43 protein-coding genes and 1 tRNA gene are annotated in these 51,437 nt (G+C 38.7%); 19 read left to right on the forward strand and 25 right to left on the reverse strand.

Going from position 1 to position 51,437, the window contains the following annotated elements; translation table 11 throughout:
• Positions 1-87: 87 nt before the first annotated feature.
• The 6 genes from ACFSR8_RS05135 to ACFSR8_RS05160 all read right to left on the reverse strand — a co-directional run bounded on the left by ACFSR8_RS05135 (position 88) and on the right by ACFSR8_RS05160 (position 5,491).
• On the reverse strand, positions 88-567 hold the full coding sequence (locus ACFSR8_RS05135; RefSeq protein WP_380289728.1) for a hypothetical protein: 480 nt from the start codon (positions 565-567) through the stop codon (positions 88-90).
• 181 nt (positions 568-748) lie between these two features.
• Positions 749-1,765, reverse strand: coding sequence for a COX15/CtaA family protein (locus ACFSR8_RS05140; RefSeq protein WP_380289730.1), 1,017 nt, complete (start codon positions 1,763-1,765; stop codon positions 749-751).
• On the reverse strand, positions 1,752-2,216 hold the full coding sequence (locus ACFSR8_RS05145; RefSeq protein WP_380289732.1) for a GNAT family N-acetyltransferase: 465 nt from the start codon (positions 2,214-2,216) through the stop codon (positions 1,752-1,754). Before ACFSR8_RS05145 ends, ACFSR8_RS05140 begins: the two co-directional genes overlap by 14 nt.
• On the reverse strand, positions 2,213-3,634 hold the full coding sequence (locus ACFSR8_RS05150) for a CCA tRNA nucleotidyltransferase (RefSeq protein ID WP_380289734.1): 1,422 nt from the start codon (positions 3,632-3,634) through the stop codon (positions 2,213-2,215). The genes ACFSR8_RS05145 and ACFSR8_RS05150 overlap by 4 nt, the downstream gene beginning before the upstream one ends.
• 200 nt (positions 3,635-3,834) lie before the next feature.
• Positions 3,835-4,821 carry a glycosyltransferase gene (locus ACFSR8_RS05155; RefSeq protein ID WP_380289736.1) on the reverse strand — a complete coding sequence of 329 codons (987 nt, stop codon included), beginning with the start codon at positions 4,819-4,821 and terminating at the stop codon, positions 3,835-3,837.
• Between the two features lie 28 nt (positions 4,822-4,849).
• Positions 4,850-5,491, reverse strand: coding sequence for a class I SAM-dependent methyltransferase (locus ACFSR8_RS05160; protein WP_380289738.1), 642 nt, complete (start codon positions 5,489-5,491; stop codon positions 4,850-4,852).
• 107 nt (positions 5,492-5,598) lie between these two features.
• Here ACFSR8_RS05160 and ACFSR8_RS05165 point away from each other — a divergent pair, with 107 nt between their 5' ends.
• Genes ACFSR8_RS05165 through ACFSR8_RS05175 form a run of 3 tightly spaced genes read left to right on the forward strand, consistent with a single transcriptional unit; the run spans position 5,599 to position 8,114 of the window.
• The gene (locus ACFSR8_RS05165; protein ID WP_380289740.1) at positions 5,599-6,564 is read left to right on the forward strand and encodes a hypothetical protein; all 966 of its coding nucleotides are present in this window, start codon (positions 5,599-5,601) and stop codon (positions 6,562-6,564) included.
• Entirely contained in the window at positions 6,557-7,366 is an 810-nt protein-coding gene (locus ACFSR8_RS05170) for a glycosyltransferase family 2 protein (protein WP_380289741.1), read from the forward strand. Before ACFSR8_RS05165 ends, ACFSR8_RS05170 begins: the two co-directional genes overlap by 8 nt.
• Positions 7,359-8,114: a Kdo domain containing protein gene (locus ACFSR8_RS05175; RefSeq protein ID WP_380289809.1), complete on the forward strand. Its 756-nt coding sequence runs from the start codon at positions 7,359-7,361 to the stop codon at positions 8,112-8,114. The genes ACFSR8_RS05170 and ACFSR8_RS05175 overlap by 8 nt, the downstream gene beginning before the upstream one ends.
• On the opposite strand, the gene ACFSR8_RS05180 is transcribed toward ACFSR8_RS05175, so the two are convergent.
• Positions 8,097-8,864: a glycosyltransferase family 2 protein gene (locus ACFSR8_RS05180; protein WP_380289744.1), complete on the reverse strand. Its 768-nt coding sequence runs from the start codon at positions 8,862-8,864 to the stop codon at positions 8,097-8,099. The two genes, ACFSR8_RS05175 and ACFSR8_RS05180, sit on opposite strands and share 18 nt — an antisense overlap.
• Before the next feature lie 49 nt (positions 8,865-8,913).
• Between ACFSR8_RS05180 and ACFSR8_RS05185 the strand changes: the two genes are divergently transcribed.
• Positions 8,914-9,732 carry a glycosyltransferase family 2 protein gene (locus ACFSR8_RS05185; RefSeq protein ID WP_380289746.1) on the forward strand — a complete coding sequence of 273 codons (819 nt, stop codon included), beginning with the start codon at positions 8,914-8,916 and terminating at the stop codon, positions 9,730-9,732.
• On the opposite strand, the gene ACFSR8_RS05190 is transcribed toward ACFSR8_RS05185, so the two are convergent.
• Together ACFSR8_RS05190 and ACFSR8_RS05195 are read right to left on the reverse strand one after the other, a co-directional pair.
• Positions 9,722-10,783: a glycosyltransferase family 9 protein gene (locus ACFSR8_RS05190; RefSeq protein ID WP_380289748.1), complete on the reverse strand. Its 1,062-nt coding sequence runs from the start codon at positions 10,781-10,783 to the stop codon at positions 9,722-9,724. The two genes, ACFSR8_RS05185 and ACFSR8_RS05190, sit on opposite strands and share 11 nt — an antisense overlap.
• Positions 10,784-10,941: 158 nt before the next feature.
• Positions 10,942-11,757 carry a 2,3,4,5-tetrahydropyridine-2,6-dicarboxylate N-succinyltransferase gene (locus ACFSR8_RS05195; RefSeq protein WP_380289750.1) on the reverse strand — a complete coding sequence of 272 codons (816 nt, stop codon included), beginning with the start codon at positions 11,755-11,757 and terminating at the stop codon, positions 10,942-10,944.
• 326 nt (positions 11,758-12,083) lie between these two features.
• Between ACFSR8_RS05195 and ACFSR8_RS05200 the strand changes: the two genes are divergently transcribed.
• The 6 genes from ACFSR8_RS05200 to ACFSR8_RS05225 all read left to right on the forward strand — a co-directional run bounded on the left by ACFSR8_RS05200 (position 12,084) and on the right by ACFSR8_RS05225 (position 15,731).
• A complete protein-coding gene (locus ACFSR8_RS05200; RefSeq protein ID WP_186563503.1) occupies positions 12,084-12,347 on the forward strand; it encodes a hypothetical protein in 264 nt (87 codons plus the stop codon).
• A gap of 103 nt (positions 12,348-12,450) precedes the next feature.
• Complete coding sequence (ruvX, locus tag ACFSR8_RS05205) at positions 12,451-12,861, forward strand: Holliday junction resolvase RuvX (RefSeq protein WP_380289752.1); 411 nt, start codon at positions 12,451-12,453, stop codon at positions 12,859-12,861.
• 62 nt (positions 12,862-12,923) lie between these two features.
• Positions 12,924-13,514, forward strand: a complete 591-nt coding sequence (gene def / locus ACFSR8_RS05210; RefSeq protein WP_380289754.1) for a peptide deformylase — start codon at positions 12,924-12,926, stop codon at positions 13,512-13,514.
• Between the two features lie 89 nt (positions 13,515-13,603).
• On the forward strand, positions 13,604-14,029 hold the full coding sequence (locus ACFSR8_RS05215; RefSeq protein WP_380289756.1) for a DUF5606 family protein: 426 nt from the start codon (positions 13,604-13,606) through the stop codon (positions 14,027-14,029).
• 89 nt (positions 14,030-14,118) lie between these two features.
• Complete coding sequence (locus ACFSR8_RS05220; protein WP_380289758.1) at positions 14,119-14,790, forward strand: Crp/Fnr family transcriptional regulator; 672 nt, start codon at positions 14,119-14,121, stop codon at positions 14,788-14,790.
• A gap of 74 nt (positions 14,791-14,864) precedes the next feature.
• Positions 14,865-15,731 (forward strand): anti-sigma factor, encoded by an 867-nt coding sequence (locus ACFSR8_RS05225; protein WP_380289760.1) that lies wholly within the window; start codon positions 14,865-14,867, stop codon positions 15,729-15,731.
• A 79-nt stretch (positions 15,732-15,810) separates the two neighbouring features.
• On the opposite strand, the gene ACFSR8_RS05230 is transcribed toward ACFSR8_RS05225, so the two are convergent.
• The 8 genes from ACFSR8_RS05230 to ACFSR8_RS05265 form a co-directional block, all read right to left on the reverse strand.
• Positions 15,811-17,823, reverse strand: a complete 2,013-nt coding sequence (locus tag ACFSR8_RS05230) for a DUF349 domain-containing protein (RefSeq protein WP_380289762.1) — start codon at positions 17,821-17,823, stop codon at positions 15,811-15,813.
• Positions 17,824-17,920: 97 nt separating this feature from the next.
• Entirely contained in the window at positions 17,921-18,664 is a 744-nt protein-coding gene (locus ACFSR8_RS05235) for a shikimate dehydrogenase family protein (RefSeq protein ID WP_380289763.1), read from the reverse strand.
• Positions 18,657-19,673 (reverse strand): DUF368 domain-containing protein, encoded by a 1,017-nt coding sequence (locus ACFSR8_RS05240; RefSeq protein ID WP_380289765.1) that lies wholly within the window; start codon positions 19,671-19,673, stop codon positions 18,657-18,659. The genes ACFSR8_RS05235 and ACFSR8_RS05240 overlap by 8 nt, the downstream gene beginning before the upstream one ends.
• Positions 19,674-20,594 (reverse strand): DUF368 domain-containing protein, encoded by a 921-nt coding sequence (locus ACFSR8_RS05245; protein ID WP_380289767.1) that lies wholly within the window; start codon positions 20,592-20,594, stop codon positions 19,674-19,676.
• A 43-nt stretch (positions 20,595-20,637) separates the two neighbouring features.
• On the reverse strand, positions 20,638-22,026 hold the full coding sequence (locus ACFSR8_RS05250) for a tetratricopeptide repeat protein (RefSeq protein WP_380289769.1): 1,389 nt from the start codon (positions 22,024-22,026) through the stop codon (positions 20,638-20,640).
• Positions 22,027-22,172: 146 nt separating this feature from the next.
• The gene (locus tag ACFSR8_RS05255; RefSeq protein WP_380289771.1) at positions 22,173-23,366 is read right to left on the reverse strand and encodes an aspartate aminotransferase family protein; all 1,194 of its coding nucleotides are present in this window, start codon (positions 23,364-23,366) and stop codon (positions 22,173-22,175) included.
• Between the two features lie 9 nt (positions 23,367-23,375).
• Positions 23,376-25,511 carry an OstA-like protein gene (locus ACFSR8_RS05260; protein WP_380289773.1) on the reverse strand — a complete coding sequence of 712 codons (2,136 nt, stop codon included), beginning with the start codon at positions 25,509-25,511 and terminating at the stop codon, positions 23,376-23,378.
• 337 nt (positions 25,512-25,848) lie between these two features.
• The gene (locus tag ACFSR8_RS05265; RefSeq protein ID WP_380289775.1) at positions 25,849-26,871 is read right to left on the reverse strand and encodes a glutamine synthetase beta-grasp domain-containing protein; all 1,023 of its coding nucleotides are present in this window, start codon (positions 26,869-26,871) and stop codon (positions 25,849-25,851) included.
• 273 nt (positions 26,872-27,144) lie between these two features.
• On the opposite strand from ACFSR8_RS05265, the gene ACFSR8_RS05270 reads away from it, so the two are divergent.
• Positions 27,145-29,331 carry a glutamine synthetase III family protein gene (locus tag ACFSR8_RS05270; protein ID WP_380289777.1) on the forward strand — a complete coding sequence of 729 codons (2,187 nt, stop codon included), beginning with the start codon at positions 27,145-27,147 and terminating at the stop codon, positions 29,329-29,331.
• A gap of 85 nt (positions 29,332-29,416) precedes the next feature.
• Here the strand turns inward: ACFSR8_RS05270 and ACFSR8_RS05275 are convergent, their stop codons facing one another.
• On the reverse strand, positions 29,417-30,085 hold the full coding sequence (locus tag ACFSR8_RS05275; protein WP_380289779.1) for a 3-keto-disaccharide hydrolase: 669 nt from the start codon (positions 30,083-30,085) through the stop codon (positions 29,417-29,419).
• Positions 30,086-30,409: 324 nt separating this feature from the next.
• Here ACFSR8_RS05275 and ACFSR8_RS05280 point away from each other — a divergent pair, with 324 nt between their 5' ends.
• The 3 genes from ACFSR8_RS05280 (at position 30,410) to ACFSR8_RS05290 (ending at position 35,370) form a co-directional block, all read left to right on the forward strand.
• Complete coding sequence (locus tag ACFSR8_RS05280) at positions 30,410-31,588, forward strand: AIR synthase related protein (RefSeq protein WP_380289781.1); 1,179 nt, start codon at positions 30,410-30,412, stop codon at positions 31,586-31,588.
• Positions 31,589-31,660: 72 nt separating this feature from the next.
• A complete protein-coding gene (locus ACFSR8_RS05285; protein ID WP_380289783.1) occupies positions 31,661-32,620 on the forward strand; it encodes a DUF3078 domain-containing protein in 960 nt (319 codons plus the stop codon).
• A 194-nt stretch (positions 32,621-32,814) separates the two neighbouring features.
• Entirely contained in the window at positions 32,815-35,370 is a 2,556-nt protein-coding gene (locus ACFSR8_RS05290) for an adenosylcobalamin-dependent ribonucleoside-diphosphate reductase (RefSeq protein WP_380289785.1), read from the forward strand.
• Positions 35,371-35,423: 53 nt separating this feature from the next.
• Here ACFSR8_RS05290 and ACFSR8_RS05295 read toward each other — a convergent pair whose 3' ends face one another.
• Entirely contained in the window at positions 35,424-35,735 is a 312-nt protein-coding gene (locus tag ACFSR8_RS05295) for a hypothetical protein (protein ID WP_380289787.1), read from the reverse strand.
• A 94-nt stretch (positions 35,736-35,829) separates the two neighbouring features.
• On the opposite strand from ACFSR8_RS05295, the gene prfA reads away from it, so the two are divergent.
• Genes prfA through pyrF form a run of 3 tightly spaced genes read left to right on the forward strand, consistent with a single transcriptional unit; the run spans position 35,830 to position 38,159 of the window.
• Entirely contained in the window at positions 35,830-36,906 is a 1,077-nt protein-coding gene (prfA, locus tag ACFSR8_RS05300; RefSeq protein ID WP_380289789.1) for a peptide chain release factor 1, read from the forward strand.
• Positions 36,907-36,951: 45 nt separating this feature from the next.
• Positions 36,952-37,311: a four helix bundle protein gene (locus tag ACFSR8_RS05305; protein ID WP_380289791.1), complete on the forward strand. Its 360-nt coding sequence runs from the start codon at positions 36,952-36,954 to the stop codon at positions 37,309-37,311.
• Positions 37,312-37,337: 26 nt separating this feature from the next.
• Complete coding sequence (gene pyrF / locus ACFSR8_RS05310; protein WP_380289793.1) at positions 37,338-38,159, forward strand: orotidine-5'-phosphate decarboxylase; 822 nt, start codon at positions 37,338-37,340, stop codon at positions 38,157-38,159.
• A gap of 69 nt (positions 38,160-38,228) precedes the next feature.
• Here pyrF and ACFSR8_RS05315 read toward each other — a convergent pair whose 3' ends face one another.
• Positions 38,229-40,058, reverse strand: a complete 1,830-nt coding sequence (locus ACFSR8_RS05315; RefSeq protein WP_380289795.1) for an SLC13 family permease — start codon at positions 40,056-40,058, stop codon at positions 38,229-38,231.
• Between the two features lie 254 nt (positions 40,059-40,312).
• Here ACFSR8_RS05315 and bshB1 point away from each other — a divergent pair, with 254 nt between their 5' ends.
• Positions 40,313-41,029 (forward strand): bacillithiol biosynthesis deacetylase BshB1, encoded by a 717-nt coding sequence (gene bshB1 / locus ACFSR8_RS05320; RefSeq protein WP_380289797.1) that lies wholly within the window; start codon positions 40,313-40,315, stop codon positions 41,027-41,029.
• Positions 41,030-41,186: 157 nt separating this feature from the next.
• Positions 41,187-41,262 (forward strand) — tRNA-His (locus ACFSR8_RS05325).
• 97 nt (positions 41,263-41,359) lie between these two features.
• On the opposite strand, the gene ACFSR8_RS05330 is transcribed toward ACFSR8_RS05325, so the two are convergent.
• The 5 genes from ACFSR8_RS05330 to ACFSR8_RS05350 all read right to left on the reverse strand — a co-directional run.
• Positions 41,360-41,884, reverse strand: coding sequence for a hypothetical protein (locus ACFSR8_RS05330; protein ID WP_380289799.1), 525 nt, complete (start codon positions 41,882-41,884; stop codon positions 41,360-41,362).
• A gap of 250 nt (positions 41,885-42,134) precedes the next feature.
• The gene (locus ACFSR8_RS05335) at positions 42,135-44,117 is read right to left on the reverse strand and encodes an OmpA family protein (RefSeq protein WP_380289801.1); all 1,983 of its coding nucleotides are present in this window, start codon (positions 44,115-44,117) and stop codon (positions 42,135-42,137) included.
• Between the two features lie 75 nt (positions 44,118-44,192).
• Positions 44,193-46,115, reverse strand: a complete 1,923-nt coding sequence (locus tag ACFSR8_RS05340; protein ID WP_380289803.1) for an OmpA family protein — start codon at positions 46,113-46,115, stop codon at positions 44,193-44,195.
• Positions 46,116-46,134: 19 nt separating this feature from the next.
• Positions 46,135-47,061: a PorP/SprF family type IX secretion system membrane protein gene (locus ACFSR8_RS05345; protein ID WP_380289805.1), complete on the reverse strand. Its 927-nt coding sequence runs from the start codon at positions 47,059-47,061 to the stop codon at positions 46,135-46,137.
• A gap of 14 nt (positions 47,062-47,075) precedes the next feature.
• The coding region (locus ACFSR8_RS05350) for an HYR-like domain-containing protein (RefSeq protein ID WP_380289807.1) at positions 47,076-51,437 on the reverse strand (4,362 nt) is incomplete at its 5' end.

A 51,437-nucleotide genomic window follows, 5' to 3' on the forward strand; every position in this document is an offset into this window, starting at 1 on the left:
GGGCCCAGGATAATAATATCTCAAATTAACGAAGAAATGATTTGTTTTTTACCTCAGTTCTTTGTTGTACGCTGGCTTTTTATTCGTTTATAAGTGATTAAACTCAAATTTCACTACTTGTTCTTTTAGGTCTATTTCAGCCTCAATTGGTTCGTATCCATCTTCCATATCCAGAAACTCAAATCCTGTATCAGTCCGAAACCAACTTCCGCGATATTTAGTTTTCGTTAATGAATCAGCTACCGATTTGAAAAATTCCATATTTTCATTTCCCGCTATTCGATATCTTCCACTTTCACTCCTGAATCTTTTTAATTGGTCGAAATATGGTTCGGTTTCGATTTGATTAATAATTCGGTCAAGTTCTGCTTTATTCAGTTTGATATTAATATTCAGAGTATAGTCGCTTTCAAATCCATTATTCGATTTATCTTCATCTTTAACAACTTCATAGTTTTCTCCAAGGTCAATATTCAATTCATTTTCTAGTAAGATTATTCGCTTTTCGTGATTTGAGCAAGAAGCAAATAAAGATGCTAGAAGTAAGAATTTAAAAATGTATTTCATTGGTTTTTCAGCTTGCGTACAACTTGTTTATATACGGAACTTTTTTCCTTTTATACCACCAATTAGTTTGGCTATGCGGAAGTTTTTGAAAATAAAGTTACGCATATAAAACCTTCATTTTCTTAAATTTCCAATGTAAATATAGTTTCTTTCTTACACAAAAGAAGGATAAGTTGTGAAATTATCTGCTAAAGCGATGCAACACAAACGTCATAGCGGTCAAAAGGAAAAACGCTCCCACTTGGTGCGCCACGCCCAGCCAAACCGGTACTTGAAGTAATATGGTAAATACGCCCAAAACAAATTGCAACACCACCAAAAGCAACAGTGCGGTAATGCCATTAAATTGGCTTGTGGTTAATGAAAACCGTTTACTTTTTCGCCAGATAATCACAACCATCAGTACGACCACGTAGGCCAAACAGCGGTGTACAAACTGGACGCCACTTTTGCCCTCGATAAAGTTTTTGTATAACGGGTTTTGCTCAATATAAACCGTTTGGTGCATAAATTTCCCTTCGCTCATCATCGGCCAATGGTTGTGGATAAAACCAGCATCCAAACCGGCTACAAAGGCCCCATAAATAATTTGCAACAATAAAACGGACAACCCAAAACGCACTAGGTTTCTAAACTTTTTGTCAACATCCTGCTTTTCAGGATAGCGCAGATCCAAGGCCACCCAAAAGGTATAGGCAAAGGTGATAAAGGCCGTGGTTAAATGTGCCGCCAAACGGTAATGGCTAACGTCGGGGTTGTCCACCAAACCGCTTTTTACCATATACCACCCCAAAAAGCCTTGGAAGGCACCTAAGCCTAAAAGCACAATACATTTTTTAACGGTAGCATTGCTAAGCTGTCTTTTAATTAAAAAGAACACAAATGGGATGAAAAATACCATCCCGATAAAGCGCCCAATCACCCGATGGAGCCACTCCCAAAAGTAAATGTCCTTAAAATCCTGGAGGGTAAAATGGGTGTTCAGTTTTTGATATTCGGGATATTGTTTATACAAATCGAAGGCGGCCTGCCATTCGGTTTCGCTCATCGGAGGAATGGTACCCGATATCAGTTTATAGTTTGAAATGGACAATCCTGAGTGGGTCAAACGCGTAATGCCACCTACAACTACCATGATAAAAATTAAAAAACAACCTGTTAACAACCAGTATATTACAGCTTTATTATCTTTTTTCATTGTTCAATTGTTTTTCAAGACACAAACTATTTTCTACGCCTTTGTACTGCCCAAAGTTGGGGATAATTTGGTATTCGTTTTTTTTGTAAAAACTGACAGCTTCTATTTGCCTCTTTCCAGTTTCCAAAACACAGGAATTGAACCCCAGTTCCTTTGCCCAAGCTTCTAGACCTTTTAAAACGGCAGTGGCCACTTTTTTCCCCCTAAAATCTGGATGTGTAAACATACGCTTGATTTCAACGCTGGTTTCATCGTATGGTTTAAAAGCACCACAACTCACAGGGACATCGTCCCAATACGCAACTACAACATGACGTAGTACTTCAATACCATTATATTGCATATAAAACTCATGATCGTCGCCATCAATGACTTTTAAGTACCCGTTGAGCTGTGAAACGAGATGCACAAAACCCTTATCGGTATGGTCGGTGCGTTTCAGCTGTATCATGAATCACTCACTTTTAAGCCCAGTGCTTTACCTTTTTCCAGCATCAATGCATGGGCGGCATCGTATTCGTTTGGAATCTCTCCGTCTAAAATGGCTTCTTTAATCGCTTCTTTGATGATGCCAATTTCCCTCGAGGGTTTTAAGTTGAAGGTTTTCATGATTTCTTCCCCGGAAACAGGTGGCTGAAAATTCCGCACATGATCCCGCGCTTCAACTTCTTCAATTTTTTGTCTTACAATTTTGAAATTATTATGGTACTTTTTAAATCGTTTCGGGTTTTTCGTTGTGATATCAGCTTCGCAAAGGGTCATCAAATCTTCTACATAATCGCCTGCATCAAACACCAATCGCCTTACGGCCGAATCGGTTACTATATCTTGGGACAGCACAATAGGTCGGGAACTCATAAACACCATTTTTTGGACAAATTTCATCTTGTCATTTAATGGCATTTTTAGGCGTTTGAACAAGTGGTACACCATTTTTGCGCCTTCAAATTCGTGACCATGAAATGTCCAGCCTACCTTTTTGCTGAATCTTTTAGTGGGGGCTTTCCCGATATCGTGCAACAAGGCGGCCCAACGCAACCAAACGTTGTCAGTATGTTTTGCGATGTTGTCTACCACTTCCAGAGTGTGGTAAAAATTGTCTTTATGGCGTTGACCTTCAATTTCATCGATGCCTTTTAATGCGGTCAATTCAGGTAGAATTAACTTTAAAAGTCCGGTTTGTTCCAATAGTAAAAAACCAATTGATGGCGTTTCACTTTCCAGTATTTTATTTAGCTCGGTAACGATACGTTCGTTGGTGATGATTTTTATCCTTTCGGCATTACGGTTAATGGCTTTCAAACTTTCTTCTTCAATTGTAAACTTCAATTGGGAAGCAAAACGGATGGCACGCATCATTCGCAATGGGTCGTCACTATAAGTAATATCTGGATTTAAAGGCGTTCGGATAATACCGTTTTCCAAATCTTTCAATCCGTCAAAGGGATCCAATAAATTGCCAAAAGAGTTTTTGTTAAGGCTTAGTGCCAAGGCATTAATGGTGAAATCACGACGGTTTTGGTCATCCTGCAACGTGCCGTTTTCTACTTTAGGATTTCGGCTGTCCTTGGAATAGGATTCCTTTCTGGCGCCCACAAATTCTATTTCGATGTCATCATAGCGTAGCATGGCCGTACCGTAGGTTTTAAATACCTGTACTTTTGGCGTATCGGGAAGGTTTTTTGCAACGGCTTTAGCCAATTCTATACCACTGCCAATGGCCACAACATCGATGTCCTTGGCATCGCCTCTTTTCAATAAAAAGTCGCGTACATACCCACCAATTACATAGCAGTCCAGTTGCAACGTTTCGGCAGATTGGGATATAATTTTGAAAATGTTATGCTGTAGTGCTTCTTTGTAATTCATACAACGCTATTTCGCGAAATTTGCGAATTTCTGGCTACAAAAATCGGCAATGCAAATTTACAACATAGTGTAAACCTTTTAAAACCTAAGTAGTGATTTATTTTAGGGATTTGAAAATGATTTCGAGGCCCATATTTGCGCTTTAAAGAAAGGCGCTAAATTCCTTGCTGGGTATTATTGTCAACTAGGAATTTGGACAATTAAGTGAATTTTGGAACCACATTCGCTTCTTCAATATACTTGGGCACTTGCGGATTAATAGTTTTTCCCGAAATCACTTTTTCATACAATTCTAAGTATGATTCTGTCATTACCTTAGAATTATAGTATTTAACAGCATGTTCATGACATCGTTTAGGGTTGTAATCAAATTCCCTAATGGCTTTTATAATTTCGTTAGAGTTATTACTTGCAAAACCGACTTCTGGTGTAATTAATTCAGCCAATGATCCATTTTTAGTTCCGAAAACAGCACAGCCTGCATACATGCTTTCGGTAATGGCCAGTCCAAAAGGTTCGTGCCATACCACCGGAAAAACCAATGCCTTGGAATATTGTGCAATTTCCATTTTTTTATCATTTTCGACCATTCCATGAAAAATGATATTTTTATTCAAAATATATTTTAAACCTCTTTTAAAATTGCGGTAGGTCCATCTTTTCCCACCCATTACGTGCAATTTATTGCCAGACTTTAGCGCTATTTTAGCAGTTCCGAATAGGTTTTTTACCTTCCATGAAGCTTTTGCCAAAAAATGAAGGTAATTTCTTTTATTATCGAGTATTGGGTCGGGATAATCATCCCAATCAAGCCCATTATGAACAAAAGCCTTAGAGCCATATCGCTGTGCATGGTTTTTAGAAACAAAAACCATATTTATATCCAACGCCTGCTCGGGAGATGGATTTCCTCCCATCGTAAAGATATAGGGTTTGTCTATTGCTTTTCCTAACGAATGAAATAAGTGAACAACATCAATATTATCTGGAATATGGCTTTTCAAATCTTTGGTTTCATCATAATGAATCACTGTTGCAAAATCGCTATGGGATCCTTCTTTGGCCAGTAAATAAACTTCATGCCCCAATTTTACCAGTTCCTTTGCAAGGCCCCAAATAACACGTTCTGTACCTCCATATTTTTTTGCTGGTAATACGGCTGTTTTGTCTTCAATAAGTATTTTCATAGTATTGGTGTCGTATCGAAAAGGAGATTTATTTTTTGACTACTGTGGCATATTGCAGATATCTCATGTCCATCGCAGTAAATAAAAACGGAATATTGTAAAGATAGGGTTTTATCGATTTCGTTTTGTTGATACCTTTATGTGTAACAATTTTATAACCCAAGTTTTTGTACATATTTGCGATGCTTTTCCCGGTAAAAAACCTTAGATGGGTCTTGTCCATAATTCCGTGTTCTTCATATTCCCATGTTTTATTAAGCACTAGTTTTTTTAAAGCGCTATGGTACCTCATATTGGGGATAGAACTAATAATTACACCATTCTCAGATAATTTATCCTTTATTTTTTCTAGTACCCAATACGGGTCGACCAAATGTTCTAAAACATCATTAAAGTAGATGACATCAAAATAATCATTAGGGAGCTCCTCAATAAAGCTTTCACATTCCCCAATAAAGACTTTGTCCAGTATTTTCTTTGCTTTTTCCCCATGTTCAGGCATCAGCTCAATACCCCAGGTTTCGGGATTATGCTTTTCTTTTATATAGGAAGCAAAAGTACCCTCACCACACCCTACATCAAGTAGAGTTTTTGCATCCTCAGGATAAAAACCAAACATTTCATATCTGGTATTGTTATAATAATTGTCTGGTTTGTTATCGTAATCCATCTAAATTGTGTTTTTGATGTAAAGGAAATATTAGTGTTGAGTGCTACCCCCTAAAGAAGCCTTCGCATTTGGTATTTAATTCTTAATATTGCACTATATACAGCTGTATGAAAATCACATTAATTAGTTTAGATAATTGGGGTTTTAATCAATTTATTGCCAAAGAGTTAGAGCGCAGAAATATTGAGGTAAATCAAATTAATTTTTATCAGCTACGCTATCGTTATCCTACTTTTTTTCATAGAGTGTTTAATTTCTTCGCAAAACTATTTTTTAAATATAACATAAAAAAGAAGTTTTTAGAGAAAAAAATTTTGGAGGAACTAAGAAGCAATGGCAAACAAGATAAAATACTGCTAATAAAAGGCGATTTTTTAAATCCTGATTTTATTGAAAAGATAAAACCATTTACAGATGAATTAATAGGTTTTTTCAATGATAATTTCAGGCGGTCTCCTAAAATTGCTAAAATTTATAATGTTTTTGATAAGGGGTACTCTTTTGAGAAAGAGGATGTAAAGCAGTTTGGTTTTTCGTTTATAACCAACTTTGTATATAACGAAAAAGAACTAGCAGTAAATGAAAAGAAATATGAAGTATTTAATATTAGCTCAACCGGGAAAAGGGATGTCATAATTCAAAATATAGCTAAAGCTTTGGATATTATTGGGATAACTTACAAAATCATCATTGTTGGTAAAAATACCCCAAACCATAATTTAACTCAAATAGAATATTCAAAACAGACTTTTGATTTGAATGAGGTTGAGTCTTTTATTTCGGAGTCTAATGTGCTTTTGGACGTACATAGGGAGAATCAGGCGGGTTTAACCTTCAGGGTATTTGAAAGCTTAGGGTTTTCAAAAAAACTAATTACTACTAATAAGGATATCATTACTTATGATTTTTACAACCCGAACAATATTTTGGTGGTGGACAAAAATCATGTAGAAATACCTAAATCTTTTTTTGAAACGCCTTATGAACCAATACCTGTGAACATATATAATGCCTATGCTTTACCGGGTTGGGTAGATAAAGTTTTTGAATTGAAAAAAGGAAAAAATGGATAACCTTCCTAAGGTAGCTTTACTGATTTCAACATATAATTGGCCCCAAGCCTTAGATTTGGTGCTACAGAGTGTTTTGAAACAATCTGTAATGCCGGACGAAGTTATTATAGCTGATGATGGTTCTAAGGATGATACAAGAGCGTTAATCAATACGTATAAAACAAAATTCCGGATGCCGCTTATCCATGTTTGGCATGAAGATAAAGGGTTTACCAAGACGATTATTCTAAATAAAGCTATTGCTAAAATTAAATCGGAGTATATTATTCAGATTGATGGGGATATAATCCTGCACAAGCATTTTGTTAAGAATCATCGGGAGATAAGCAAAAAAGGATCTTTTTTATTTGGGACCAGGGTAACTATTACAAAAGAGAAATCAGAGAAAATTTTATCAAAGGGAGCATCCAACCTTAATTGGTTGTCAAGCGGCCTTAAAAAAAGAATGAGGGCGTTGTACCTTCCCTTTGTTTATAAAAACAGAAAACCCGACACCTCGGTTACCACAAAATTAAGAGGAGCAAATATGTCTTATTGGAAAGATGATGCCATTGCTATTAATGGTTACAATGAAGACTATCTGGGTTGGGGTTTTGAAGATTACGACTTTGGTATGAGATTAACATTTTTAGGTATAAAACCCAAACGGCTTAAGTTTTCAGGGATTTGTTTTCATATTTACCATAAGCCTTCGGCTCTTGAAAACCCTGAAACCGGAAATGAAATTCAGGAGAGAACAATTTCCGAAAAAATTAAAAGGTGCAAAAACGGTGTTGATAAATATTTAAGTGAAAATCAATAAAACAATACATAATAATTTTGCGGAACATGCCGCGTTTTTTGATGATATCATCCAAAACTTTGATTCAAAAGGGGAGGATTTTGGTAATCAGGATAGGAATTCCCTAAAGTTGTTCGATTTAGAAGATAGAACTATAAACGTAAAATCGTTTAGGGTACCTAATCTCATAAATCAAATTGCCTATCGGTTTTTCAGAAAAAGCAAGGCAGAGCGCTCTTTTGAATATGCCAACCGTTTAATGGGGTTGGGAGTGGGAACGCCACAGCCCATGGGGTATTATGAGTTTACCACCCTGTTTTTATTTAAGAATAGTTACTATATCAGCGAACAACAGCCCTGCGACATTACCTATCGCGAATTGACTTTGGATTTAAACTACCCCAATCACGAAGCTATTTTGAGAGCTTTTACCCGCTTCACTTTTGAGCTACACGAGAAAAATATCCATTTTTTGGACCATTCCCCAGGAAATACGTTGATTGAAATCAACAAAGGCAATTACAAATTTTATTTGGTGGATTTAAACCGTATGGAATTTAAGCCCTTGGATTTTGAAACGCGAATCAAGAATTTTGCGAGATTGACCATTCATAAAAGTATGGTGGAGGTGATGAGCGATGAATATGCGAAATGTTCCGGTGAATCTTATGAAAAGGTGTTCAGCCTGATGTGGAAGTTAACCGAGAAATTTCAGGAAAAATACCATCGGAAACGGCGGTTAAAAAAGAAATTAAAGTTTTGGAAGTGAGTTTAACCGCTGTAACTCCTTATACCGATACCAAACGCCGTAGGCACTTAGATAGCAGATATTAAACCCTTCTATCCCATCTAAAAACCCTAGCCTTACAACATAATTGGTGATAAACTTGTAAACTGGCCTTAATATTAAATGAAATAGGTTGAACTTTTTACCTTTGTTATACAGTTCTTTGGCCTTTAAGGACGCATAGTGCTCCATTTTTCTTTTGTAGTCCGCATTACTGGTATAACAATAATGAAGCATATAATGCTTCAAAATAGCACTTTTGCCGTCCACTATAAGATTTTCATGTACAATTTTGTTTTCATCGTATTTAGCATATCCTTTTCTAAACAATCTATAGGTAGTGTCGGACTGTAGTCCACTGAATCTCATTACCTTTTTATTGAAGAAGAATCGGCGTTTGAACATGTAAGCCACGATCTCATCTGTGTTTTTAACCACATTTAATATCTCCTGCCTTAAGTTTTCAGGAATGCGCTCGTCAGCATCTATAAACAATATCCAGTCGTATTTGGCTTGAGCTATGGCATAATTTCGTTGGTCGGCAAAGTTTTCGAAAGTTCTTGAAATTACAGTGACACGTGGAAAACCCTTTAGTCTAATTAAGGTTTCATCCGTGCTGAAGCTATCAACAACAATTATTTCATCCGCAAAGTCTATATTCTTAATAACAGCGTCAATGTGTTTTTCCTCATTGAATGTTATTAATAAAGCGGATATTTGGATATGTTTCATATTCAAGAAAAACAGATTTTATTCCGTAAAAATAGCTATTTTTGAATCAATGAATTCAATTGATATTTCAGTAATAATAAGCACTTACAATCACCCGGAATGGTTGGAAAAAGTATTGTGGAGCTATAACTATCAGACGTTTAAAGATTTTGAAGTTGTTATTGCTGATGACGGTTCCAACGAAGCCACCAAAACGTTAATAGAAAGCTTAAAGCCCAAATTAGGCTATCCTGTCCAACATATTTGGCACGAGGACAATGGGTTTCAAAAAACGATTATTTTAAATAAGGCTACTGTTGCCAGTAAAGGAAACTATCTGGTTTATAGTGATGGCGATTGCATTGCCCGGAAGGATTTTTTGGAAGTCCATGTTGATAGGAGAGAAGAAGGCTATTTTTTATCCGGGGGCTATTTTAAGTTGCCAATGTCCATCAGCAAGTTAATTTCAAAGGAAGATATTGAAACCCAACGATGTTTTAATATTGATTGGTTAAAATCTCACGGTTTGAAATCTTCATTCAAAAACAACAAAATTACTGCCAAAGGTTTAAAAGAAGATCTTTTAAACCGATTTACGCCAACCACTGCCACTTGGAACGGGCATAATACTTCTGGCTGGAAATCTGATATTTTAAATGCCAATGGTTATGATGAGCGTATGCAGTACGGTGGGGAAGACCGGGAATTGGGCGAACGGCTGTTCAATGCAGGTATCAAGGCGAAACAAATTCGCTATTCCGCGATTTGTTTGCATTTAGACCACAAAAGAGGTTATGTAAACCCTGAAATGATCCAAAAAAACAAGAAAATTAGGGAAACTACCAAATCCCAAAAGATTACAAGAACCGATTACGGAATTAACCAATAGCTTTTAGAAACTGCCCTAATTTAGGAACAATTAATTCTGGGGTAAAAGCTTTATAATAATTTTGATAGTCTTTTTTGATAGCTTTTAAGTCCTGATATTGATACAATTCTGGCTTGATATCATTTAAATGGATGGAGTCATTTAGTTTTCCATCGTCAAACATGTTCCAGGCTTCTTTTAAAATCCATGGTGAGAAAATAGCAAATGTAGGTTTATCAATAGCTTTGGCTATATTGATGGCACCTCCCTCATTGCCAATCAGCGCTTTACAATGTTTCGTTATTGCAATAAATTCCCTTAGGCTTTTACCAAAAATGTGAAAATGAATATGCTTTTTAGTGCTTTCAGAGCAAAAAGACATCAATGTTTTAACCTCCTCGATCTGATTTGGAATATAATTAAAAAGAATATTGCCCTGAGTCTCTTCTACAATAAAGTCAATCAATTTAGCCATATATTCCAAAGGATACGTTTTTGACTTGCCACTACCTAAAACCCCAATTATAAACAGAGGTTTTGAAAGTTCTATCTTGAATTTTTCCAAAAGCTCCTTTGCGTCTTCAACTTCCCGTTCGGTAAGATATATTTTAGGCTTTATGGGCTTCAAATCATCCTTAATAATGGGCTTTAGCAGTTGTAATCTATTCTCAATGGCCAAACCGGCATTCGTGTCAGGTGTGCTTTTTTCTTTAAAAGTATGAGTGTACAAAAATGCCGTGTACCATTTATATTTCGAAATTTTCGTTTTTGCACCAGAGAATAAGGTAATGAGATTGCTGGAGGATTTTGAATACACATCGATAACAACATCGTATTTCTCCTTTCGAATCTTTTTCAGAAAGCTATTGAACAATGACTTTTTTTTCTCAATTTCTGGAGTTAAAAACTGAAATTTGTCAATATTCGGGTTGTGCTCTACAACGGGAAAGGTATGCGAATTTATTAGGTAATGAAGCTCAGCGTTAGGGTGATGTTCTCTAAGGGCTTCAAACAAAATACTACTTGTGAGCACATCTCCAATCATTTTTTGCTGAATCACTAAAACCTTCATGCCCATAAATTACAAATAAAAAATTCCAAATTCCAAGCAGAAAAGTTTGGAATTTGGAATTTGAGTATTTTGAAGTTTACGAGTAGCATAAGTTTTCACATATGAGTTAGAACTGCTCCCGATAGTTATCGGGACCGCGACTGTAGACTGCAAACTTTTTAAACCGCTACATCATGCTCCCTTAAAGCATCATTGAGCGAAGTCTTTTTATTAGTGCTTTCCTTTCGTTTTCCAATGATTAATGCACAAGGCACATTATATGTCCCAGAAGGGAATTCTTTAGCATAGCTTCCAGGAATGACTACCGAACGTGCTGGAACTACCCCTCGGTGCTCCACTGGCTCGTCACCAGTAACGTCAATGATCTTTGTACTCATGGTCAATACTACACCGGCGCCCAAAACGGCTTCGGTTTCAACTCTAACACCTTCTACTACTATACAACGCGAACCGATAAAGGCATTATCCTCAATAATTACAGGAGCGGCTTGTAAAGGTTCTAAAACCCCACCAATACCAACACCACCAGAAAGGTGTACATTTTTACCAATTTGCGCACAACTACCTACGGTAGCCCAAGTATCTACCATGGTTCCTTCGTCAACATAAGCACCAATATTTACATAACTTGGCATCAAAATAGTGCCCGGAGAAATATAGGCCCCATGTCTTGCAACTGCATGCGGTACAACGCGAATTCCTTTTTCGGCATACCCCTTCTTTAAAGGAATTTTATCATGGAACTCCAAAGGCCCGGCCTCAATGGTTTCCATTTTTTGAATAGGAAAATAAAGTACAACACCTTTTTTAACCCATTCATTCACCTGCCATCCACCCTCGATAGGCTCTGCAACACGAAGCTCGCCTTTATCCAAAAGGTCGACTACTTTCCTTATGGCGTCTGTTGTTTTACTTTCCTTTAATAACTCTCGGTTTTCCCAAGCGCTTTCTATAATTTGTTGTAAATCCGTCATTGGTTTCAATATTTTGGGCAAATATACTATCTAAAGCCTAAAATCGATGTGTATTTCGTCTTTAAATATCCTGAAAAATTTCGTCGAAATCCTGTCGATTTTCTAAAGATTTTGATGCCGTTTTCCCCGTGAAAAATTTATTTTTTTAGATGAAATGCATTTTTCGTGTTTTTAATCGATAAAATCAAGCACTTCCACTATTCATCGGTAAAAATTTCTGCTTCTCTAGTAATCGAAAATTCCGTGTTCTACAACTATTTTATTCTGTTTGAGCATTGATGCCGATATATATTTGAACCGTTGAAACAAATGAAACAACCCAAATCATGAAAACGAATTTTTACATCTTATTTATCTTATTACTTTCTTTTTCTGCCGTAGGTGCTCAAAATGAAATTAAGACTAATAATGTTGAAAAAACAGTTACTGTTTCTGAAACTGAAGAAGCTACCGTAATTATCGACACTGTAAAAATCAAAGAGACTATTGCAAGAAGTAGTAGCGATATTAGAATTTTCTTGAACAGAGAAAGAAAAGTTGATAACATCAAGTTAGTATTTCCAAAGATTCACAAAAGAAAATTATCATAAACTAGAACAAGTATTCAAATATTAATAATAAGGTTAAACACGAAAAGGACTGTCCGAAAGGGCGGTCCTTTTTTATTTGGTTATTTTTGCCCAAATTAAACGCATGGGAAGAATTTTAGCGATAGACTACGGGATGAAGCGAACAGGGATAGCCGTAACCGATGAGTTACAGATTATTGCCTCGGGTTTAACGACTGTTGACACCAAAGAGTTGCTAAATTTTTTAAAAGATTATTTTACTAAAGAAGAAGTGGAGTTAATTTTAATGGGCGAGCCTAAACAAATGGACAATACCCCTTCAGAAAGTGAAGCTCTTATTCAGCCGTTTCTGGAAAAGCTTAAAAAGCAATTTCCGAATATTCCCTTGAAACGCGTGGATGAGCGTTTTACCTCAAAAATGGCCTTTCAGTCTATGTTGGACAGTGGATTAAAGAAGAAGCAACGCCAAAACAAAGCTTTGATAGATGAAATTAGTGCCACTTTAATTCTTCAAAGTTATTTGTATTCTAAATAACTTTCCATGCACATTATACAATAGAGAGTTGTATTTTTGCAAAAAACAATTTAATCCTAACGATGATTTTACCCATAGTGGCCTATGGCGACCCAGTTTTAAAAAAGAAAGCCAAGGAAATAACCAGAGATTATCCTAAACTTGAAGAACTACTGGACAATATGTTCGAAACCATGTACAATGCCATGGGTGTCGGTCTTGCAGCCCCCCAAATTGGTTTGCCAATTCGTTTGTTTTTAGTGGATACAGCGCCGTTTAGCGACGACGAAGATTTGAGTGCGGATGAAAGAGAAGCTTTAAAGGATTTTAAGCAGGTTTTTATTAATGCTACCATTTTGAAAGAGGAGGGCGAGCAATGGGCGTTTACCGAGGGATGTCTTAGCATTCCAGATGTTAGGGAGGATGTGTTTAGGCAGCCTAAAATTACTGTGGAATATTTGGACGAGAATTTCGAAAAGCAAACCAAAACTTTTGATGGCTTGATTGCCCGAGTTATTCAACATGAATACGATCATATTGAGGGTATCATGTTCACCGATAAATTGTCCAGTTTCAAAAAGCGATTGATAAAAGGTAGGCTATCAAACATTTCAAAAGGGAAGATAAATGTGGACTACAGAATGCGATTTCCTAATCAAAAAAAGAAGCGATAATTTTTGCTTTACTTTTTAAAAATAGGATATTTGCGCTCCCGTTCCGATAACTATCGGGAGCAATCGGGATTAAAAATTAAGAATCTAGTATGGGTTTAGAAAAAGTTTTAGCAATTTCCGGAAAATCAGGGCTCTATAAATTGGTCACCCAAACAAGGGGCGGTTTTGTGGCTGAATCTCTAATTAACAACAAGCGTATCTCAATTAGCTTGCAAAATAACGTTAGTGTACTTAGTGAAATAGCGATTTATACTTTGAACGAAGAAATCCCGTTATACAAGGTTTTAGGCAAAATCAGGGAAAGGGAAAACGGTCAGATTTGTAGTGTTGGACCAAAAGAAAGCAAGGATAAACTGGAGGAGTATTTTTTCGATGTGTTGCCCGATTATGATGAAGATCGGGTCTATCCCAGTGATATCAAAAAGGTGATTCAGTGGTACAACCTTTTGCAAAAGCACGATATGCTCAATTTATTGGACGAAGAAGCAGATTCGTCAAGCGACGAAGAAGAATAAATCATGAACCTCCTTTTTGGAGGTTTTTTTATGAGTTTTTTGTAAGTATGATGAGGTTTTAACGACATTTTCTTGTAAAACAATGAACTATGAAGTCCCTTTGGTTTTTTGAAGACGTTAACCTATTTCGCACCCTTTGTCCACATAAGTTTAAGGCATACAAGGCTGACCATGATTTTGATGCCTACAAAAAGCAGGATTACATCTATTTTGAAGATGATTCGGCAAACAAAGTGTATCTGATTGAAAAAGGGAAAGTTAAGATAGGATACTATACTGAAGAAGGGGATGAGGTGGTAAAGGCTATTTTAACCCGAGGGGAGCTATTTGGCGAAACGGCCATTTTCGGAGAGTCCAGGCGTGAGGAATTTGCGCAATCCATTGATAACACAACAAGTATTTGCCCCATAGGTGTGGAAACTATGCATGATTTAATGCGGGACAACCAAACCTTCAGCTTTAAAGTCTATAAATTTATTGGGCTGAAATTAAAGCGATTAGAACGAAGATTACAGCTGCTGCTCTTTAAAGATGCCAAAACAAGATTGATGGAATTTTTGCACGAACTGTGTCACGACTATGGTTATGATTGCGAAAAAACCGGGGATAAAATTATTCATCATCCTTACACCCAAAAGGATATTGCTTCCTTAATCGGTACTTCTAGACCTACTTTAAACATTCTTTTGAATGAGTTGAAAGAGGACAATGTCCTTGAATTTTCAAGAAAAGAAATAAGAATTTATAAAAATTCCGCTTAATGTTAGGTGGCTAACATTTTATGTTCTTCCCGAGCTATAATTTTGAATTCAAATAACAAATAAAAATTATAGCAATGATTAAAAACATGTTTTTAGCCCTAGTGTTAATAGGTTTTTTTGCTACCTCGTGTAGTAATGACGACGATAATTCTGGACCAACAAATTCCAATTTAACCTTTAATGCTCAAGGTTTGGAAGCCTTAGGTAGTGGTTACGTTTATGAAGGTTGGATTATAGTAAGCGGGGCGCCAGTTTCTACTGGTACTTTTACAGATGTTTCAAGTGCTCAGGTATTTTCGGTAAACACAGAGCAATTAAACAATGCAACACGATTTGTACTTTCTATTGAACCAGCTGTAGACCCGGACCCAGCTCCTGCCGACACCAAAGTACTAGTTGGGGATTTTTCAGGAAATTCGGCCACCCTTAATTCGTCTATAGTTGGGGATTTCAGCAATGCTGCTGGAGCTTTCTTTTTAAGAACACCAACTGATGAAACTGGGACAAACAATGGAAATGACCAATATGGCGTATGGTTTGGTACGCCAGGAATGCCTCCAGCACCGAATTTCGTATTACCCACTTTGCCTGCTGGATGGACTTATGAAGGCTGGGTAGTAGGGGATAACGGTCCAATTACCACGGGTACTTTCAATGTTTTCAATATGGTTGATGCTTTTGATGATTTTAGTGAAACTTCTCAGCCCGGACCTCCAGTGCCAGGTGAAGATTTCTTTTTAAATGCACCTGCAGGGGAAACTTTCCCATTGGATGTTCGAGGTAGAACTGTTGTAATTTCAGTTGAACCAGTGCCAGATGATTCACCAGCGCCTTTTGCCATTAAGCCTTTGGTTGGAACGGCAGGACAAGATACGGCACCGGCAACCCATGATTTTGGTGCCAACTTAGGTTCTTTGCCTACAGGGACTGTAACGAGATAATATTTGAATTAGTTAATATAACGTCAAAAAAGAGCCTGATTTACAAAATCAGGCTCTTTTTTGTGGCATAATGTATGTACTAATACATTTCCTTAATTTTGCTGAGCTTGGATTTCCAAAGGTTCAATTCCTCTCTGTGTTTTGCGATATTGGCTTTCACCTCTTTTACCAGAGGATTATCGTCATCCACATTTGTGAAAAATTGAAGGTTGTTTTCCAATTGATTGATTTGCCCCTTAAGGTCATCTATTTTTTTACGAATAAAAGATCGTTCGTTGTCCAAACTTCGATGATTATCATCATTGCTATTTAGGGTTTCAAGCTTGTTTTCAAACTTGATCATTTCAGCCTCATTTTTATCTACCTTAAGCTTGCCAAATAGTTCGTCAACAGCTTTATTGAATTTGCTTTCAATATAGCGTTTATCATTAGGCACGCGACCCAAGGTTTTCCATTTGCTGATATAATCCTTGATAACCTCCAAATCCTTTTTCTTATCTTTTGAAAGTTTTAGGTTGTTTAAGGTTTGCAACAGTTCCTGTTTTTTGTTGAATGCTTCAACGAATTCTTTGTTGGCAGCATTACGCTTGGCATGGATTCTGTCAAAATAGTGATTGCAAGCACTTTTAAACTGCTTCCAAATTTTATCGCTGTCTTTTCTTGGCACGTGGCCAATTTTCTTCCAGTCGCTTTGGATTTTTTTCATCAATGGTGTGGTTACCGCAAAATCCTCACTATCCTTATTGTCTTCGGCTATTTTAACAAGTTCTCTTTTCTTTTGAAGGTTTTGGTACTGCTCCTTTTTTAGCTCTTTGTAAAACGCATTTTTACGTCTATTAAAAGTTCTTACAGCGTCTTTAAATTTGGCCCAAGTTTCCTCGTTAACTTTTATTGGTACTTTTCCAGCATTGAAAAAGGATTCACGCAGGGCTTCAATTTCCTTGATCTTTTTTTGCCAAGCACCGTGGCTACTGCTAGGTTCATCAGCAATGGCCCGAATGGATGCTATTATCTCAAGTTTTTTCTCAAGGTTTTTCTCGTAAACTTTATCAATTTCCTTATAGTACAGCTGTTTTTTGTCGTTGATAATTTTGGTGGCCGCCTTAAAACGTTCCCAAATTTCTTCACGGTGCTCCTTGCCAACTGGGCCCAATTCTTCCTTCCACATTTTGTGGAGTTCTTGCAATTCCCTAAAAGCACGCATTACATTGTCGTCTTGGGCCAATTCTTCCGCACGCTCAATGATTTTAAGCTTCTTCTCTAAATTGTGCTTAAAATCCAAATCGCGTAAATCCCTATTGAGATGTAGAAAGTCATAGAACATTTCCACATGATGGTGGTAGCTGTTCCAGGCATTATTGTATTTATCTCGAGGGATAGGACCTGTATTGCGCCAGCGTTCCTGTAGCTCCTTAAAATGTTTATAAGTGGTGTTTATGTTTTCTTCAACATTGATCAGCCCTTTCAATTCCTCGATAATTTCTAGTTTATCCTTAAGGTTTTGTTTGAGGTTTTGCTCAATGTTTTTATAATGTTCATTGAGTTTTCCTCGGTATTCTCGATAAGCAGTTTTGAATCGCTTTTGAATGGGGTTGGAGTAGTAGAAGTCTATTTCATTGCCACCGTCATTGATAAAATCAGCTTTCTTTTCCTCTAGTAAAGCATTAAATTTACTGTTGAATTCGCTTTTGATGCCATCCAAGTGTCTTTTAATGGCTTGAACTTTTTCCTTCTTCACCAATTTTTCAAGTTCAATCACCAAAGATTCTAAGGACATTTTGTCGTATTCCTTAAACTCGATGGTGTGGCGCTCTTTATTGCCCTCGTCCTCGGCATCCTCAGCGTTGGATTCATCTATTTCGTTTATGGCTTCATCCTCAGAAGTAGTTTCGTTGGGGGTTTCAGTTTCAGAGGATTCAGGAGTATCATCTACCGTGCCATTATTCTCGTCCACAACAGTATCTTCCGTCGTTGCTACGGTTTCCTTATCTTCGGGGGCGGTACTGGTTTCTTCGGTCTCATTTTCGACCTGAGAAACATCTATATCCTCTTGTCTTCCATCTGCTTCCTGCAGGTTATCTCGCTCAGACATTTTAAAAAATGTTTAGGGTTCGTCTAGTTTATTCATTAAAGATACTAACAACTAGATGATTTACAAAGCAGGAAAAGAGTTTTAACGCGTAAGTTTTCTATTTATCAAGATTCCAAATAGACCATGCTTTTTCGGCCTGAAGCCTCAACATCTCTAGTCCATTGATGGTTATTGCCCCTTTTTCCTTGCCCAAACGGAGGAATTTGGTTTCTTCTGGATTATAAATTAAATCGAAAAGGATGTGTTTTTCCGAGATGCTTTCAAAAGGTATTGCCGGGCAGTTTTCAATATTTGGATAGGTGCCCAAAGGCGTACAATTTATGATGATTTGGTGTTCCAAAATGATATTGGCATTCAACTCTTCATAAGTGAAACGCACATGGTTTGAGGCGGTTCTTGAAACATAATGACATTCTATACCTTTTTGCTTCAGCGCATAGATAACCGCTTTGCTTGCACCACCAGTCCCTAAAATCAATGCTTTTTTGTGATGTTTTTTTAAATAGGGCTCTATAGATTTTATAAACCCGTAACAGTCTGTATTGTAGCCTACCAATTTCCCTTTTTTGGTCACTTTAATGGTATTAACGGCACCAATCTCTTTTGCTTTTTTATTGAGTTTGTTTAAATAAGGAATTACTTCTTCCTTATACGGAATGGTTACATTGAGTCCTTTCAAGCCCTCTGTATTCTTTACTATTTCTGAGAAAAGGGTAATTTTTGGAATATCGAAATTTTGATAACTCACATTTTGAACACCCTCTTTTTGAAACTTTTTTTTAAAATAACTTACTGAAAATGAATAGGATATGTTTCTACCTAAAAGCCCTAATCTATGCATGTTTTTTTTGTTTTTGGCCGTAAATTTCTAACCCTACTACAATTGCGAATCCTAAGATAATATATCCAATGGCATAATAGGTTTCCGTATTCAGTTCGGGTAGAAATCGTTTATAATTTTCGATAATCTTTTCACCACGGGAGTCCAATAAAAACTCACCGTTTTCCATTTGCTTATAAATCGTTTTTTTCCATGGCCAAACCACACCTAGCGACCCGATAATAAAACCGATAATTGTAGCAATAGTAATGCTTTTGTAATGTTTCAAAATGTAACTCAGTAGATGAGAAAACGTTACGAGCCCAGCAACCGAACCCAACGTAAACATGGCCAGTACCTTAAGCATTCTTATACGTTCTTGGTCATCAATAAACCCAAAATCCCCTTGAAATAGCTCTGCAAAGGTATCATAAAGGGCATTAACGGAATCAACCAAAAGCAGGACATAATTGCCCATTAAAATAAGAATGAATGAGCCTGAAAACCCGGGGAGTGTCATTCCAGAAACACTGATGATGCCACAGAAAAAAACGAAAAATAGATTGTCATTTTCCTTAGCAGGATTCAAAAAACTAATGCTCAGCCCAAGAATAATACCTAATGCCAGGGAGGTGTAGGTTCGGCTATTCCAGTCGTCAAAATCCTTGTTAACGTAATAAATTGAGCCAACGATCATACCGAAAAACACGCTCCAAACATAAAGCTCATAGTGCAGAATAAGATAATCCAACAACTTTGAAACACTAAAATAGCTGATGATCATTCCGAGAAACAAGAGGCCCAAAAAACGCCCATTGATATAGTTGAAAAAACTTTTAAATCGACCGTTAATTAGTAATTTGAAGGCCTTGGAGTTTACTTTTTTTAAGGAATATATAAACTCCTCATAAAACCCTGCAACAAAGGCCACAACTCCACCCGAAACCCCGGGTACTTTATTGGCGGCACCCATACCCAGTCCCTTTAAAACCAGAAAAAGCTTGTCCTTAAGCGTTCGGGTACTCTCCATTTATTGTTTTTTACTGCCTAGTTTTTCTAAAATAAAAATAGTCAAAAAGCCTACAACCATTAATACAATGGCATACGGAAAGAAATTTTCCCCCTCATAGGAAAAAGGAGATATACTTTCCGATAAGAAAGGTACTTCTTTACCGTGTGAGTCTGTTCGATAGGAGAGTACTTTTTTCCACGGCCAAATTTTATTCAACGACCCGATAATGAAACCGGTAAGAGTTGCGAGTGTAAGGTTTTCATGCTTTTTGAAAAGCCATTTCAATAATTTTGAAAAGGATAAAAGTCCAACGATGGCTCCACATCCAACAATGGCTATAGTCTTGATATTGAAGGTATCTACAGCTTCTAAAATAGGCTTGTAAGCCCCAAGTAAAACTAAAATAAAAGCGCCCGAAATACCCGGTAAAATCATGGCGCAAATGGCTAATGCTCCAGCAAGAAATAAAAACCAACTAGAATTGGATGAGCTAATTGAAGGAATTGTAGTAATATAATAAGCGACTAAACTGCCAACTAATAAGCCTAGAATAATTGTGACGTTCCATGTCTTTATCTGTTTTCCAACAAAAAGAATACTGGCCAATACCAATCCGAAGAAAAAAGCCCATATCAATATCGGGTAGTGTTCTAATACCCATTTTAAAGCCTTCGCTAGAGATAAAACACTAACACCAATTCCGATAAAAAGTGCCAATAAAAAGTTGCCATTTAATTGCTTCCAGGCGCTTTTAACCCCGTCGGCTCTTAGTGTTTTGAATAAAGAAAAGTTAATATTGTTTAATGACGAGATTAGTTCTTCATAAATACCAGATATAAAAGCAATCGTACCTCCAGAAACTCCAGGCACAACATCCGCTGCTCCCATGGCAACCCCTTTTAAAGAAATAACAAAGTAATCGATAAGCCGTCTCTGCATACAATGATTTTTAGGAAAATCAAAGGTATGCAATTTGCAACAACTAGTGATTAGTTTTAAGTAAGCTTTTTATCTGGATATTGCTGAGCAGTTCGGGAAATAATTCGTCTATTATAAAGCTATATTCAGCGTTGTTGCGCAGGCCATTTTTAAGATGGAAAATACCCTTATGGTTTTGATGCAGTTTGAAGTGCAACCCGGCTAAGCGATACTCGATTTCAGCATTTTCGGGAAAAAAGTCCAAAGCTTGTTCGTAATTTAAGATCGATGCCCGGTGTTCTCCGAGTTTAATCAATAAATCACCTCTAGTAATCCATGTTTCAAACTCAAAATTACCCAAATCCAATGCCTTTCTGTAGCCTCTTTCCGCTTCTTCCAACAAATCCAAACGGTGATTGATTTGTCCGTACAGCTTCCAGTACACCACATTTTCAGAGTCGATATTAAGGGCTTTGCTTATGTAATATAATGCCTTTTGATAGTTTTTCTGTTTAATAAAAAACTTTGTTGTGGCAATCCAGCCTTTGTCCAATTGTGGGTCGACCTCTCTTGTTTTCTTGTAAAACTGAAGGGCACTATCATAATTGCCCAATTTTTCATGGCAATTTCCTATTCTAAATAAGGCAAAGGCGGATGGGTCGTCCAATTTTAGGGTCAAGTCATAGCTTTCAATAGCTTCATGATATTTTTCTATTTTTTCTAAAACCTTACCACGCTCCAAATAGGCCCCTATAAAGGTGTCGTCTGAAATTATCGCGAAATCAAAGGCAGCCAATGCTCTTTTAAAATCTTTTTGGGAGTAGTATTGCTTACCCAGTTGGTGCCAAGCTACTTCAGAATAAGGATTTTTGTCCAGAAAGACATTTAGGTATTCAATGGCTTCTTCATGCTGTTCCAAATAATCAAAACAGTACATAACATTGTACAATGCGGAGTAGTCCTCAATATCTTGCTCTAAGCACTTTATGAACTGCTGTTTTGCATTTTCAAACTCATCTAAAAACAAATACTCCATTCCTATCAAGGAATAAATATCGACCACATCATCAGTGAAATCCAACGCATATTGCAATACCTCAATAGCCTTTTTGTGGTTGTCCTGTTTCGAATAAATATTAGCCTTTTGGATGAAGATTTCTTCGTTATTGGGGTCAATGGAATAGAGCTCGTTCAATAGGTCATTTGCCTCCCTTAATTTATCCTCGAACACATATACTTCCACTTTAAACAATTTCAAATTTATGGAAGTCGGGTGTTGTTCCAGGCCCAGTTTAATGGCCTTTTTGGCTAAGGCTATTTTTCCTTGGTTGAGGTAGTGGTGAATGATGTTTTCAAATTCTTCGGAATCGAAAAACAAAACGTGGTTGGTTTTTAACATCGATTCAAACTTAGTAAGAGGCAAATTGTTGTTGTCGCTTTGACTAAACTCCATAAGCAGTTTTAAGTTTTCTTCTGAAATAAAAGTAAGATTCTGGATGCCTTTTTTGGGGTGGGAAACACAAATGTTTTTAACAAAGTAATGAACAAAATTAAGAGGTAAGAGAAAAACAGGCTGTTAATATTTTGTGTTTCAATGTTTTATATTTTTGATTTAGGGGCAATATCCTCAAGAGTATCTAAAATCATATTGCAACCTTTGATGAGTTCTTCTTCAGAAACCGTTAGCGGAGGTGTAATTCTAACTGCCTTTGGCTCAAATAACAGCCAAAAAAGAATAAGCCCTTTATTTTGACATTCCATAATAAGTGTATTTGCAATGTCTGAAGATGGCATCATCAAAGCGAGCATTAAACCTCTGCCTCTTATTTCTGCAATTAGCGGGTGTTTTAAGCGGTTCCGAATGAGTTGTTCCTTTCTCAATGCACCCTCCATAAGGTTGTCTTCCACCACTTCTTTTAAAGTCGCATGGGCCGCTGCGGCAATAAGGGGGTGTCCCCCAAAAGTGGTAATATGCCCTAATTTTGGGTTGTCCATTAGTAAATCCATAAGCTTACCAGAGGCCGTGAAAGCCCCAATGGGCATGCCTCCTCCTAAACCCTTGCCAGTCACCAAAATATCTGGGATACAATTATAATGTTCAAAACCAAATAACTTGCCGGTTCTTCCAATACCCGGTTGGATTTCGTCCAGAATCAATAGTGCTCCCACTTCGGTACAACGTTCACGAACTTTTCTCAAGTAATCCTTTTTCGGTTCTATAAACCCAGCGCCACCTTGTATGGTTTCCAAAATAACGCATGCTGTCTTTTTGGAGATGTGTTTTAAATGTGAAGTATTATTAAATTCAATGAACCGAACATCCGGCAACAACGGCCTGAAAGCTTGCTTGCGCTCCTCAAAACCCATAACGCTTAATGAACCCATGGTGTTGCCATGGTATGCCTTTTCGGCTGCAATGATTTCACTGCGGCCTGTGGCACGTTTAGCCAGTTTTAGTGCGCCCTCTATAGCCTCCGTTCCTGAATTGGTCAAGTAAGTTTTCTCCAAAGGTTCAGGCAAATGATTGGCTAAAAGCTTTGTAAGTTCAACAGCTGGTTTTTGGATGTATTCGCCATAGACCATTACATGGAGGTATTTGTCCAATTGCGTTTTGATGGCCTCACTTACTTTGGAGTTGCCATGGCCTAGGGTGCATGCAGAAACTCCGGCTACAAAGTCTAGGTAGGCCTTTCCATCTGTATCGTAGATATAGGAACCTTCGGCGTGCGAGACTTCTATAGCTAAAGGCATAGGAGTGGTTTGGGCTTGGTATTTGAGGAAATCCTCATTCATAAATTAAGATCAAGGAAACTTTATTAGTTTTGAATTCCAAGCATAGACTATATCTGACGGATGTATTTTATTTATTACAACTCTTAAATTATGGCCGTCATCATGCTTATCAGCCATTATTGAATGTCTCTTCCAGTCGTTTGTCAATTTTATAGTTTGTAATTTATAGTTGGAGAAATCCCCTCCATATTCTTGAATTGCAATATAAATCTCACCACTTCCCTTTAGCCATATGGAAAATTCAAACTTTCCATTTTTAAGGTCGGTATTTTGAGTAATGTAGCCTACTGTGTTCTTTTTGGCAATCAACCTTTCTGCCTTTTTGTTATCAGGAGATAGAAGTGTTTCCGATTTAATTTCAATATTCTTTTTGTTCCATACAGCACTACCAAATTGTTCGCTGGATTTCAGGATATTCTTGTATGAATCCTTGTCTTTCAACTTTTCTTTATCCGTATTGATAGGCTTATAAGGTTTTTTGGCTAACCTCAGTTTTTCCTTTAAGATCTTGTCAAAGAAATCATCCTGGGGCACATAATCCTCAAGTCCTTTAATCACTGGAAGTTCCAGTGGAGGATCGTCCTTAAATAAATCTTCAACGCTATTGGGGCATTCTTCTTCCCTCCAGTCGAATCCTTTCAATAATCTATCGATTTTTGGGAATTCGCTCTCTGGATAAATGTCGCCATCCACTTGGTTGATTTTCCTGACTTCTTCAATGGCATTGTCGTTAATGAGAATATTTATTAAGCCTGATTTTGACTTATCAATACCTACCAGTTCGTTATTCTCATTTCGGAAATAGTAAATGGATTGGGCGTTTTTGATAATATCGATGTGGTAGATTTCGTTATCATCATTAAACAAACCGATAAGCTTTTTTCCGTTGATTTGGTTGTAGCCGTCACCAAGTGTGTCCTTGCTGATGAGAAATGCATGGTTAAACACAATCAAGGAGTCCATTTTCTCTTTTACGGTATCGCTTTTCAAATGGATAGTGTCTCCCGTCATTTGATTGCCGATGTTCCATAAAATTGGTTTTCGGGACACTGAAAATACATCTGTTTTTGATGGGTCATTAATATTTATCAATTGTGTCAATCCACTCTCATGATTCACATGAATGGAGTCCGCCTTTCCACTTAAATCAGATTTATAAAGTTTTACGTTTCTAAAAACTCGCGTGATGCGCTTTTCTGGTTTTCCAGTAACCATAAGGGTGTCCCCATGGATGTAAATTGAATCCTTTTCTTGAGTGGTGATAGCGTAGGCTCTTTTAGTAATAAAAATGGAATCTTTAGCTTTAAAAATTTCGGCATAGTGTCCTTTCACAACACTATTATTGATGGTGTCGGTTATCTTTATGTTATTTGTTGCGGATGAGAAATTTATATTTTGATCAAAATACAAACTGTCCCCAAGGATTTCCTTATTATCGTAGTCAATCTTTGCGTTTTTCATGGCATAGCCCGTTTTGGCCTTGGTGTCGTAAAACCCTTTTTCGCAGTAAGTAATACTTTTTTCAGTAGTTATGGTTGACGGGCCGAACAGATAGGCGTGGCCAGTTTCGGAATAAAAATCGAAGTAATCAGAAAGTATTTTGGCATCCGGATTTGTGAGAACAACACTATCTACAAACTGGTATTTTTTATTTTCCATGTAATAGCGACCAATTCTGCTGGTAATCGTTCCTGAGGAATCTTTAACAACTTTTCCATGGTTCTGAAAAAATGCCTGTTGTCTTTCTCGATCAAAATATAATGTGTCGGTTGTAATTGTGGAATTAGGGTCTTTTAAAACTACATCGCCACTGGCAAATGCCAATTGGGTTATGCCACTGTATTCCACATATTTTGATGTCATATTAATGGTGTCCCCTTGAATCATTTTCACGTTTCCGTAGGCTTCCAGAAAATTTTCGCTACCGTAATAATAGGCCTTGTCGCACCACATGTTGATGCTTTCGTGAACAATGTGAACTTGCTCGGAGTCGTCCCGGGTTAGGATTTTAGCACCGGGATAATTGTCTTCGTCAAAATTTAAAAAGCCTGAATATTTGATTTCAATCTTTTTTTGGGCCACGGCCTCGTAAGTGGAAAAAATAGAAAATAGAGCGATAAAAACGAGTAAATGAAATGCTTTCAAAATAGGACTGTTTTGGGCAAAAATAAGGATTATAATAATGTTCAATACCAAATTAAAACTTAAAATCTTGCCATTTATTTTAGAACGCTTTTAGGCCTTTGTTTTATGCCAGAATGGTAAAAGGAAGAATTTGAGCTTGGTTTTTTTCTGTTGGTTGGCGGGCAAGTGCGTTAAGGATTGTAGTGGAAAGCCCACAGGGTTTCCGACGCTAGGAGGGAACCCGAGGACTTGTAGCGGAAAGCCTGACCCGACGGCAGGAGGGGAACGCCCAAAAACAAAAAACGCTTCCATCTAAAAAGAAAGAAGCGTTTTGAGAATTTAACTAATTTATTAAGATTTAAATCTTAGCAGATTTAACGGTTTTAATAATTCTACCTGCAATTTTGTATGGATCACCGTTAGATGCTGGTCTTCTGTCCTCTAACCAACCTTTCCAACCGCTTTCTACAGTTGCAACAGGGATACGGATTGAAGCACCTCTATCTGAAATTCCATAAGAGAATTCGGTAATAGATTGTGTTTCGTGCTCACCGGTTAAACGTTGGTCGTTAAACTCACCGTAAACTTCGATGTGCTCTTTTACTACTGGACGGAAAGCTTCACAGATAGCTTCGTAAGTTGCTTTGTTTCCGGCAGTTCTCAATGTGGTGTTAGAGAAGTTAGCGTGCATACCGGAACCATTCCAGTCCATGTCCTTACCTAATGGTTTTGGATGGTACTCAATGTAGTAACCATACTTTTCAGTTAAACGGTCTAGTAAATATCTTGCAACCCAAATTTCGTCACCAGCTTTTTTAGCACCTTTGGCAAACAATTGGAATTCCCACTGTCCACATGCAACTTCCTGGTTGATACCTTCAAAGTTCAAGCCTGCGTCGATACATAAATCGGCGTGCTCCTCAACTAAATCTCTACCGTGAGTATTTTTACCACCTACAGAACAGTAGTACATACCTTGAGGTGCAGGATAACCACCAACAGGGAAACCTAAAGGCAACTGTGTGTGCGTATCCATTATGAAATACTCTTGCTCAAAACCAAACCAGAAATCGTTATCATCATCATCAATTGTGGCTCTGCCATTAGATTCGTGTGGAGTTCCATCGGCATTCAAAACCTCAGTCATAACCAAGTATCCGTTTCTTCTTTCAGGATCTGGGTAAATAGCTACAGGTTTTAAGATACAATCTGAAGCCCCACCTTCAGCTTGTCTGGTGGAAGATCCGTCGAAAGACCAGTTACCGATTTCTTCCAAAGTTCCTTTAAAGTTTTCATGCTCTTCTACTTTGGTTTTACTTCTCAAGTTTTGAGTCGGTTTATAACCATCCAACCAAAGGTATTCTAATTTAATTTTAGCCATAATTACTGATTTATTGGTGTATTTTTTTATTTAATCCGAACAAATATAAATTTTTATTGAGATACTTTAAATTATTGGGGGGGCTTTTCATAAAAGCCAATGTTATTTTTATTTATACCCTATTTTTTGTGGGTATATTTTAAAAAAAGTATAGTTTTTTATATGAATACTGAAAAATTGATAACAATAAATTTTCTGATTTTTTGCGATTGTTTTGACATAACATCTATTTTTGCGCTATTGTAAAAGTTTAATACCAAACTATTTATTCCCATGGCGAGTTTACGATTTCATGCCCTAAAGGAATCCATTTCCTATACATCAAAAACATTTGTTGAAGAGGGTAGGCGTTCCGAATTGTTCGGCGCTAATGTGTTCAATGAAAGTACTATGCGCCAGTATTTAACAAGGGATGCTTTTAAGGGCGTGATGAGTGCCATTGAAGATGGGTCCAAAATAAGCAGGTCGGTTGCTGATCAAGTAGCTTCGTCCATGAAGGACTGGGCACTATCTAAAGGGGTAACGCATTACACGCATTGGTTTCAGCCTCTGACGGGCACCACGGCCGAAAAACACGATGCTTTTTTTGAAACTACGGAAAACGGCAATGCTATTGAAAAGTTTGGCGGGAGTCAATTAGTCCAACAGGAACCGGATGCTTCGAGTTTTCCAAGTGGAGGAATCAGGAATACTTTTGAGGCGCGAGGTTATACCGCTTGGGATCCTACATCTCCTGCTTTTATTTATGAAACTACATTATGCATCCCAACGATTTTTGTGGCTTACACTGGTGAAGCTTTAGATTATAAAACGCCATTGTTAAGAGCCTTGCACGCTGTTGATGATGCGGCAACGGATGTGTGCCGATATTTTGATAAGAATGTGAAAAAAGTAACCTCTTCCATGGGATGGGAGCAGGAGTATTTTTTGGTAGATAAAAATCTTGTGGCCTGTCGCCCGGATATTACCCTTACGGGAAGAACGCTTTTAGGGCATTCCTCCGCGAAGGGACAGCAGTTGGACGACCATTATTTTGGTTCCATTCCCAATCGTGCTCTAAACTTTATGCGCGATTTGGAAAACCAGTGTATGCTTTTGGGCATTCCTGCGAAGACTAGGCACAATGAAGTGGCGCCTAATCAATTTGAAATTGCGCCGATTTACGAGGAAGCCAATTTGGCCGTGGACCATAACTCCTTATTGATGGATGTAATGGGACGTGTGGCGTCCAGACATAATTTAAAAGTCTTGTTGCATGAAAAGCCCTTTGCCAATATGAACGGTTCGGGGAAGCATAACAATTGGTCGTTATCTACGGACACTGGGGTGAATCTTCTAAAACCGGGTAAAACCCCAATGAGTAACCTGCAGTTTTTGACCTTTTTTGTCAATACGATAAAAGCGGTTTATGAAAATGAAGAGTTGTTGAGGGCAACAGTGGCTTCCGCCAGTAACGATCATAGGTTGGGAGCAAATGAAGCCCCTCCGGCCATAATGTCAATTTTTATAGGGGAGCAGTTAACCAAAGTGCTACAGGATTTGGAGGGAGTAACAAAGGGCAAACTGTCCCCACAGGAAAAAACGGATTTAAAATTAAATGTAGTTGGTAAAATACCCGATGTGTTATTGGATAATACCGATAGAAATAGAACATCACCTTTTGCATTTACGGGTAATAAATTTGAGTTCCGCGCCGTGGGGTCCATGGCGAATTGTGGTAACCCGATGACGGTACTGAATACAATCGTAGCAAAACAATTGAAGGATTTTAAAGTTGAAGTGGATGCTTTGGTGGATGGTAAAAACTTTAAAAAGGATGAGGCTATTTTTAACGTATTGCGCGAATATATAAAGGCCTCAAGGGATATATTGTTTGAAGGTAACGGTTACGGTGCAGAATGGGAAAAAGAGGCCAAAAACAGAGGGCTGAGCAACAACAAAACGACTCCCGAAGCTTTGAAGGCGAAGATTGCAAAAAGTACCGTGGCCTTGTTTGAGGACATGAAGGTGATGAGCAAAATAGAAGTGGAGGCCCGCTACGAAATTGAAATGGAGGCCTACATTAAGCATATCCAAATTGAAAGCCGTGTGCTTGGCGATGTGGCTCGAAACCATATAGTCCCCACAGCGGTGAAATACCAAAATATACTGATTGACAATGTAAAGGGCCTAAAGGAGATATTTGGTAAAGATTACGAAGATTTAGCCAAAGAACAGCTCAACCTCATTAGGGCAATTTCTGGCCACGTGGAAGGCATCAATGGCAAAGTCACCAAAATGATTGATGAGCGCAAACAGGCCAACACGCTCGAAGATGTAGCCAAAAAAGCCGAAGCCTACTGCGAAAAGGTTAAGCCGTTTTTAGACGATATCCGCTACCATTGTGATAAACTGGAACTGTTGGTGGATGACGAACTTTGGCCGTTAACGAAGTATCGGGAGATGCTGTTTATTAGGTAGAACAGGTGAGGAGGTGCAATCCAATGCATTAACTTATAAGTTGAAAATTATGTGGCAATTGTTCAGAACGGGTAAGAGTGAATAGCTATAATTTCTCAATTGCCACCTTGCGAAAATCAATTGGATATCCTTCATATTGCAATAAAACCCTACCCCCTGAAACAGAAGGTTCAATACCTTCATTAACCAATTTACCATTAAGTTCTTGTTTTACTTTTCCGTTTTGCACTGTAATTACTATGGTATTCCATTCGCCAATAGGTCTTGTGGCATCTATAAAGCGTTTAGCCACCACACTTCGGCCAGGCTCGGTTACTGCCCCATTTATTCGAAGAGTAACGTCTTGAAGCAGAATAAAATCTCCAGTAGCGCCTTCTTTTACCTGAAACTGAATGCCCTTAGGCCAAAGCATGTCCGGGGTATCAGATGGAACTAGATACATTATACCGCTATTTTTTTTTGTGCTTTTCTTTGTGAAAGTTGAATCCGTATTCCATCTGAACTCAACGGTTAATTGAAAATTTTGAAATGATTGCTCGGACATAAGGTAACCAACTTTATTGCCATATAAACGAATCATTTGATGGTCAACCTGAAAGATTTCAGCGGCATTATCATGTTTTCCGGTTTCTTTCTCGTAAGCATACCAGCCATCTAAATCCTCACCGTTAAAAAGTTCAATTGTGGATTGGGCGTTTGTTAAATTTGGAACGAATAATAAAACAAAAGCCAATAATAGGTATGTATTTTTCATGGTTATAAATGTTTATTCAAGTAAAATAAGAATTTTGATATTATATTTCATTAATCATGGGGTTTATTTACAGTTGTTTTTTTAGGAAAGGTAAACATCTTATACAACGCGGAGATAAGCTTGCGTATTTAAGAAGTTTATCGATTGTAAAACGAATCTAGTTATTTTTTCCGGTAAAGTCAATAAGTACTGACAACATATCACATGTCAATTTTGTGGTCTTAAATCCAGTTAAAAACCCCGTTAATAAAACTCGTTCTTAATCAATTTCAAACCCCACAAATCTTTAAAATATTCCGTTACTTTGCATCACAATTTAGTACCATGAGCCAAGAAGTTTCAAAACGTTATGCGCAACGCGGGGTTTCGGCCTCAAAAGAGGATGTACACAATGCCATCAAAAATATTGACAAGGGGCTTTTCCCAAAGGCATTTTGTAAAATCGTTCCGGATTATTTAACCAATGATGATGACTATTGTTTGATTATGCATGCCGACGGGGCGGGCACAAAATCCTCTTTGGCCTATATGTATTGGAAGGAAACTGGGGATATTTCCGTTTGGAAAGGTATCGCCCAGGACGCATTGATCATGAATATTGACGATTTGTTGTGTGTTGGTGCAACCGATAACATTATGCTGTCCTCAACCATCGGAAGAAACAAAAATTTGATTCCGGGCGAGGTAATTTCAGCCATTATCAATGGTACCGAGGAATTGATTGCCGATTTGAAATCCTTTGGGGTAACCATTCATTCTACAGGTGGGGAAACCGCCGACGTGGGCGATTTGGTGCGTACTATTATTGTGGACTCTACGGTTACAGCTCGTATGAAGCGAAACGATGTGATAGATAATGCCAATATTTCCGCTGGGGATGTTATCGTTGGTTTGGAATCCTTTGGGCAGGCCACTTACGAAACTGAGTACAATGGCGGTATGGGAAGTAACGGGTTGACTTCCGCCAGACACGATGTGTTCCATAAATATCTGGCCAAAAAATACCCCGAAAGTTTTGATGCAGCCGTACCTGCGGATTTGGTATATTCGGGAGGGGTGAAATTGACGGACGAGGTTGAGGATGCCCCGATTGATGCTGGAAAATTGGTGCTGTCCCCAACACGTACTTATGCGCCGATTATCAAATCGATTTTGTCAAAATACAATAGTCAAAGTATTCATGGCATGGTACATTGCTCAGGTGGGGCGCAGACCAAAATCCTTCACTTTGTGGATGGATTGCATATTATTAAGGATAATATGTTTGATGTGCCTCCGCTATTTAAATTGATACAGGAGCAATCCAATACCGATTGGAAGGAAATGTATCAGGTCTTTAATTGCGGACACCGATTGGAGCTTTACGTTGCGACGGAAATTGCAGAAGATATCATCGCTACATCAAAAGCGTTCAATGTGGACGCCAAAATTATTGGTAGGGTAGAGGCTTCAGAAACCAAAAAGCTCACAATAAAAAGTGAATTTGGCGAGTTTAAGTATTAGAAAATCCTAATCCGGAATTGTTATTGGAACAATTTTTGATAAGATGATATCTTTTAATAAACCTAACAAACCATGTCTAGACATTTTCTAGTCTTAGCCCTTCTGTTTACAGTACAATTTAGTTTTGCACAACCCGACTCCCTTTTTATTAAAGAAAATAAGGTCTATGATGGGCCCTTGTGGACACAGGTCCAAAAAGCGAGTTTGGATATCAGTCAGGTAAGTTTTACCAACTGGAATGCCGGAGGTACCAACTCCATATCCGCCTTGTTAGGGTATGAATTTCAAAAAAACTATAAGGATAAATTTTATTTTTGGAACAATAGTTTTCGGGTTCGTTATGGCGTGAACAAGCAGGCAAGTCGAGAGTTGCGCAAAACCGATGATATTGTTGAAATGACTTCGAATCTGGGTTATCAACCCACGGAAGATTCCAAGTGGTTTTATTCTGCACGATTTAATTTTAGGGCCCAAATTGCCAATGGTTACAACTATCCCGATACTGACAATCCCATTTCTAGGTTTATGGCACCTGGGTATTTGCTTTTTGGAGGGGGGATGGAGTACGGAAAAAATATTGAGGAACTCTCATTTTATTTCTCCCCACTAACGTTAAAGGCCACATTTGTTTTAGACCAGGAATTGGCCAATGCCGGGTCGTTTGGTGTTGAGCCTGGGGTTTTTGATGATAATGGTAATTTGATTAAAAAGGGAGATAACATCCGAACAGAAGTTGGTATTCTGATGACGAATAGCTACGCTCTTGAATTGACTAAAAATATTAGAGCCACCCATCTTTTAAGTTTGTATACGGATTACATCAATAATTTTGGCAATGTTGACGTGGATTGGCGAGTGAATTTCGATTTTAAAGTTAACAGTTTTGTTCGAGCAACTTTGGAGTCGCATTTGCGCTACGATGATGATGTGAAAATTTTGGAGCCAACAGCCGTTGAAGGCGAGTTCGACGAAACCGGTGCACGAGTGCAATGGAAGCAGTTTTTGGGTATAGGTTTTGCTGTTGACTTTTAAAAGGATTCTTGTCATGTATTTATTAAATTTGTTAACTTTTTCATGTTGATAAATTTTTAAATTACTGATATTGATAATATTAACAAAATATTGTTGCTAACTTTTTGGTTTTGAGTATAGTAAAAATGAAATAAATTTTGTTGTTTTATAGTTTCAAAATTATTCCATTTTTTTTCAAAAAACCATAAGCTACAATGAATGTGAAAACCTCCCCCGCACAACAAACTTTCACCCAAGAAGAAGCCTTTGAAGCCTCTCTAAAATACTTCAAAAATGATGACTTGGCCGCCCGTGTTTGGATTAACAAATATGCTCTCAAAGATTCTGATGGGAATTTGTTTGAACAATCCCCCAGTGATATGCACCGTCGTATTGCAAAAGAAATTGCTCGAATCGAAAAGAAATATGTCAATCCTCTATCGGAAGACGACGTTTTCGATTTAATTAAAGACTTTAAATATATCGTGCCTCAGGGAAGTCCAATGGCAGGTATCGGCAACCCTTATCAAATTGCTTCTTTATCCAATTGCTTTGTGATTGGAAATAGTGGTGCCTCGGATTCCTACGGTGGTATCATGAAAATTGACCAAGAACAGGTACAGTTGATGAAACGTCGAGGTGGTGTCGGTCATGATTTATCCCACATCCGCCCGAAAGGCTCTGCTGTGAAGAATTCGGCATTAACTTCAACAGGAATTGTACCTTTTATGGAGCGTTATTCCAATTCTACCCGCGAGGTGGCACAGGATGGTAGGCGAGGTGCTTTGATGTTGTCTATTTCAATAAATCACCCTGATGCTGAAGATTTTATTGATGCCAAGTTGGAAGCCGGAAAAGTAACGGGTGCTAATGTTTCCGTCAGAATTGATGATGAATTCATGAAGGCCGTAAAGGCGGGTTCGGAATATGTTCAAAAATATCCTGTTTTTAGTGATAGTCCTAAGTTTTCTAAAAACATTGAGGCCAATGCCCTTTGGAAAAAGATCGTGCATAATGCATGGAAATCCGCAGAACCTGGTATTTTGTTTTGGGATACCATCGCCAAGGAATCCGTGCCAGATTGCTATGCGGATTTGGGGTACAAAACCGTTTCTACCAATCCATGTGGGGAAATCCCGTTGTGTCCGTATGATTCTTGTAGATTGTTGGCCATAAACTTGTTTTCTTATGTTGAAGAGCCTTTCACAAAAAATGCAACATTCAATTTTGACTTATTCAAAGAACATGTGGCTTATGCACAGCGAATCATGGATGATATCATCGATCTTGAATTGGAAAAAATTGATGTAATTCTAAAGAAAATTGATGAAGATCCCGAAGAAGATGAGGTAAAAGCGGTGGAGCGAAACCTGTGGTTAAATATCAGAAACAAGGCCTACGAAGGTAGAAGAACTGGCATTGGTATTACTGCAGAAGGAGATATGTTGGCGGCTTTGGGTTTAAGATATGGCAGTGAAGAAGGAAATGCCTTTTCGGTAGAATTGCATAAAACTATTGCTTTGGAAGCTTATCGTGGTTCGGTAAGTTTAGCCAAGGAACGTGGGGCATTCTCTATTTTCGATTCCGATAGGGAAAAAGACAATCCGTTTATCTTACGCTTGAAAGAAGCCGATAGTCAATTGTATTACGAAATGTTGGAATACGGGCGTCGCAATATTGCATTGTTGACCATTGCGCCAACAGGGACAACAAGCTTGATGACCCAAACCACATCGGGAATTGAACCTGTGTTTTTACCGGTTTATAAAAGAAGAAGAAAGGTAAACCCAAATGATAAGGATGTTCGTGTGGATTTTGTAGATGAGGTTGGGGATTCTTGGGAGGAATACGTGGTATTTCATCATAAATTCAAACAATGGATGGAAGTGAACGGTATTGATACCACAAAAAATTATTCGCAGGATGAATTAAATGGACTTATCCAAGAATCACCATATTATCAAGCTACTTCCAACGATGTTGATTGGTTGAGCAAGGTAAGTATGCAGGGTGCTATTCAAAAGTGGGTGGACCATTCCATTAGTGTAACCATCAATTTGCCAAATGATGTGGATGAAGATTTGGTTGGTGAATTGTATGTCAAAGCTTGGGAGGTGGGCTGTAAAGGCGTAACGGTTTATCGTGATGGTTCGCGTTCGGGAGTATTGATTTCTAACGATGAGAAGAAAGAGGAGCAGCCACAAAACACGATTTTAACGGTATTTCCCAAAAAACGCCCGCAAACTTTGGAAGCGGATGTGGTGCGTTTTCAAAATAACAAGGAAAAATGGATCGCTTTTATCGGCTTGGTGGACGACAAACCTTATGAGATATTTACTGGTCTTGCTGATGACGAAGACGGAATTTTGTTGCCACGTTGGGTCAATCGTGGAGTGATTATCAAAAATAGAAATGAGGATGGATCGTCTCGTTATGATTTTCAATATAAGAATACTCGGGGATACAAAACTACAATCGAAGGGTTGTCGCATAAGTTCAACCCAGAGTTTTGGAACTATGCCAAGTTAATTTCAAGTACGTTAAGACACGGTATGCCTATTGATAAGATTGTGGATTTGATTAACAGTTTGCAGTTAGACAGTGCTTCCATCAACACATGGAAAAATGGTGTGGTACGTGCTTTGAAACGCTTTATTGAGGACGGCACTGAAGTAAAGGGGCAAACCTGTGATAATTGCAAATCAGAGAATTTGATTTATCAAGAAGGCTGTCTGACCTGTAGCGATTGTGGGTCTTCAAAGTGTGGATAGACTTTAGAATGAATATGAAATCGAAAGGGAGGCCAGAGTGCTTCCCTTTTCATTTATATAAAAGCCTTTAAAACCAAAAGAAAAGGAAGACTCAAAAAGGCGTCAATGATAAATAGTGTTGAAAATAGTTTAAATGTAGAAATGCCCAGTTTTCTGTAAAACAACAATTTTCGTTTTGACAAGGTTTCGGTGGTAATGTGCCAAAGAAAAATCACTAGAAAAAATTTTATTAAAAACAAAGGGAAAAGGCCCAATCCGATAATGGAAAGCAATGCATTTATTCCAAAAGACCATAGAAATAAAGGCCGGTAAAACAGAAGGATGGATGAAAACTGTTGCATGGTAAATAATGTAACGGTTTTCACTGGGAATTATTTTTTGGTTTCAGCCATATCTGTTTCTCGTGAGCTCTCAAAATTCATAAATTATCGTATTTTTGATGTCCGATAAAAAAAGCAGATGTTAGATAAGTTAGAGATAGTAAAGCAACGTTTTGACGAGGTGAACGATTTGATTATCCAACCGGATATCATTTCTGACCAAAAGCGATACGTAGCATTGAATAGGGAATATAAGGATTTGAGAGTACTCATGGAAAAGCGCGATTCCTATATCGAACTGACAGATAATTTAAAGGAAGCTGAGGAAATTATAGCTGATGGAAGTGACGCCGAAATGGTAGAAATGGCCAAAATGCAGTACGATGAAGCTAAGGAAGGTATTCCGAAATTGGAAGATGAAATCCGCTTTTTACTGATTCCTAAAGACCCCGATGATGCGAAAGATGTTGTGGTCGAGGTAAGAGCAGGAACAGGCGGGGACGAGGCTAGTATTTTTGCAGGTGATTTATACAGAATGTACACTAAATATTGTGAAAGCAAAGGTTGGAACGTTAGTGTTGTGGACTTAAATGAAGGTACAGCTGGCGGTTTTAAAGAGATTATTTTTGAGGTGAGCGGTGAGGAGGTTTATGGCACAATGAAGTTTGAGGCTGGCGTGCATCGTGTGCAGCGTGTGCCTCAAACGGAAACTCAAGGTCGGGTCCACACCAGTGCGGCAACAGTTGTTGTATTGCCTGAAGCAGAGGAGTTTGATGTGGAATTGGATATGTCCGAAGTGCGTATTGAGCGTACCACTTCAACAGGACCTGGTGGGCAATCCGTGAACACCACTTATTCTGCCATTAAGTTGCACCATGAGCCTACCGGAATGATCGTAAGTTGCCAGGACCAAAAATCCTCACACAAAAACTTAGAAAAGGCGTTGAAAGTTTTGCGTTCTCGATTATACGAAATGGAACTGGCAAAAAAACAGGCGGCCGATTCCGAAAAACGAAAAAGTATGGTGTCTTCTGGTGACAGAAGTGCAAAAATTAGAACTTACAATTATCCGCAAGGCAGAGTGACCGATCACCGCATAGGATTAACCCTCTACGATTTACAGAATATCGTCAACGGTGATATTCAAAAGATTATTGATGAATTGCAACTGGCCGAAAACACAGAAAAGTTAAAGGCTAGTGATGAAACGATTTAGCTATTGGGTGATTGGGTTTTAGGTTTTAGGAAAAGTTGTTAGAGGATGAGGAATTTTAGAGATTTAGATGTTTGGAAGGATTCAATTGCCTTAGTTAAAGAAATTTATATCCTGATTGATAAGCTCCCGAGTTCTGAGAAGTTTGGTTTAAAATCTCAAATTTCTAGATGTGCGGTTTCGATACCCGCAAATATTGCTGAAGGTTCGGCTAAAGATTCTCAGAAGGATTTTATTCGGTATTTACAGATTAGTTTGGGCTCTGCCTTCGAACTTGAAACACATATTATAATTTGTAAAGAACTTTCTTTTATTTTACCTAAAGACGAAAAAGAGATTATGGAAAAGCTGAATATTCTTCAAAAAAGGATAAATGCCTTGATAAAATACTCTAAAAGTCAAATTTAAACTAAATAACCAAGAGCAAATACCTAATGACCCAAGATCTGCTAATTTCAGAAATTAAAAAAAAGCAATCCTTTCTTTGCATTGGATTGGATGTGGATTTAAATAAAATTCCAAAGCATCTTTTAAAAGAAGATGATCCAATATTCGCTTTTAACAAGGCCATTATTGATGCTACACATGATCTTTGTGTGGCATATAAACCTAATACTGCATTTTATGAGGCCTACGGACTAAAAGGTTGGAAAGCACTTGAAAAAACTATCAATTATTTAAAGGAGAACTATCCAAATATTTTCACAATTGCAGATGCAAAGCGTGGTGATATTGGTAATACCAGTACCATGTACGCTAAAGCGTTTTTTGAGGGTTTGGGGTTTGACTCCGTCACGGTTGCGCCTTATATGGGAAAGGATTCGGTGGAGCCGTTTTTGGCATTTGAAGACAAGCATACCATCCTTTTGGCATTGACTTCAAATCGAGGAGCTTTTGATTTTCAAACAAAACTTGTGGACGATATAGAAGTTTATAAACATGTATTGGAAACTTCAAAAACCTGGAAGAAATCCGAAAACTTAATGTATGTTGTTGGTGCTACAAAAGCAGAATATTTGGCCGATATCCGCAACATTATTCCCGATAGTTTTTTATTGGTACCCGGAGTTGGTGCTCAGGGAGGTAATCTTCAAGAGGTATGCAGGTACGGGATGAACGATTCCATCGGGCTTTTAATAAACTCGTCTCGAGGTATTATATATGCTTCCAATGGAGAGGATTTTGCAACTGCGGCCACTGAGAAGGCCAAGGAACTTCAAACACAAATGCAAAAGGAATTAGAAAGCTATTCCTAAATTTAAATTGAAAATATTCCTAATAAGAAAGGGTTCAATTTTGAACCCTTTTTTGCTTTTAAGGATTGTCTAAAATGGCCAAATAAGTGGCACTAATAGCAACGATATGATGAAGAACATTAATAAAAGCGGTGCGCCAACTTTGAGATAGTCCATAAATTTATAGCCACCCGCGGACATCACCATGGCATTGGTTGTTGTGCCTATTGGTGTTAAAAATGCAGTGGATGCGCTAATGGCAACCACAATCATAAATGGGGCAGGGGATAAGTCTAATGAATTTGCTGCCAATATGGCAATCGGTGCCATCAAAACTGCTGTTGCGGAGTTATTAATAACCTGACTAAACGTTGTTGTCAATAAAAAGACCCCTCCTAATAGCGCAATAGGGTGGATGGCTCCTAAATAATCCACGAGCCCGTTGGCAATGATTTGTGCTGTACCTGTTTTTTGCAAAGCTATGCCCATTGGAATCATGGCTGCAATCATCACTACACTGGTCCAGCTAATGCCTTTATATGCTTTTGAAATAGGTACACATCCTGTAATCAGTACTACACCGGCAGCAATTAATGCGGCTATTGAACCCGGAACTAATTTAAGTACCATAAGCACAATCATCAATATTAGGGCGCCCAAGGCTATATAGGATTTTGTTGTGAGATTTTCGACATTCTTTGCCATTCCTTCCGGACTACCTATAATTACTAAGTTTTCATGTTGTTTCTTTAAATCGTCAATGTTTTCCCAAGAACCTCTAATTAAGAAGGCATCTCCTGATTTTACTGTAATCTCTCGGTCCAAAATAGGCTGTCTGTTTCTTGAAACCGCTAAAAGTTGCAAGCCAAAACGTTTAAAATACGCCCCGATCTTATATTTTCTGCCAACCATAATGGAGTTGGGATTGACGATTACTTCGGTCATCCCTACCTCTTGGTTGATGAGGTTGTTTTTAAGCTCGTCCGTAATAGGTTCTAGTGGTAAAAGCCCCAGCCTGAAAGTAATCATCATTCTGTTAATGGCTTCCGTTTCACCCTTTACGGTAATGATATCGTGGTACATGAATTCTGTACTAGGGTCTGGAAATTCTATAAAAGTTGGTATTTTTTTAAGAACATTAGGGTGCCTTCTTCTTAACCGAATAATTTCAACGTTATAATCTTCTTCAAAGTTCCAATTTTCTATTTTGGTTTTCAAAAGGGGAGATATAGAACGTACACGTAAACGATAATAACCACTATCCACCTTATAAGCTTCAATCCACTGGTGGAGGGTGGTTTCAATATTTACCGGTTTATTATTGGTTTTGTTTTTTGGTAATAATTTATAGCCAAAATACCTGAAATAGAGCAATGCAATGATTAAAAGAGGCAATCCAATCAAAGCAAATTCAAAGAATGAAAACCCATCAAAGCCGGCTTCTATTAATGCATTACTGGCAATGATGTTAGGCGGTGTACCAGTTAAGGTTAGCAAACCCCCTGTATTAGAACCAAAAGCAACGGGCATTAGCATTTTAGACGGTAATGTGCCAATGCTCCAAGCTGAAGAAATCGTTAAGGGCATTAAAGTTGCTACTGTACCTGTATTGCTCACAAAACCCGATAGTACGCCAGCTCCTAGGGAAACGATTACCAATAGCTTAGGAACACTTTTTCCTGCCCACTCTACAAACTTTTTACCCGCCATTGCCGTCCAGCCTGTCTGGGAGATACCTTCACCAATAATGAAAAGGGCAGCAATCATAATTACAGTCGGGTTGCTAAAACCACTTAAAGTCTCTTTGGAATCCAATATTCCAGTTAAGTAGAGGCTCAGCATAGAAATAAGAGCAACAATATCAGGTGTGAATTTCCCCCATACGAATAACGCAATCGTTATTACGAGTATAGCAAGCATCAGGTACATCATGGTTTTATGTAGTTATGTGTTAATTACTGTGTAAAATTACCTAGCCTTACCCCCAATTAGTATGACTAATGTCATGCTTTTTTGATGAGTGTTAGTTTTCAATAATTATTATTTTTAACGCAATTGAAATGCTAAAAATATATTCGAAAACGCTTTCGTGCGGTAAGTTTGGCAAATAATATCGTAATTTTATTCAGAATTTTAGGAAACGCTAAAGTTTTTGTCAAAAACATTGTAAATATATGAAAGTAGATATTCTTGCAATTGGCGCCCATCCCGATGATATTGAATTAGGTTGTGGTGGTACAATTGCAAAGGAAATTGCCCATGGAAAAAAAGTAGCCATTATCGATTTAACAAGGGGTGAACTCGGTACGCGCGGCAATGCTGAAATAAGGGCTTCAGAATCGGAGGAAGCCTCAAAAATACTTGGCGTTGAAACACGAATTAATATGGGGTTTGCCGATGGGTTTTTTGTAAATGACAAAGAGAATCAATTGGCTCTTATAAAAATTATTAGAAAGCTTAAGCCCGAAATAGTGTTGTGTAATGCAGTTGAAGATAGACATATCGACCATGGAAAAGGGAGTAGCTTGGTTAGCGATGCTTGCTTTTTGAGCGGTTTAATAAAAATTGAAACTGAGAGTGAAGGTAATAAGCAAGAGCCTTGGCGACCAAAATGTATTTATCATTATATCCAATGGAAAAATTTAGAACCAGATATTGTTGTGGATGTTTCTGGATATATCGATACCAAAATGGATGCGGTCTTAGCTTATAAAACGCAATTTTACAATGAATCCATTAAGGCACCAGACACCCCAATTTCCAGTAAAAACTTTACAGACAGTATTATTTACCGCGCCAGGGATTTAGGGAGACTGATAGGGGTAGAGCATGGCGAGGGCTTTACCGTGGAACGCTACCCAGCAGTGGACAGTTTGTTTGATTTAAAATAACAAACTGCCCTTCAAAAAATAAAAAAACGTTTTGCAGACCAAAGGAAATAAATTACATTTGCACTCGCATTTATGGATGCAATAAATGGTGGCTCTGATTCGATTGGTTGGAGCAGTGCCTTTGCAAAACTTTTTTAAAGTTTTAATGAAAATATACGGTGGTTGTAGCTCAGTTGGTTAGAGCGCCTGATTGTGGTTCAGGAGGTCGTCGGTTCGAGACCGATCTTCCACCCAAAACAAAAGCCTCTCGGTTTCCCGAGGGGCTTCTTTTGTTTTTGGTGCAATGTTGTCCGGCTTTGAGTTGTAAGCTTCCGATAAAAAGTTTAAATCCTATTTGATGCATTTCAGGATTCCTGCTATGTTCCCGAATTGTTTTTTCTTGGCATCTCTTTCAAGGTATCCTTCGTCGGTATACCACCTTACTTTTTCAATTTCTGCATTTTCAAGTTTATTAAAGGTTGCGTCATCCATGGTCGCCGAGCTAATTGCGGTCCAAATGGTAGTACCGCCAGAATCTGAAAAGTCAGAAACTACAGTCTTGTTAAATTTTAGTTTGATTACTTCTCCCGAAATTGACTTTAGCATAATAATTCCTCCTTCATTGATAACGAACATTTCGTAAGAAGTCAACCGGAATACAAGATACCTAGTATTATCTACTTTTCTAGCTTTGGCCCTGACACTGGCTCCAGTTCCGATACCTGTTGATATAAGGTCCGCTTTTGTTATACTAACCCCTTTAGTCTCTAAGATTTTTTCGTTAGTAAAATCGTCGGTTTCATTGATATGGTACTTACAATTTTGAGCAAAAGACAATGATCCGGTCAGTAAAATTAGGAGGGTAAAATTTTTCATGTTGATTTATCAGTGGAATTATATAAGGTTAATAGCTACATACATCTATAATGCGTGAGCAAAATAATACAATTATTAAGTCCATCAAAACTACAGAGATAAAATGTGCCACCTTAAAGCATTCAAATATGATGGTTGGATCCAATCCAAGTTAGAGATGGGAGTTTTTTAGGTTTCGTTCGGCATACGAAATATTAAGGCCTTTCAAGAAATTGAAAGGCCTTGTTTTAGTTGGCTATTTAGTTTTAGGTTATTGTACTTTTATTACAATGAAATTAGTACGTCTGTTAAGCTGATGTTCAGCTTCAGTACATCGAATTGTACCATCACAACCGTTTACCAATTGGCGTTCTCCAAAGCCTTTGTATTCAATTATCCTGGATTGGTCAATGCCCTCGGAAATTAAATACTGTAGCGTAGAATAAGCTCTTCTAGCGGATAATCTTTCATTGTATTCGCTTGGGCCCCTGGAATCGGTATGGGATTCAATTCTGATGGTCATTTCCGGGAAGTCATTTTTCATCAAGTCAATAATTTCCGCTAATCTATTAGCATCAACTTTTCTGATTCTTGAACTATCAAAATCAAAGTAAATAGGGGTGTTAAATTTGGCCAATAATGCCTTTGTTTTTTCGTCATCCATAGGGTCTGAAACGCCGTCTCCGTCTTCATTGCTATCATCGTCCGCGGAAGGAATTGGATTAATAGAGAAGTCTACGGTAACAGATTGCGCATCGCTAGGTAGTCCTTTTGTTGTAACTGAAACACTGTTTTCTGGGTAACCTTCTTTGTTAACTTTTACAATATAATCTGTGTTTCTGTCAATATTAATTTCGTATTTACCGTCTTCATCTGTTTCAACATAAACGATTTGAATATCATCAGCATCGGATAATTTTACCAGAGCATTGGCGATAGGCGTACCTCCAATGGAATCCATAACAGTTCCTTCCAATTTTAAACGTGGAATCCTATTAAAGCCATAAATATCATCATCGCCCATACCGCCTTCTCTGTTGGAAGCCATGTAGCCTGTTAGGCCGTCGTCATTCATAAAGAATGAAAAGTCGTCTTTGTTAGAATTTATAGGAAGTCCAAGATTTACAACACTTGACAGCAAATTGTTTTCATCATAAACCGTTGCGAAAATGTCCAAAAGTCCGAGGCCAAGATGTCCGTCGGAAGAAAAGAACAAAATATCTTCGCTATTGATAAAGGGAAATAATTCATTATCTTTCGTATTAATGATCTCTCCAGCATTTTGAAGGGGCCCGAAAGTACCGTCGTCATTGATATCAACATAATAAATATCAGAACCGCCAAAACCACCGGGCATATCGGAAGCAAAATAAAGCTTGGATTCATCATTGCTTAGAGCAGGGTGACCGACGGAATATTCGGTGCTGCCAAACGGTAATTCCTCTAAATTTGTCCATTCCCCATCTACTAATGAAGCACGGAAAATTTTAAGATTGCTGATACCGTCCTTATCTTGTTTTAAGCCATATTTTCCAAAGTTGTTTCTCGAGAAATACATGGTTTTGCCATCTTTGGTAACAATCGCAGGACCGTCATGAAATCTTGAATTGACATCTCCTTTCAATTTTGATTTATGATGAATAATGGTATCGGCATCTTTTTTGGTAACATACATGTCCAAAAAAGGCTGTTCGTTCCATGCATATTTATGTTTTATTAAAGCCCCTTCATTGACACTAGAAGCGAAATATACTTGACCATTTCTTTCAAACGCACCAAAATCGCTAAATGCGGAGTTGATATTTACTTCCTTAAGGATGTATTTGTTCTCGGCGTTAAATACGGCAGTGATAAAATCCGGGTCTCTGGAAAGCTTGTTCTTTTCAATAATACCCCCGGCATCCTTAAACTTTTTTAGCCAAACTCTAGATTCCTTATAGTCCTTTAATCCTCTTAAGGACTGGGCGTACTTATAGTAATATTCAATCGGAACGTTTTCCTGTTGTACAGCTTGCTTATAATACACTACTGCGCTATCAGGATTTCTCATATAAGCGTAGCAGTCTGCTAAGCGTCTTAAGGCATAGGCTTTGTTATAATCTTTTTTGACTAATTTTTTATAAGTTTCGGCGGCATCAACAAAAGCAAATTTATTAAACAGACTGTCCGCCCTTTTCTGTCTACCCTCTTGCGCGCTAACGCCAAAGAAGGTTAAAACTGCCAGACAAAATAGTAAGTAATGTTTTAGTTTCATAGGGGTCTTGTTTTAATTAAATAAGCTAGGCTATGGTTTATGTATACACACGAACACTAAACTTAATTGGTGCCCTTATTCCATTTTTACAACAATAAATTGTGTTCTACGGTTTAATTGGTGGTCGCCTTCTTCACACTTAGCACCATCCTCGCAACCATTAGTCAATCGTCTTTCTCCAAAACCTTTATGCTCGGTAATACGGTCTGCCTCGATGCCTTTTGAAATCAAATACTCATATGTAGCATTCGCTCTGTCGATAGATAATCGATCATTGTACGAAAGAGATCCTCTTGAATCCGTGTGGGACTCTATCCTGATGACCATTTCAGGGTAATCCTTAGTCATCAGACCAACAATTTTATCCAATTCTTTTTTGGCATCTTCCCTGATGCGGTTACTATCAAAATCAAAATATATCGTATTCAAACTCAAATCCGCAAGTACTACAACTTCTTGTTTCGGATTAAGTATGAGATTGGCAACAATTATAGATTCAATACTCGATAAACGTTTTGATGTAAACTCTCGGTAATCATCAATATATTTATTCTGACTTCCAACAATTTTATAGTCCTTGTTTCTGTCAATGTTGATTTCGTAAAAGCCATCTTTGTCCGTTATCATATCAGCGATTTGGTTTCCATCGGCATCCAATAACTTGATTTTGGCATTAGGGATTGGTTTCGTATTGATGGCATCCACCACTTGGCCTCTCACATTAAGTAAGGGTTTGCGGTAAAATTCGTAGATGTCGTCACTTCCTCGGCCACCTCTTCTGTTAGACGAAAAATAACCTGTAAGGCCGTCAGGATTCATAGAGAAACTGAAATCGTCTTTTTCAGAATTTACGGGAACGCCAAGGTTTACGATATCAGCAATATTTCCGTCGTCATCTGTAATGGTGCCATAAATGTCCAAGAGACCAAGGCCAAAATGTCCGTCTGAAGAGAAAAACAAAATCCCTTCATTATTAATAAATGGTGTGCCTTCCTTATCTTTAGTATTGACAATTTCGCCAACATTTACAGGCTCTCCCAATGTGCCGTCAGGGTTGATATCTACGTAATAAATATCAGAGCCCCCGTAGCCACCCGGCATATCTGACGAAAAATAAAGTCTTGTATTGTCATTGTTCAAAGCAGGGTGTTGTGTTGAAAAATCTTTGCTGTTGATGGATAAATCTTCAACATCAGTCCAAATACTATCTTTAAAAGTAGCACGGTAGATGTTCATATTGCTCACCCCTTTTTTGTCGGTTTCCTTGCCAAATCTGTTAGCCTTATTTCTTGAGAAATACATGGTTTTGCCATCATTGCTAATGGTTACAGGGCCGTCGTGGTAAAGCGAATTTACATCGCCTTTTAGCTTATAAGTATAGTCTGGCCTTCTTTTACTTCCTTTTTCGGTGACATAGATATCCAAGAAAGGTTGTTCGTTCCAACCATACAATCGCTTAACGGCAATTCCTTCGTCCCTGGAGGAAGTAAAATATATCTTCCCGTTATGTTCCAGAGCGCCAAAATCACTAAATTTTGAATTGAGACGTGTTCTTTTTAAAAAGTATTGTTTTTTAGCGTTGAATACATGCGAAATAAAATCCAAGTCCCTTTCAAAATCCATAGTATTGGACACACCTCCAGAATCCTTAAAGCGTTGTAGCCATTCTCGGGATTCATCATATTTTTTTATACCTCTCAGCGATTGGGCATAACTGTAATAATACTCAATCGGCACATTCTTTTGCTTAACCACCCTTTTGTAATAGCGGGAGGCCATTGCAGGATTTCGCATGTAGGCATAACAGTCTGCCAATCTTCTTGTGGCATAATCTTTATTATAATTTTTCCTAATAAGATCTTTATAAACCTCTGCTGCTTTAACAAACGAAAACTTATTGAACAAGGTGTCCGCACGTCTTTGTCTTCCTTGTTGCGCGAATGCTGTTGAAGTCATTACTAATATGAGAGAAACTAATATGTAGTTTTTAAATTTCATAATAATCTAATGCTGTTATTTAGAAATATCTAGGTGACTTAAGTTTAGAACTTACAAATTTGAATTCGTATATTAATAGTGCTTCATGGGTACCACTGGTATAGCTTCTAATTTCAGAAAATGGATGCTCATAGGAGTATCCAATGCGAAGTTGCGGAGATATTTGAAAATCTAAAAACAGTCCCAAGGCCGCCGTATCCTGATTAATTCTATAGGATCCACCTAACCAAAATTTCTCATCATATAAAAAACTACTTGTTAAATCGAGAGAAAGGGGTGCTCCGTTGGTTGCTTTTAATAGGGCAGAGGGTTTTAATTTGAACTTTTCGCTTAGATCGATAACTACACCCGCTGTAGCGTAGTAACTTATACGTTCCAAGGCTTCAAACCCCTCATTCTTATTTCTATCAGTATTTAGTACTCTAGGAGCAGAAACTCCAACATAAACTCTATCAGTACTCCAATAGACTCCTAAACCAATATTCGGCGTCCAAACTCTTTGGTATCCTCTAAAAAAGTCATCTGCAACTATGGTAGGGTCATTTAAAAATTCTGCGTCCAGACTATACTGCGTAAAGCCTCCTTTTAAGCCAAAAGCCAAATTTCCTTTTGCCCCTGTTGGAATGGTATATGAAAAATCTCCATATAGATATGTGAAGTTTTCGTAACCCAAGTCGTCTTCAATAAAGGTAAGACCTAGTCCAATCCTGTCATTCCTCAAAGGCGTATGTATGGATAAGGTTTGCGTAATAGGACCACCATCAAAACCAACCCATTGGCTTCTGTGCAACGCAATAATACTTAAGGCTTCCCTACTTCCCGCATAGGCCGGGTTAATAGAGATTGTGTTATACATGTACTGGGTAAACTGGGGCAACTGTTGTGCAACCCCAACCGTACAACTGAATAACGCAAAAGCGATTATGTAATGTTTAATAAGTTTCATAGGTTAAAAGTTTATTATTTGGTTCCTATATAGAGAGGGCCAGTGTAAGGTGGCAATCCACTATCTTTCAGTGTTATAATATAATAGTACGTTCCGTTTGGCACTGTTCCTGATGCTCCAACTGAAGCTTTATGAGCAATACCTCCCCAAGAATCACGTCCGGTAGCATTGGCAGAATCTTCCTCACCAATTCTATAATCGCTAGATTCATAGATTAGGGCACCCCAACGGTTGAAAATTTTAAGTTCAGCTGTAAAGCCACATAGCTCAATTCCTGTAATATCGAAGGAATCGTTAATGCCATCCCCATTTGGAGTTAAGGCTTTCGATACCACCACATCATTGTCCTCACATGGTAAGACGATACAATCTGGCGTAATCTTCATACTGAACTCAGTGATATTGATACAGCCACTATCCAATCCTGTATATCTGAACACATACTGAATGGACTCAGTTCCTGGACGGAAATCTAATGATGGCTGAAGCGTTGTAGGATTGAATAGGCTTCCATTCAATTCTGCATCCGTATCTCCTTCAATCATTTCCCAAGTACCTTCCTTGTTGTCAGAAGTTAAGAAATCATCCAATTCGATGATACCATCATCGTGACATCTATCAGGACCTGTAACTTGAGTAATAACTTCATCCAGCATCACATCAAGAGTTTGTGTATAAGCTGCTTCATTACCACAGTCATCTCTTACTGTCCAAGTTCTTACAATCTGGTAATCCTCAAATACTGTGTCATCAAAACCATTAACCTCATTAAAGACTACGGTTATGTCAGTAGAGCAATTATCAGTGAAATCCACACTTGGTGCATCCGGTATATCGGTACAACTTACTGTCAGATTCGCTTCAAACGCCGTTGAAGGTACTGGTGCTGTGGTATCTACAACCGTAATAGTTTGGGTATAAGATACCGACAATCCACATTCGTCAGTTGCTGTATAAGTACGTGCAATAGTATATGAACCTTCGCAAGCTCCAGCGGTATTTACATCTTCAACAGTTACTGATGCAGTGCCACAATTATCGGTTGCAGTAACATTTTCCGGATCTGGAATAGCATCACATTCTGCCGTTACATCTTCGGGTAAACGTCCTTCAAAAGAAGGAGCAGTAGTATCCTCAATGGTAAAGGTAGCATCTCTTGTTATTGCGTTACCACACTCATCTGTAAGCGTAAACGTTACTGTTTCAGTACCCGTAGCTCCGCAAAGGTCACTCAATCCAGAACTGTCGTTTGTTACCGTTGCACTTCCACATGTATCAGTTCCTGAGAAGGATGTCAACCATGTTGCAAAAGCACCACTCGCATCAGCTGTACCATCGCATTCTACAGTCATATCCACTGGAACATTAGTCCAAGTTGGTGCAGTAGTGTCTACTATTCCGAAAGTGGCTTCCATTTCAATGGAATTTCCGCATTCGTCGGTAAGCGTAAATGTTACAGTTTCAGACGCCGTGGTTCCACAAATATTTTGTAAGCCAGAACTATTGTGAGTAACTGTAGCTGTCCCACAAGTGTCTTCACCTGAGAATGAGGTCAACCACGCAGCAAAAGCACCGCTTGGGTCTGCAGTTCCGTCACACTCCACGGTCAAATCAGATGGAGCAACAGTCCAGGTAGGATTGGTCGTATCCTCTATGGTGAAGGTTGCATTTTTAGTGATAGAGTTACCACATTCATCAGTTAGGGTAAATGTTACGGTTTCAGAACCGGTAGCGCCACATAGGTCGCTCAGTCCGCTGCTATTGTGCGTCACGGTTGCTGATCCACAAGAATCCATTCCTGAGAATGAAGCTAACCATGTGTTGAAAGTAGCAACATGATCTGCCGTGCTATCACACTCCACTGTCATATCTTGTGGCTCGTCGGTCCAAGACGGTGCAGTGGTATCTTCAATGGTGAATGTAGCTGTGGTGGTACTCGAGTTATTACAATTATCAGTTGCTGTAAATGTAACCGTCACTGCACCGGTAGCTCCACAAAGGTCGGACACGGACGTAAAGTCATTACTCCAAGTAACATCACTACAATCATCACTTGCCATAGCACCTCCATTTGTGGTTAACCAGTTATTCAGGTCAGCCATATTTCCCGCACCATCACATTCAACGGTACTATCGGAAGCTGGTGTTGAAATATTTGGTCCAACAGTATCCTTGATCAAATATGTAGCAGAGGTAGTACTTGAATTACCACATTCATCTATAGCTGTGAACGTTACCGTTAGCGCCCCGTTGTCACATTTTACGGCATCGTCGGCGCCGTAGTCGTTGGTCCAGGTCACCGAGCTACAGCTGTCGGTAGCGGTAGCACCTGCATTGTTGTTCAACCACGCATTAAGCTGGTCCTGTGTATTTCCAACGCCGCACTCTATTTCGATGTTGGCGGTATTTGTATTGTCTATTACCGGATTTGTAGTGTCCTCTATGGTGAATGTCGCATCTGCAGTAATGAAGTTGCCACACTCGTCGGTAAGGGTGAACGTCACCGTTTCGGTACCGGTCGCCCCGCAAAGGTCGCTCAGTCCGCTACTGTTGGTAGTCACGGTAGCCGTTCCACAGGTATCCGAACCAGAGAAGGAGGCCAGCCAGTTGGCAAAGGCACCGCTAGGGTCGGGGGTACCGTCGCACTCCACGGTCAAATCCGCAGGGGTGTTGTCCCATGTTGGGTTGATGGTATCTTCAATAGTGAAAGTCGCATCGGCAGTTATGAAATTGCCGCATTCGTCCGTAAGGGTAAATGTTACGGTCTCGGTACCCGTAGCGCCACAAAGGTCGCTCAGTCCGTTGCTGTTATGGGTCACTGTAGCCGTACCGCAGGTATCCGAACCAGAGAACGAGGCCAGCCAGTTGGCAAAGGCGCCACTTGGGTCTGGAGTACCGTCGCACTCTACGGTCAAATCAGATGGAGCAACCGTCCATGTAGGGTTGGTCGTATCCTCTATGGTAAAGGTAGCATCCTTGGTTATGAAGTTGCCGCACTCGTCCGTAAGCGTAAATGTTACGGTCTCGGCACCCGTAGCGCCACAAAGGTCGCTTAGCCCTGCACTGTTGTGGGTAACGGTAGCAGAACCACAGGCGTCAGATCCTGAGAAGGAAGCCAACCAAGTAGCAAAAGCGCCACTTGGGTCTGGAGTACCGTCACATTCCACTGTCATATCTTGTGGCTCGTCGCTCCAAGTAGGGTTGGTTGTGTCTTCGATCGTAAACGTAGCCGTAGTGCTGTTAGAGTTGTTACAGGCATCGGTAGCGGTAAATGTAACCGTTACTGCACCGGTAGCCCCACAAAGGTCTGACACGGACGTAAAGTCGTTGGACCATGTAATTGAACTACAGTCGTCGCTGGCTATTGCGCCACCGTTGTTGTTCAGCCATGTGTTCAGGTCTGTCAAGTTGCCCGAACCGTCGCATTCCACCGTCTGGTCGGCTGCTTGGGTCGTGATATTAGGCCCCACGGTATCCTTAATAAGATAGGTGGCGGATGTTGTAGAGGTGTTGCCATTGGCATCTGTAGCTGTAAAAATAACAGTAATAGCTCCATTGTCACATCTCACGGCATCGTCTGATCCGTAGTCGTTAGTCCATATAATTGTATTACAATTGTCTGTAGCTGTTGCGCCTGCATTGTTGTTCAACCACGCATTGAGCTGGTCCTGTGTATTTCCAACGCCGCACTCTATTTCGATGTTGGCGGTATTCGTATTGTCGATAGTTGGATTTATATTATCTTCTACTGTCACGGTAGCAGTACAGGTGGATGAATTGCCATTATTGTCAGTTACTGTTAAAGTTACAGTGTTAGCGCCTACATTAGCACAAGTTAGTACTGTTGTGTCCAAGGATATGGATGCAATACCACAGGCATCATTTGAACCATTATCGATGTCAGTTGTGGTAAAGAAAGCATTACCAGAATCATCTAATTGAACAGTAATATCTTGACAGATGGCTACTGGTGGCACGTTGTCTTCCACTGTAACAGTTGCAGTACAAGAAGAGGTATTGCCGTTATTATCAGTCACTGTAAGCGTCACATTGTTTGCGCCCACGTTGGCACATGTAAAGTCGGTAATATCCAGGGCCAGCGACTGAATGCCGCAGGCGTCGTTGGATCCGTTGTCGATATCCGCCGTTGTGATTGAGGCATTTCCGGAAGCGTCGAGCTGTACGGTGATGTCCTGACAAATGGCCACAGGCGGTACGTTGTCCTCCACAGTAACGGTAGCGGTACATGTAGATGTGTTATTGTTGTTGTCCGTAACGGTAAGGGTTACCGTATTCGTCCCTACCTCTGCACAAGTAAACGCAGTGGTGTCCAGGGCCAGCGACTGAATGCCACAGGCGTCGTTGGAACCGTTGTC

Origin of the sequence: Hyunsoonleella rubra (genome assembly GCF_042684665.1) — a bacterium.
Classification (GTDB): Bacteria; Bacteroidota; Bacteroidia; order Flavobacteriales; family Flavobacteriaceae; genus Jejuia; species Jejuia rubra.

Excerpts from the sequence above, each read along its gene's own strand:
- ACFSR8_RS05135 (WP_380289728.1), bottom strand. The coding sequence starts at position 567 with ATGAAATACATTTTTAAATTCTTACTTCTAGCATCTTTATTTGCTTCT.
- ACFSR8_RS05140 (WP_380289730.1), bottom strand. The coding sequence starts at position 1,765 with ATGAAAAAAGATAATAAAGCTGTAATATACTGGTTGTTAACAGGTTGT.
- ACFSR8_RS05145 (WP_380289732.1), bottom strand. The coding sequence starts at position 2,216 with ATGATACAGCTGAAACGCACCGACCATACCGATAAGGGTTTTGTGCAT.
- ACFSR8_RS05150 (WP_380289734.1), bottom strand. The coding sequence starts at position 3,634 with ATGAATTACAAAGAAGCACTACAGCATAACATTTTCAAAATTATATCC.
- ACFSR8_RS05155 (WP_380289736.1), bottom strand. The coding sequence starts at position 4,821 with ATGAAAATACTTATTGAAGACAAAACAGCCGTATTACCAGCAAAAAAA.
- ACFSR8_RS05160 (WP_380289738.1), bottom strand. The coding sequence starts at position 5,491 with ATGGATTACGATAACAAACCAGACAATTATTATAACAATACCAGATAT.
- ACFSR8_RS05165 (WP_380289740.1), top strand. The coding sequence starts at position 5,599 with ATGAAAATCACATTAATTAGTTTAGATAATTGGGGTTTTAATCAATTT.
- ACFSR8_RS05170 (WP_380289741.1), top strand. The coding sequence starts at position 6,557 with ATGGATAACCTTCCTAAGGTAGCTTTACTGATTTCAACATATAATTGG.
- ACFSR8_RS05180 (WP_380289744.1), bottom strand. The coding sequence starts at position 8,864 with ATGAAACATATCCAAATATCCGCTTTATTAATAACATTCAATGAGGAA.
- ACFSR8_RS05185 (WP_380289746.1), top strand. The coding sequence starts at position 8,914 with ATGAATTCAATTGATATTTCAGTAATAATAAGCACTTACAATCACCCG.
- ACFSR8_RS05190 (WP_380289748.1), bottom strand. The coding sequence starts at position 10,783 with ATGAAGGTTTTAGTGATTCAGCAAAAAATGATTGGAGATGTGCTCACA.
- ACFSR8_RS05195 (WP_380289750.1), bottom strand. The coding sequence starts at position 11,757 with ATGACGGATTTACAACAAATTATAGAAAGCGCTTGGGAAAACCGAGAG.
- ACFSR8_RS05200 (WP_186563503.1), top strand. The coding sequence starts at position 12,084 with ATGAAAACGAATTTTTACATCTTATTTATCTTATTACTTTCTTTTTCT.
- ruvX (WP_380289752.1), top strand. The coding sequence starts at position 12,451 with ATGGGAAGAATTTTAGCGATAGACTACGGGATGAAGCGAACAGGGATA.
- def (WP_380289754.1), top strand. The coding sequence starts at position 12,924 with ATGATTTTACCCATAGTGGCCTATGGCGACCCAGTTTTAAAAAAGAAA.
- ACFSR8_RS05215 (WP_380289756.1), top strand. The coding sequence starts at position 13,604 with ATGGGTTTAGAAAAAGTTTTAGCAATTTCCGGAAAATCAGGGCTCTAT.
- ACFSR8_RS05220 (WP_380289758.1), top strand. The coding sequence starts at position 14,119 with ATGAAGTCCCTTTGGTTTTTTGAAGACGTTAACCTATTTCGCACCCTT.
- ACFSR8_RS05225 (WP_380289760.1), top strand. The coding sequence starts at position 14,865 with ATGATTAAAAACATGTTTTTAGCCCTAGTGTTAATAGGTTTTTTTGCT.
- ACFSR8_RS05230 (WP_380289762.1), bottom strand. The coding sequence starts at position 17,823 with ATGTCTGAGCGAGATAACCTGCAGGAAGCAGATGGAAGACAAGAGGAT.
- ACFSR8_RS05235 (WP_380289763.1), bottom strand. The coding sequence starts at position 18,664 with ATGCATAGATTAGGGCTTTTAGGTAGAAACATATCCTATTCATTTTCA.
- ACFSR8_RS05240 (WP_380289765.1), bottom strand. The coding sequence starts at position 19,673 with ATGGAGAGTACCCGAACGCTTAAGGACAAGCTTTTTCTGGTTTTAAAG.
- ACFSR8_RS05245 (WP_380289767.1), bottom strand. The coding sequence starts at position 20,594 with ATGCAGAGACGGCTTATCGATTACTTTGTTATTTCTTTAAAAGGGGTT.
- ACFSR8_RS05250 (WP_380289769.1), bottom strand. The coding sequence starts at position 22,026 with ATGGAGTTTAGTCAAAGCGACAACAACAATTTGCCTCTTACTAAGTTT.
- ACFSR8_RS05255 (WP_380289771.1), bottom strand. The coding sequence starts at position 23,366 with ATGAATGAGGATTTCCTCAAATACCAAGCCCAAACCACTCCTATGCCT.
- ACFSR8_RS05265 (WP_380289775.1), bottom strand. The coding sequence starts at position 26,871 with ATGGCTAAAATTAAATTAGAATACCTTTGGTTGGATGGTTATAAACCG.
- ACFSR8_RS05270 (WP_380289777.1), top strand. The coding sequence starts at position 27,145 with ATGGCGAGTTTACGATTTCATGCCCTAAAGGAATCCATTTCCTATACA.
- ACFSR8_RS05275 (WP_380289779.1), bottom strand. The coding sequence starts at position 30,085 with ATGAAAAATACATACCTATTATTGGCTTTTGTTTTATTATTCGTTCCA.
- ACFSR8_RS05280 (WP_380289781.1), top strand. The coding sequence starts at position 30,410 with ATGAGCCAAGAAGTTTCAAAACGTTATGCGCAACGCGGGGTTTCGGCC.
- ACFSR8_RS05285 (WP_380289783.1), top strand. The coding sequence starts at position 31,661 with ATGTCTAGACATTTTCTAGTCTTAGCCCTTCTGTTTACAGTACAATTT.
- ACFSR8_RS05290 (WP_380289785.1), top strand. The coding sequence starts at position 32,815 with ATGAATGTGAAAACCTCCCCCGCACAACAAACTTTCACCCAAGAAGAA.
- prfA (WP_380289789.1), top strand. The coding sequence starts at position 35,830 with ATGTTAGATAAGTTAGAGATAGTAAAGCAACGTTTTGACGAGGTGAAC.
- ACFSR8_RS05305 (WP_380289791.1), top strand. The coding sequence starts at position 36,952 with ATGAGGAATTTTAGAGATTTAGATGTTTGGAAGGATTCAATTGCCTTA.
- pyrF (WP_380289793.1), top strand. The coding sequence starts at position 37,338 with ATGACCCAAGATCTGCTAATTTCAGAAATTAAAAAAAAGCAATCCTTT.
- ACFSR8_RS05315 (WP_380289795.1), bottom strand. The coding sequence starts at position 40,058 with ATGCTTGCTATACTCGTAATAACGATTGCGTTATTCGTATGGGGGAAA.
- bshB1 (WP_380289797.1), top strand. The coding sequence starts at position 40,313 with ATGAAAGTAGATATTCTTGCAATTGGCGCCCATCCCGATGATATTGAA.
- ACFSR8_RS05330 (WP_380289799.1), bottom strand. The coding sequence starts at position 41,884 with ATGAAAAATTTTACCCTCCTAATTTTACTGACCGGATCATTGTCTTTT.
- ACFSR8_RS05335 (WP_380289801.1), bottom strand. The coding sequence starts at position 44,117 with ATGAAACTAAAACATTACTTACTATTTTGTCTGGCAGTTTTAACCTTC.
- ACFSR8_RS05340 (WP_380289803.1), bottom strand. The coding sequence starts at position 46,115 with ATGAAATTTAAAAACTACATATTAGTTTCTCTCATATTAGTAATGACT.
- ACFSR8_RS05345 (WP_380289805.1), bottom strand. The coding sequence starts at position 47,061 with ATGAAACTTATTAAACATTACATAATCGCTTTTGCGTTATTCAGTTGT.